This is a genomic window from Campylobacter sp. BCW_6465, from assembly GCF_001762815.1.
GTDB lineage: Bacteria > Campylobacterota > Campylobacteria > Campylobacterales > Campylobacteraceae > Campylobacter_D > Campylobacter_D jejuni.
This window is the reverse complement of record NZ_MJXN01000085.1, coordinates 57,377-115,047: the sequence shown is the minus strand read 5'-3', so window position 1 is coordinate 115,047 and position 57,671 is coordinate 57,377. Positions and strand designations below refer to the sequence as shown.

The following is a 57,671-nucleotide window of genomic DNA, read 5'->3' as shown; positions in this document are numbered from 1 at the left end:
AGTAGTTTATCTATTAGGTTGGCGGGGTAGGCCTTTAGCTTGCTTCTTAGTCAAGGCTTTGCCTTGATGCTAAAGAAGGTTTATTATGGAGAGTTTGATCCTGGCTCAGAGTGAACGCTGGCGGCGTGCCTAATACATGCAAGTCGAACGATGAAGCTTCTAGCTTGCTAGAAGTGGATTAGTGGCGCACGGGTGAGTAAGGTATAGTTAATCTGCCCTACACAAGAGGACAACAGTTGGAAACGACTGCTAATACTCTATACTCCTGCTTAACACAAGTTGAGTAGGGAAAGTTTTTCGGTGTAGGATGAGACTATATAGTATCAGCTAGTTGGTAAGGTAATGGCTTACCAAGGCTATGACGCTTAACTGGTCTGAGAGGATGATCAGTCACACTGGAACTGAGACACGGTCCAGACTCCTACGGGAGGCAGCAGTAGGGAATATTGCGCAATGGGGGAAACCCTGACGCAGCAACGCCGCGTGGAGGATGACACTTTTCGGAGCGTAAACTCCTTTTCTTAGGGAAGAATTCTGACGGTACCTAAGGAATAAGCACCGGCTAACTCCGTGCCAGCAGCCGCGGTAATACGGAGGGTGCAAGCGTTACTCGGAATCACTGGGCGTAAAGGGCGCGTAGGCGGATTATCAAGTCTCTTGTGAAATCTAATGGCTTAACCATTAAACTGCTTGGGAAACTGATAGTCTAGAGTGAGGGAGAGGCAGATGGAATTGGTGGTGTAGGGGTAAAATCCGTAGATATCACCAAGAATACCCATTGCGAAGGCGATCTGCTGGAACTCAACTGACGCTAAGGCGCGAAAGCGTGGGGAGCAAACAGGATTAGATACCCTGGTAGTCCACGCCCTAAACGATGTACACTAGTTGTTGGGGTGCTAGTCATCTCAGTAATGCAGCTAACGCATTAAGTGTACCGCCTGGGGAGTACGGTCGCAAGATTAAAACTCAAAGGAATAGACGGGGACCCGCACAAGCGGTGGAGCATGTGGTTTAATTCGAAGATACGCGAAGAACCTTACCTGGGCTTGATATCCTAAGAACCTTATAGAGATATGAGGGTGCTAGCTTGCTAGAACTTAGAGACAGGTGCTGCACGGCTGTCGTCAGCTCGTGTCGTGAGATGTTGGGTTAAGTCCCGCAACGAGCGCAACCCACGTATTTAGTTGCTAACGGTTCGGCCGAGCACTCTAAATAGACTGCCTTCGTAAGGAGGAGGAAGGTGTGGACGACGTCAAGTCATCATGGCCCTTATGCCCAGGGCGACACACGTGCTACAATGGCATATACAATGAGACGCAATACCGCGAGGTGGAGCAAATCTATAAAATATGTCCCAGTTCGGATTGTTCTCTGCAACTCGAGAGCATGAAGCCGGAATCGCTAGTAATCGTAGATCAGCCATGCTACGGTGAATACGTTCCCGGGTCTTGTACTCACCGCCCGTCACACCATGGGAGTTGATTTCACTCGAAGCCGGAATACTAAACTAGTTACCGTCCACAGTGGAATCAGCGACTGGGGTGAAGTCGTAACAAGGTAACCGTAGGAGAACCTGCGGTTGGATCACCTCCTTTCTAGAGTACAAAGTAATAAGTCTCACCACTATTACTTCAATATATAAACTCAATTGATTCTTGTTTAGATTTCAAAGATTGATGATAAAGCTAATTGTTTATGGGGAATTAGCTCAGCTGGGAGAGCGCCTGCTTTGCACGCAGGAGGTCAGCGGTTCGATCCCGCTATTCTCCACCATTTATTAAGGGCCTATAGCTCAGCTGGTTAGAGTGCACCCCTGATAAGGGTGAGGTCACAAGTTCAAGTCTTGTTAGGCCCACCATAAAAAAGATTTGAATAAAAAAGCTTTAAAATCTAAAGCAAGTATATAAAGTAGATTAAATATAAAATATAAACTCTATACTTAGATTTATTTTTATCTTTAGCTATAAAAGAATATACTTTAAATAGATATAAGTAGCATATACATTATGTATTTATATTTATAATGATTATATTAATATATATATATACTTCCTTTAGGTTTTAAACCTAAATGTTCTTTTTAATTATCATTGTTAAGAGTCACAAGCAAGTTTTAATAAAAACAATTTTACAGGACTTGTTAAAGGATAAAACCTATTTATCTTTTCTTTGGTTTAACTTATATCTTTTAATTATCTTTATTTCTATAATAAAGAGAATATTAGATTTAAGATTTGTAAATTAAAGACAAGTTTCAAACTCACAGCTTAGTTAAGACTAAATCATTTAGTTCTATATTAAGTGTTTGAATGCTTTCCGTCTTAAGATAAAGAAGTCTTATCATAAAAACTTTAACAAGGAAGTGATGCGTTTTAGAATCAATAAAAAAGGTAGAAGTTAGGTTATATCTAACTTTTATGCAAATTGTTTTTTTAGCGATTAAGAATTGAAGCTTTATCTACATTAATTTTTTAATGAATGTTTAGTTTATTTCGTTTTAAGCCTAATATCTTTTAGGTTGGCGGGGTAGGCCTTTAGCTTTGGTTCTTTAGGATGAGCTTTGCTCATCTGCTAAAAGAACATCAAAAGGTAAGCTACTAAGAGCGAATGGTGGATGCCTTGACTGGTAAAGGCGATGAAGGACGTACTAGACTGCGATAAGCTACGGGGAGCTGTCAAGAAGCTTTGATCCGTAGATTTCCGAATGGGGCAACCCAATGTATAGAGATATACATTACCTATATAGGAGCGAACGAGGGGAATTGAAACATCTTAGTACCCTCAGGAAAAGAAATCAATAGAGATTGCGTCAGTAGCGGCGAGCGAAAGCGCAAGAGGGCAAACCCAGTGCTTGCACTGGGGGTTGTAGGACTGCAATGTGCAAGAGCTGAGTTTAGCAGAACATTCTGGAAAGTATAGCCATAGAGGGTGATAGTCCCGTATGCGAAAAACAAAGCTTAGCTAGCAGTATCCTGAGTAGGGCGGGACACGAGGAATCCTGTCTGAATCTGGGTCGACCACGATCCAACCCTAAATACTAATACCAGATCGATAGTGCACAAGTACCGTGAGGGAAAGGTGAAAAGAACTGAGGTGATCAGAGTGAAATAGAACCTGAAACCATTTGCTTATAATCATTCAGAGCACTATGTAGCAATACAGTGTGATGGACTGCCTTTTGCATAATGAGCCTGCGAGTTGTGGTGTCTGGCAAGGTTAAGCAAACGCGAAGCCGTAGCGAAAGCGAGTCTGAATAGGGCGCTTAGTCAGATGCTGCAGACCCGAAACGAAGTGATCTATCCATGAGCAAGTTGAAGCTAGTGTAAGAACTAGTGGAGGACTGAACCCATAGGCGTTGAAAAGCCCCGGGATGACTTGTGGATAGGGGTGAAAGGCCAATCAAACTTCGTGATAGCTGGTTCTCTCCGAAATATATTTAGGTATAGCGTTGTGTCGTAATATAAGGGGGTAGAGCACTGAATGGGCTAGGGCATACACCAATGTACCAAACCCTATCAAACTCCGAATACCTTATATGTAATCACAGCAGTCAGGCGGCGAGTGATAAAATCCGTCGTCAAGAGGGAAACAACCCAGACTACCAGCTAAGGTCCCTAAATCTTACTTAAGTGGAAAACGATGTGAAGTTACTTAAACAACCAGGAGGTTGGCTTAGAAGCAGCCATCCTTTAAAGAAAGCGTAATAGCTCACTGGTCTAGTGATTTTGCGCGGAAAATATAACGGGGCTAAAGTAAGTACCGAAGCTGTAGACTTGCACACAACTTAGATTATTTAAGTTGAGAATATAAAAAACTAAGTTATATGTTTTAAGTTATATTTTTACTGATTTTTATAGAGTAAAGATAGAAATAAAACTTAGTAAAATCAATAAAAATATTCTTAGGCTAAAGTTAAGTAGTTTAAGTTGTGTGCAAGTGGTAGGAGAGCGTTCTATTTGCGTCGAAGGTATACCGGTAAGGAGTGCTGGAGCGAATAGAAGTGAGCATGCAGGCATGAGTAGCGATAATTAATGTGAGAATCATTAACGCCGTAAACCCAAGGTTTCCTACGCGATGCTCGTCATCGTAGGGTTAGTCGGGTCCTAAGTCGAGTCCGAAAGGGGTAGACGATGGCAAATTGGTTAATATTCCAATACCAACATTAGTGTGCGATGGAAGGACGCTTAGGGCTAAGGGGGCTAGCGGATGGAAGTGCTAGTCTAAGGTCGTAGGAGCTTATACAGGCAAATCCGTATAAGAACACTCCGAGAACTGAAAGGCTTTTTGAAATCTTCGGATGGATAGAAGAACCCCTGATGCCGTCGAGCCAAGAAAAGTTTCTAAGTTTAGCTAATGTTGCCCGTACCGTAAACCGACACAGGTGGGTGGGATGAGTATTCTAAGGCGCGTGGAAGAACTCTCTTTAAGGAACTCTGCAAAATAGCACCGTATCTTCGGTATAAGGTGTGGTTAGCTTCGTACTAGGATTTACTCCGAAAGCGAAGAAACTTACAACAAAGAGTCCCTCCCGACTGTTTACCAAAAACACAGCACTCTGCTAACTCGTAAGAGGATGTATAGGGTGTGACGCCTGCCCGGTGCTCGAAGGTTAATTGATGGGGTTAGCATTAGCGAAGCTCTTGATCGAAGCCCGAGTAAACGGCGGCCGTAACTATAACGGTCCTAAGGTAGCGAAATTCCTTGTCGGTTAAATACCGACCTGCATGAATGGCGTAACGAGATGGGAGCTGTCTCAAAGAGGGATCCAGTGAAATTGTAGTGGAGGTGAAAATTCCTCCTACCCGCGGCAAGACGGAAAGACCCCGTGGACCTTTACTACAGCTTGACACTGCTACTTGGATAAGAATGTGCAGGATAGGTGGGAGGCTTTGAGTATATGACGCCAGTTGTATATGAGCCGTTGTTGAGATACCACTCTTTCTTATTTGGGTAGCTAACCAGCTTGAGTTATCCTCAAGTGGGACAATGTCTGGTGGGTAGTTTGACTGGGGCGGTCGCCTCCCAAATAATAACGGAGGCTTACAAAGGTTGGCTCAGAACGGTTGGAAATCGTTCGTAGAGTATAAAGGTATAAGCCAGCTTAACTGCAAGACATACAAGTCAAGCAGAGACGAAAGTCGGTCTTAGTGATCCGGTGGTTCTGTGTGGAAGGGCCATCGCTCAAAGGATAAAAGGTACCCCGGGGATAACAGGCTGATCTCCCCCAAGAGCTCACATCGACGGGGAGGTTTGGCACCTCGATGTCGGCTCATCGCATCCTGGGGCTGGAGCAGGTCCCAAGGGTATGGCTGTTCGCCATTTAAAGCGGTACGCGAGCTGGGTTCAGAACGTCGTGAGACAGTTCGGTCCCTATCTGCCGTGGGCGTAAGAAGATTGAAGAGATTTGACCCTAGTACGAGAGGACCGGGTTGAACAAACCACTGGTGTAGCTGTTGTTCTGCCAAGAGCATCGCAGCGTAGCTAAGTTTGGAAAGGATAAACGCTGAAAGCATCTAAGCGTGAAGCCAACTCTAAGATGAATCTTCTCTAAGCTCTCTAGAAGACTACTAGTTTGATAGGCTGGGTGTGTAATGGATGAAAGTCCTTTAGCTGACCAGTACTAATAGAGCGTTTGGCTTATCTTTAATAAAGCATCACTTCCTTGTTAAGGTTTTTATAAAGCTTTGAATGTTTTATATGAAATATTTATATAAACATTATGTTTTTAAGCTAATAAAATCTTTCAAGTAAAGTTTATATTAGAACTTGCTCTTAACATTGTTTTTTAAGTATTCTATATAAAAACTTATCAAAGATAAAAGATAAGTAAAGAAGAAAGAAAAACAAAAGAAGAAAGAGAATAAAGAAAAAAGTAAAGAAATAAAAAGATTAAGCTTTATTTTTTAAATTCAATCTTTCAAAGAATATTTAAATAACAATGTCCGTGATTATACAGATGTGGAAACGCCTTGCTCCATCCCGAACCAAGAAGCTAAGCACATCGTGGGTGATGATACTACGCCTTACTGGCAGGGGGAAAGTAGCTCATTGCGGACTTGTTAAATGTCTTCATTACTTACTTTATATATAAATCCTATGTTTATTTTTATTGTTGTTTTAGATGACACTTAGAATAGTGTTTAAAAAAGAGTTTGTTGCTGGTTAGGGTTTTTAGAGAGAATAGGGTGTTTTTAGGGGTTTGGAAAGTTTAATATATTTGTATGGATTGTATAAATTTAGTTCTTTTAAAAAAGTTGTTTGGGTGATCGGCTACTTGGTTTATTGATAGAATTTTAAATAAAAAATAGAAATTAATATATAAATTCACGATGAAATTGTTAATTTTATTAATTATTAAGTTTAATTAACATAAACTTTATATATAAAAGTTAATATAATTTAAATAAGATAATTTATATCTTAAACTATTTATTTCATAATTATATTATCTTAAAAATTTTATTTATAAGGTGTATCTTATGAAAAAGCTTATTTCTAAGGGAAAGGTTTTAACCCTATTACTTGGGGTGGGATTTGCTTTAAATGTGAGTAGTGCAGAAAATTCAAATGTTCTTATTCAAGGAGAAGCTGCACAAGATGGCGATACTAAACCAAGAACGCTTGAGGGTTATGTGCACCAAGAAGATGCGTTTTTTAAATATCTTAAAGAACATCATCCTATGTTTAAATATGAAAAAGAAGGTCGTATAGTAGGTAGATATGCTATTAGTGATAGGGAAGAAGAATATGTAGAATTTTCTAATGGTCCTACTTTTGCACAGCAAAACAATCTAGCTCATACTTCAGTGACTTATCGTTTAGGAATGGAATCTTTTTTAGATTTTCCAAACAAATTTGTAGGTCCAAAAAAATGTGGTGAATGTCATCCTGCTCAATATAAAGCTTGGGAAAGATCACGTCATGCAAAAACCGTTCGTTTTCCTGATGAGTTTGAAGAAGTAGGAAATGATTTAAAAAAACCTATGTATAACTCACAATCTACTATTTTACCAGATGGAATTTATCCTGATGATGTCTATGCTGTAATTGGAACACCTAGAACAAAATATGGTTTTATTGATAGATGGTTGGTTCGTGGAACTTATCATGTTGAAGATGGAAATCTTAGTAATATGACAGGAAAAATAGTAGCCGGAGGTAATCAATTCTCAAGGCTTTGGAGTGAGTTTTTAACACCTGAAATGACCAAAAAAATAGCAGAATTTTCTCCAGGTTTCCCTACTACTATGGAACAATTTGGAGGTAATGGCTCTCAAGTTTGGGGAACAAATTCTTATGCAGCACAATATCGTAAAAATATGCTTTTTCAGCCTGCAAGTTCTTATTGTGAAACCTGTCATAGTTTTAAATTTGATTTTAAAAGCAAAGAAGAATTTTATAAAGCTTTAGGAAATACTCAAGAGCTTAGAAAACATACAATTTCAAAAGGTATTTCTTGTGAAGAATGTCATGGTGCAGGTGCTCATCTTTATGGTGCTAGAGGTGCAGGTATGCCATCAAACTGCGAAAGATGTCATCAAAGATTTTCTTACAATGAAGAAGATGCTAAGAAAAATCCTAGAAAACCATTTAATGCCTTCTTCAAATCTAGCTGTCCAGCTTGTGGAACTGAAGGTGCGCAAATGTATAGTTCAGCTCACTATGATAAGGGTATGAGATGTTCTACTTGCCACGATCCTCATGAGGTTACTTTCAATGATTGGAAAGATGGATATACTAAAGTAGGGCTTAAAAAAACTTGTACAGATTGTCATGACACACAAGCTAGCTTCTTTAAACAAGGAGGAATTCATTCAAAAGATAATTGTACAGCTTGTCACATGCCAAATATGATGAGTTGTGAAAACTTTGGAGCAGTTCAAAATCCCGATAAAGGTGGATTTGATAATGTTAGAGCTTCTCACATTTGGAAAATAAAAGTTGATAAAACTGCTAAAACTCTTAATCCGCCAGAAGGTAAAGAAAGATCTCCAAAAACTCCAGGATGGACCATCGCTAGAGATGATGATGGAAGATTTTTCCTTGATTTAATGTGGGCTTGTGGACGTACAAGTTTTAGTGATCCAAATTTAATGGGGCCAGGTGCAAGTGGATGTCACAGTGCGGTTCAATCAAATTTACCTAAAAAACTTCATTTTACAGATCAAGAGACTATCTACGACATTGTTGTAGGTTGGCAAAAACCTGTAAAAGATGGATATGAAAATATTCTTAAAGGCGTGAAAGAAATTGATAAAGCTATGGCTGAAAATCCTAAACTTTCTGTAGAAAAAAAATCTCGTGTTATTACTTTGGCAAATCAAGCAAGGGCTATTGCAGAAAAATTGCAAAAAGATGGTTCTTGGGGTGTGCATGGTCCTGTTTACTCCAAAAAAATAGTAGATGAGGCTTTGGTTTATATACAAGAAGCTAAAAATATTTTAAAATAAAATTTTCGCCCATTTTTTGGGCGAGTTTAAGGAGTAAATTTTGAAACAAAGTTTAATAAAATTTATATTGCTTGCTGTTTTTTGTTTTTCAACCCCTTTTTTACTTGCCGACGGAAAAATTCAAATAGGTATAGTTGAAGGTGTAACTCCTATCAGCATGAAAGATGCTGAAAAACTTTTAGGGCAAAAAAATGTATATTTTGCGGATGTTAATTCCAAGGAAGAAAGAGAAGTTGCAGGTAATATACCTAATGCTGTTTTAGTTGATGCGCAAAATTGGCAAAATTTATTACCTGATGATTTTAATGCAACTTTAATTTTTTATGGGTCGAATCGTTTTGCTTTTGATGCTTCTAATATTGCAAATTTAAGCCAAAAATTAGGCTATACCCATGTTTATGTTATGTTAGATGGTATAGAATCTTGGGTGCTTTCTGGAAGAAAAGTTCAAAAAGAACAAATAGAAAAATGGCAAAACGCTAAAAATTTAGATGATTTTAAAGATAGCATTCATTCAAGAATGTATTTTGGAGATGTTCCAAGTTGTAGGGATTGCCACGGAAAAGGCGAAGATAAAAAATCTATTCGCTACAATAATGCTGCAAATTCGGATCTTATCAATAAAAACTGTGCAAGTTGTCATAAAGATGTAGATAAAGAATTTAAACACAGCATTCATCAAAATATCAGCCAAATACAACTTGATAAAGATGGAAAAAAGAAAAAAATTCCAACTTGTACCACTTGTCACGATATCCACAACAACGATCCGTTAATGAATGCAATGACCTTAAAACAAAGAAGTGATTTTAAATGTGGCGAATGTCATCAAGATAAACAAGATCGCTATCATGATACTTTCCATGGTAAGGCTATGGTATTAAATAGTCCCGGTAGCGCTCCAAAAATCGCAGCCTGTTATGATTGTCACGGCAAACACAATATTTTAAAAGTTGAAGATTTAAACTCAACCCTATCGTCTTTAAATCGTGTTCAAACTTGTGCGCAATGTCATCCAAATTCTAATGAAAATTTTGCCAATTTTATTGCACATGCTGATCATAGTGATGGAGAAAACTATCCTTTACTTCACGGTGCTTATATCTTTATGACCGCTTTAGTAATAGGAGTTTTTGTGTTCTTTGGTTTGCATACTTTACTTTGGAGTATAAGACTGATTTTAGCAAGACTTTCACATCCTATAGAATGGAAAAAAGCAAAAGAAAATGCACACAATGACAAGGTTTTAATCAAACGTTTTTCAACCTTCCATAAAATTCAGCATTTCTTTATGGCGGCAAGTTTCTTAGGACTTGCTTTCTCAGGTTTGCCGCAAAAATTTTATACCGCTCCTTGGGCGCAAACCATGATAGATCTTATGGGTGGACCAATCGGTGCAACCATAGTGCATCATATTAGTGCTATTGTTATGTTTATAGTCTTTTTCTCTCATATTGAAGAAATCATACTTGTAAACTGGAAAAGAAGAGATTTAGTGCGTGATCCACAAACAGGAAAACTTGATAAAATGAAAATTTTAAAAGCCCTTTTTGGACCTGATTCTTTAATGCCAAATTGGCAGGACTTTAAAGATATGAAAGCACATTTTAAATGGTTTTTTGGCATGGGTGAAAGACCACAATTTGACCGCTGGACTTATTGGGAAAAATTTGATTATCTAGCAGTATTTTGGGGTATGTTTGTTATAGGACTTTCAGGATTGGTTTTATGGTTCCCTACTTTCTTTAGTACCTTTTTACCAGGTTGGATGATCAATCTTTGTTCTTTAGTGCACTCTGATGAAGCTTTACTTGCAACAGGATTTATCTTTGCAATCCACTTCTTCAATACTCATTTTAGAGCAGATCGCTTCCCTATGGATATGGTAATTTTCTCAGGAACCCAAAGTGAAGCCGAGATTAAACAAGAAAGAAATGCGTATTATCAACGCCTAAAAGAAAGCGGAAAGCTTGAAAGTTTATATGAGAAAAACTCTAAATTTAATTCTTATAAAGGCATTGCTAAATTAGCAGGTTATTTGATGCTGATTACAGGAATGATCTTTTTATTCTTGATGATTTATGCTTTTATAGTGGATTTGTTAAAATAATAATTGCCTAGATTTTCTAGGCAATTTTAAATGAAAGGATTTGATGTTAAAAAAACTGATTTTAGGATTTATAATATTATTATTTTGTGCTTGTAATGATGAAAAAATAGATGAAAATATTCTTTCCAAAGGAACAAAAACTACAGAACAATACAAACAAGATACAAACAATCTTGATCTCAACTCTTACAAAGAAATCGCAGAATTTTTTAAAGACAATCAAAATATTGTTTTTTCTGACAAACCTGTGCTAATTATTTTTAGTGCAAATAATTGTGTTTATTGCGATAAATTAAAACACGAAATTCAAAACAACAAAGAAGTTCAAAATATCTTAAAAAACACATATAATTCTTATTATATCAATACAAGTTATCATAAAATTCATAATTACGACAATAAAAAAACAAGCACAGAAGAACTTTCAAGAGAATTCAATATAGACGCTACGCCTACTTTGATATTTTTTACTCCTAAACATAAAACTTTACTGATTTATCTTGGTTTTATGAGTGCTAAACGCCTTGCTTTGACTATGGAAATTTTAAAAGATGAAAAAAATCAAAAGCTTAATGAAGATGAGCTTTTTAAAACACTTTTTCTAGCATACAAGGAGAAAAATGTTTAAGAAAATCTTTTTTTCCTTTTGGATGAGTCTTATTTTACTTTTTATCTATGCTCTTTCTTGTGCAGTAGCGACTTTTGTCGAAAATGATTTTGGCACAAATGCTGCTAAAGCCTTAGTTTATAATGCTTTATGGTTTGATATCTTACACCTTTTGCTTTTAATCAATCTTATAGGTATTATTTTTATACACAAACTTTTACAAAGAAAAAAATATGCTTCCTTGCTCTTGCATAGTGCTTTTATAGTAATTTTACTTGGCGCTGCAATCACGCGTTATTTTGGCATAGAAGGAGGTATGCACATTAGAGAAGGACAAAGTTCTGATATCATTGTGACAAGAGATGAATTTATAGCCTTAATGCTTTATAATGATGAAGGTAAGGTTGTAGAATATCAATCCTTTGGAGTAGCTTTTAATCCTTTACTCCATAATAGTTTTGAAAAAAAAGTTTCCATGCAGCAAAATAAAACTATAAATTTAAAACTACTTGATTATGAAAAAGCTCCTAATGCAATGAGCAATCCTATCATCAAAATGCAAATTTCTTTTAATAATGAAAGCAAAGAAATTTTACTCACTCCAAATTACAACAATGAAAATGTTTTACCTTTTAGACTAGGAGGTGAAATTTTTGCACTCAACTGGGGTCCTGAAGAGATCAAACTGCCTTTTTCTTTGGCTTTAAAAGATTTTATCCTAGATCGCTACGCAGGTTCTATGAGTCCTTCTTCTTATGCTTCAGATATAGAAGTGATCGATCAAGATAAAAGTTTTGAGTATAAAATTTTTATGAATAATGTTTTAGATTATGGCGGATATAGATTTTTTCAAAGTTCTTATGATCAAGACGAACAAGGCACCATACTTTCAGTCAATAAAGATCCTGGAAAAATTCCAACCTATATAGGCTATACTTTGCTGACTTTAGGTTTTTTATGGATTTTATTTGCTAAAAACTCAAGATTTCAAAAATTATCAAACTATCTTAAAAATCAAAAAAATCTTTTATTAATTCTTTTTTGTCTTTTTGCTTTTAATATAAAAAGTTTTGCCGATGAAAATACCTTAAAGCTTATACAAAATATCAAAGAAAATTCTGCAAAACATTCTATGCTTTTTGGAAGCTTACTTGTGCAAGACTTTGATGGCAGGATAAAACCTATCGATACTTTAGCGATGAATTACATCCATAAGATTACCAAAAAAAATGATTTTTTAGGTTTAAACTATAATCAAATTTTTCTTGGTATGATGATGTATCCACAACATTTTAGACAAATAAAAATGATTAGCGTAAAAACTGCAAAGCTAAAAGAAATTTTAGGCGTGGATAAAAATGAAAAATATCTTGCTTACGATGATGTTTTTGATGGAGATTTTTACAAACTTTCAAACTATATAGAAGAAGCAAATCGCAAAAAACCTGCTCTAAGAGATCAGTTTGATAAAGATATTTTAGCTCTTGATGAAAAAATCAACACTGCTTTTTATATCTATAGCGGAGAAATTTTTAGAATATTTCCTGATCCAAGCCAAAAAACCTATACTTGGTATTCTCCTGCTACACCTATGCCTTTTGATTTAAAGGATATAGAAAATATACAAAGCTTATTGGCAAAATATTTTTTTGATTTTGAACAAGCTCTTAGTACCAAAGATTTTTCTAAAGCCGATGAAAGTTTAGAAAGACTTAAAAATTTTCAAAATTTCTACGGAGCAAATCTTATCCCTACACCTACTCAAATTTCTTTAGAGCTTTTTTTAAATCATTATAATATTTTTGACAATCTCACCCCTATTTATCTTTTACTAGGTAGTATGCTTTTTATCTTATTAGTCTATGAAATTTTAAGCCTTAAAAAAGCTCCAAAAATGCTTAAAAATGCAATTTTTATTCTCATTGCTTTAAGTGTTTTAGCTCATGCTTTAGCTTTAATCTTTCGTTGGTATGTAGGAGATCACGCTCCTTGGAGTAATGCTTATGAAAGTATGGTTTATATAGCTTTTGCTTGTGCTTTTGCGGGACTTGTTTTTTATAAAAGATCTTCTTTAGCGCTTTGTACTGCAAGTATTATGGCTGGAATTTCTCTTTTTGTAGCACATCTTGGTTTTATGGATCCACAAATTACAAATCTTGTGCCCGTTTTAAAATCCTATTGGCTTAATATCCATGTTTCTATCATCACTGCAAGCTATGGATTTTTAGGACTTTGCTTTTTGCTTGGAGTATTTAGCTTGATTTTATTTATGTTAAGAAATCCAAAAAAAGCTCAAATAGATCAAAGTATTTTAAACTTACATTGTATCAACGAAATGGCGATGATAATAGGACTTGCTTTACTCACTATAGGAAATTTCTTAGGTGGAGTTTGGGCAAACGAAAGCTGGGGAAGATACTGGGGCTGGGATTCTAAAGAAACTTGGGCTTTAATTTCTATTATTGTTTATACTATGATTTTACATCTTAGATTTATCTCAAAATTTAACAATCCTTACGCCTTTGCAAGTGCGAGTGTTATAGGATTTTATTCTATTTTAATGACTTATTTTGGGGTAAATTTCTATCTTTCAGGATTGCATTCTTATGCAGCAGGAGATCCTGTGCCTGTGCCTAAATTTTTATATTTTTTCATTGCTTTTACAGTGATTTTAATTTTAGGAGCATTTTTTAAAAGAAGACTTAAAAATCCTGTATAAATTTACCCTTGAAATTTCAAGGGTAAATAAGAAGTTAGAATTCTTTTCTTGTATCCATGGAGCCTACGATTTTTCCAGTTTTTGGATCGACCATGATAGCATTTACATCACCCATATAAGGTTCTTTGGTGATTTTATAGCCCATTTTTTCAAGATTGTTTTGCACATCTTTGATGATTCCAAAAGGCTCTGTTCTGATTTCATCAGGTAGCCACTGCATGTGAAATCTTGGAGCTTCTACTGCTGTTGATATGTCCATTTTATGATCGATCACATTTGAAATCACTTGTAAAACTGTCGTGATGATCCTAGAACCACCTGGACTACCTACTACCATAAATACTTTTCCATCTTTTAGTATGATAGTTGGACTCATAGAGCTTAAAGGTCTTTTTTTAGGTTCTATAGCATTAGCTTCTCCGTCTACAAGTCCATATAAATTTGGCACGCCTGGTTTGATTTAAAAATCATCCATTTCATCATTGAGTAAAAACCCTGCCCCTTCAACCGCAGCGCCCGAACCATAACTCGCATTGATAGTATAGGTAATGCTTACAGCATTGCCTTTGCTATCTAGTACAGAATAATGAGTGGTATTATATCCTTCGTGAATTTGTCCTAAACCAGGTTTTACTTTTGAGCTTGGTAAAGCCTTATCTTTTGGAATTTTTGCATAAATTTCTTTGGCGTATTCTTTGCTTGTAAGTTTATCAAGTGGGATTTTTACAAAATCAGGATCGCCCATGTATTCTGATCTATCCGCATAAGCTTGACGTATAGCTTCAGCCATTATGTGTAAAGTTTTAGAGCTTGCAAAGCCTAAATTTTCTATATTGGCATTTTCCATGATATTTAAAATTTCGATGATGTGAGCACCCCCACTGCTAGGTGGCGACATGGAAATGATATCATAACCCCTATAAGTACCTTCTACAGGTTTTCTCCAAATAGCTTGGTATTGTGCTAGATCTTCTTTAGTGATAATGCCTTTGTTTTTAGCCATATCCGTTGCTATTAAATCAGCGATTTTTTCCTTATAAAAAGCATCAGGATCTTCTTTTGCGATAAGTTTTAAAGTTTTTGCTAGATCTTTTTGGACAAACAAATCCCCGCTTTTATAAGTGTTGCCATCTTTTTTAAGGAAATATTTGCTTGAACTAGGAAATTCTTTAAACATATCTTTAGCTTCTAGCATGGTTTATTCTTGTCTATCGTTGATGAGATAACCTTTTTCAGCTAGTTTTATAGCAGGAGCCATCAAGTCTTTTAGTTTCATAGTGCCGTAGCGATCAAGCATAGCACTCATACCTTTAACCGTTCCTGGTACTCCAGCAGCTAGATAACCTATGGTTGAAGCATCTTTTATAACCTCTCCTTTGCTATCAAGATACATATTTCTGCTTGCTTTTAAAGGTGCCATTTCTCTAAAATCAAGCGTGGTATTTTCTCCATTGGCTAGATGAATGACTGCAAAGCCACCACCACCTATGTTTCCTGCTGCAGGATGCACTACAGCCAAAGCATAACCTACAGCTACAGCTGCATCTATGGCATTTCTGCCTTTGTCAAGAACTTCTTTGCCTATTTTATTGGCTAGTTCATGACTTGATAAAACAAGTCTTGTGCCTGTTCTATCTTGTATAGGTGGATTAGCTGCACCAAAACTTAGCGTGATTGAAATCGCAAATATAGCTAAATAACGCATTTTACTCCTTTTTAATGATATATAGAATTATTGTAACAAAACTAGGGGTATTGATAAATTTAAAAAATGATATATTTTTATAAAAATATTTAAAATTTTAAAATTTTGTATCAAATATTCTCATTTTATATAATTATTTTTTTATAAAATTACAAAAAGTAACTTTTAAATTTTATACCAAACTTGAGATTTTTTTGCTAAAATATTTAAAATTTATTGAAAGTGCAATATGAAATTTGAAGCTATAAATGAAAAAGAATTTTTAAATCCCTACCACCGCAAAAAGCCTATCTTAGAAATAGAACTAAACGAATTTATCAAAACTTTAAAAGACTATAAAATAAATTTAGAAAACAATCTCAAAAACAACGAAGATTCCCTTGTGGCAAACGCTCTTAGCAAATTTTTTGAAAATTTATCTTTTCAATGCGAAGTCAAAAGCATACACAAAGGTAACAGTGGTATAGACTTAGCCTTAAAAAAAGATGGCCTTACTCAAGTCATCATCGAAGCAAAATTGCCTAATTCTAGAGAATTTTTTAGCCCAAGCAAACCTAATTGCAAGGCTTTGCATGAGTGCATTTTATACTATCTTCGCGAAAGAAAAGCGCTAAATTCATCGCTTAAGCACATCATTATCACGGATTTTTATAGCTTTTTTATCTTTAAGGCGGATTTGTTTGAAGAGCTTTTTAACAAAAACAAGTATTTTAAAGAAGCTTTTGAAAATTTTGAAAGCAAAAACTCGCTTTTTAAAGGCAATACCGATGAAATTTATAAAGAATTTGAAAAAATTTTAAATGGCTATAGCACTTTAAAAGGACTTTTTGTAGATTTAAAACCTATCTTAGAGCAAGATAAATTAAGCTTTAGTAAGCTTAAGCCTTTGTTTAAAATTTTTAGCAAGGATTGTTTGCTAGGTGAGTTTAACCCCAACGATGCAAATTCACTCAACAACGCTTTTTACAAAGAACTTTTATACATCTTAGGGCTTTATGAGAGCAAACAAAACTCAAAACTCATCATCGCAAAAAGCGAAGAAAGCAAAGAAGAACAAGGAACTTTCTACACCGCTATAAACTCCAAACTACAAGAAGAAAATTTTGAAACCATCTTAAAACTTTTAATCTTATGGCTTAATCGCATTTTGTTTTTAAAGCTTATAGAGTCAAATTTGGTGCGTTTTAATGATGATAAAAATTTGAAATTTTTAAATTTCAAAAAAATCCCTGATTTTGACAAGCTTAGTGAACTTTTCTTTGAAGTTTTAGCCAAAGAAAAAAGCACAAGAAAGAAAAGCGAATTTGCTTATCTGCCTTATTTAAATTCTTCTTTGTTTGAAAAACAAAGCATAGAAAACACACTTGAAATTTCAAGCTTAAGCAATGACTTAAAGCTTTTTTACTATAAAAACACCGTGTTAAAAGATGATAAATGCAAGGCTAAAAAAGGACAAGTGGGGCTTTTAGAATACTTGTTTGAATTTTTGGATAGCTTTGATTTTGGTAGCGATGATGAGCAAAGCGAAATTTTAAGTCAAAAAGAACTCATAAGCTCAAGCGTTTTAGGAAATGTATTTGAAAAACTCAATGGCTACAAAGAAGGGAGCTTTTACACGCCAAGCTTTATCACTTCTTATATGTGTAAAGAAAGCATCACAAAAGTTGTGCTTGATAAATTCAACGCTCAATTTGATCTTGATGCTAAAAATATAAGCGTACTAAGAAAGTCTTTAAGAAAAGAAGACAAAAAAGCACAAAAAGAGCTTTTAAATTCTATAAAAATTTGCGATCCTGCGGTGGGAAGTGGGCATTTTTTAGTTTCTGCTTTAAATATTATGCTAAGCATTTATGATGAGCTAAATCTTTTTGATGAAGAGTTTTACCTAGAAGTGCAAAACGATGAAATTCTCATCACGGGTAGAAAGGGCGAGTTTATAGAGTATAAACGCCCAAGCACGCCTAAAGATAAAGCCCATCTTATCCAGCAAGAACTTTTTCATACCAAAAAAGACATCATAGAAAACAACCTTTTTGGAGTCGATATCAACCCTAACTCATGCGAGATCACCAAACTAAGGCTTTGGATAGAGCTTTTAAAACATAGTTTTTATCAAAGCTTTGATGATGAGAATTATCACGATCTTAAAACCCTGCCAAACATCGATATAAACATAAAATGCGGAAATTCTTTGGTATCTTACTTTGAAACAGGCAAAAGCCTAAGCCACTACCCTAACATCAAAGAACGTATGGGCAAATACAAACGCATAGTAAAAGACTATAAAGAAGGCTTTTACACAGATAAAAATCTCATTGCCAAGGAAATAAAAAATCTCCAAGAAAGCTTTAAAAATTTTTGTTTGAAAGATAAATTTAACAAAGAGATCAAACAGCTCACAAATGGGGCAAACGAGTATTCTAAAAAATACGGCGATTTTTTAGCCAATGAACATCACGATGAAAAATTTAAAAGCTTTTTTTCTAAAAATATGTTTGAATTCAGTTTTGATGAAAAAGAAGCCACAAAAGAATTTGCAAATCTTAAAAAAGAATACGACAATATCTTCAACCTAGAAAGCAATCATCCTTTTGAATGGCGTTTTGAATTCCCTGAAATTTTGGACGATGAAGGAAATTTCAAAGGCTTTGATCTCATCATCGGCAATCCGCCTTATATAAGACAAGAAGAGCTTAAAGAGCTAAAACCTCATCTAGCTAAAAACTATAAAGTTTATAAAGGCACGAGTGATATTTATACTTATTTTTATGAGCTAGGATTTAATGTTTTAAAAGATAGGGGGGGGGTATTGAGCTATATCACTTCTAACAAATACACGCGTGCAGGATATGGGGAAGCTTTGCGTGAATTTTTGCTTAAAAATGTTAAGTTTTTAGAATATACTGATTTAAACGGCATAAAAGTTTTTGATAGTGCTACGGTGGATACTTCCATACTTTGTTTTGAAAAATTAAAAAGCAAAGATAATAAATTCAAATACCTTTCTTTAAACAATGAAATTTTAAAAACTTGTGTCTATAACATCGGCTTATATAAGGACTTTGCAGAATTTTCGCAAAATTCTTTAAGCAAAGAAAGCTTCACTTTTAGCGATGAGAATACTAGTGCTTTAAAGGCTAAGATAGAACGCATAGGAACTCCGCTTAAAGAATGGTATGGGCTTAATATCAACTATGGGATAAAAACAGGCTATAACGAAGCCTTTATCATCACTACTGAAAAAAGAAATGAAATTTTAGCAAATTGCAAAGATGAAGCTGAAAAAGAACGCACCGCCAAACTCATACGCAAAATGCTACGCGGACGCGATATAAAAAGATATAGCTATGAATGGGCGGGGCTTTGGGTGATAAATACTCACAATGGCTATAAAAGCAAAAATGGAGAAAAAACAGAAGCGATAAATATAGAGTATTATCCTAGTTTAAAAAAGTATTTTGATGAATTTTATCCACAATTAGAAAAAAGAGCTGATAAAGGCTTGACTCCTTATAATCTTAGAAATTGTGCTTATTTAGATGAATTTGAAAAGGAAAAGATAGTTTGGAACCCAGTAAGCGGAGAATATTTATTTTCTTATATTAAAGAACATATATTTTTTAATAATTCTTTGTTTATGATGACTTTAGATGTTTTTAGTTTGAAGTATATATTAGCTTTTATGAATTCTAATTGTTATAAATGGCTAATTACTTTAAAAACAAATTTAATACAAACAGGTTCTTATGCTTATGGAGCTAAAGATAAAATAGAAAGACTTCCTATACCAAAAATAAATTCAAAAAATGAAAAATTAGCCAATGAGCTTATAAATTTAGTCGATGAGATTTTAAAAGCCAAAGAGCAAGACAAAAACGCAAACACCCAAGAACTAGAAAACAAAATCAATTCTTTGGTTTATAAACTTTACAATCTCACTGATGATGAGATAAAAATCATAGAAAGGAAATAATGGAAGAACTAACAAAAGAACAAGCAATAGCAGACATAGCTGAAAAACTAAATATACAAAAAGATAAAATATTATATATAGAGCATTCTGATTTATTCCAAATAAATGATTGCGTTATACCTGTTATTGCTGATAATATTAAAGTTTTCCAAGAATATAATTTGTATTTTTATAGATGTACAATACCAAATTTAATTTTAGAAATTACAACAAAATCTTTAGAATTTAAAATGTGTTGTTTTGAAAGCAGTTTTATAATAAGAAATAATTTTGATGGATATATTTCAATTCAAGATAGTATTTTTGAAAAAGATTTTGGTATTTTTTGGGTAAAAAAAGAAATATATAAAATAAATGTTTGTAAAAATATTTTTAAAGATGTAAGTATTTTTGAAAATAAAATTTTAAATTTTAATTTTGAAGAAAATTCAATACAAAATATTAGTATATGCAATAATTTATTTACAAAAGAAGCTTATTTTAATGCTAATAGCTTTAATTATGAATGTATATTTTTTAAAAACTCATTTGAAAATTTATCTTTTTATGAAGCTAATTTTGAAAAATCTTTTATATTTTTTCAAAATATTATAAAAGGAAATTTAAATGCTATAAATGCAAATTTAAATTTTACTTTTGATAATTTAGAAGAAAAAATCAAACAAAAATATGAAGAGTTTAATAAAAATAAAAAAGAAGAAGATCAAAAATCCTTAGATAAATTTGCAAATGATTTTAGAGATTCTTTTAGGACTTTTAAAAGTGCTTTGATAAAAGATAACAATGCCTTAGATGCTTCAAATTTTCATAAATACGAGCTTTATTGTAAAGAAATAGAGCTAAAAAATAAAAAATATAAAACCCTTAAAGACAAGATGGACAAATGGCAACTTATCTTTTATCGTAAGCTTTGCGATCATCATACGGATATTTTACAAAGTTTAAATTCGCTTATTTTGGTGATAGGGATTTTTGTGATATCAAGCGTTGCGATGGTTGTTGGTTTTAGCTATAGTCTTGGATATAAGCCTATTTTGGAGCATTGGTATTTTTTATTGGATTTTTATAATCATCATATAAATTCTATCATACAGGATAATTATTTGTTTATGATGGCAATAAATCTTATGATACTTTTTACTTATTTGGGTTTAGTTGGATTTGCTTTATGTCTAAAATATATGAGAGAATTTTTTATAATCATATCTTATGTGATAACTCTTTTGGTTCTAGCGGTTTCACCAAAAATTCTTATCCCCGCTATGGGAATTTTTACAGATAAAAGAGCTATGTTAGATCCGCTTAGTGTGCTTGGTGGAATTTATACAATCGTTTTTGGTTTTGTTGCATTTTCTTTTATAAAGACAATTAGAAAAAATTCCATAGTGCCAAGTTAAAAAAGATAGAAAGGATTAAATGATGAAAGAAACACTTAAAAATCATGAGAGTGAAAGTGATGGCAAAGAAACTGCTGATATTGAGGAATTGTCCAAAGTTTTATCTATAGATAAACGATATATATTTATTCTAGATGCTAAGGATACAGAACAAGAAGCAATAAAAAAAATAAAAGAAAAAGAAGACTTTAGGCAAAGGGATGATTTATTTTCTAGTGATGAAAAATGGTATTTGATTTGCAATGAAGGAGACGGCAAAATAGATATATCTTTGTCATATGATAAGATAAAAAGTATTCCGTGTAATGTTATTTTTAATAATTGTAATATTGATTTATGTGCAATTAAGCTAAAAGACTTGGAAAAAGATAATATAGAGACAATTAAAAACCATCTATATTTTTACAATTGTACTTTTGAAAACTTGTTAATCAAATTAAAAAATATTATTTTTGAAAAAACATTAACTTTTAATCAGTGTGCGTTTTATAATGACTTAGACATACATCAAAACCAATTTTTAGATCATTTGGTTTTTATAAATTGCCATGATAATCAAGATAAAAAAATCACATCCTTAGATTTGCAAGAAAACAAATTTGAAGGATATCTTTTTATAAAAAACTGTGCTATAGAAAAAATAAATTTGTGGAAAAATAAATTTAAAAATAGATGTTATTTTGTAGATTCTAATTTTGGATATAAGGATAAAGATAATACAACAAAATTAAATTTTTCAAATACTCATTTTAAAGATAATGTTTATTTTAATAATTCTGAATTTTATAGTTATGCTGATTTTCACGAGTGTGAATTTGATGATATAGCTTGTTTTTATGGAGTAAAGTTTCATAAGATTCCGAATTTCAGTGCTTGTTATTTTAAAGAGCAAAAAGCTGTAAATTTAATCAATGTCGATATAGATAAGCTAGATTTTAAATCAGTGGAGAAATATATAGAAGATAATTATCAAGATGAGACGTGTGAAAATAAACAAGAAATAACAGAAGAACAGCGTAATAATAATTGTAAATTAAAATGTGCCAAACATTTAAAAGATTCTTTCAGAGTCATAAAAGATGTTTTAATCACTCAAAATAATACCTTAGAAGCTCAAGAATGGCACAAGTTAGAGCTTTATGCGAAAGAGAAAGAAAATCATATAAATTTAAGCGTCAAAGACAGAGAAAAAAATGCTGATATATTTAAGAATATATTAATATGGTTTAATTGTGTTTTGTTAAATGTGTATAGAAATACTAGCGATCATCATAATGACTTTTTAAAAATTTTAAATTTTACTGTGGGGATGATTGTTTTATATGGGGTGTTTATTTTCTTTTGTCAAGCTTGTATAGAACCTTATAGTAAATTTTTTAACGAATTGAAATCGAGCGTTATCTTTATTATCATCGGTATATTAGTTTTTCTTTGCTGCATCATGTTTTATTTTAATAGAAAAAAAAGCATTTTTGCAAAATCAATATTTTTTATTATTGCTATGGTGTTTATAGTCTTATATCTCGTAACTTATTTTTATAAAACTAATGAATATAAGACAATTTTATATTTAGTAATGTGTTATATATTAAGCATATATATATGTTATTTCTTTTTTAACATTAAAAATATTATTTTTAATATAGTATTTAAATTTATGTTATATTTAGTATTTTTATTCTTTTTGATTAATGGCTCACAACTTATAAACCCTTTTACAGGTGTATTTTCATCAGGCAAACTTTATGAAAGTCAATTTGAAAAAAGTTTAAATGATTTAAATGCCAGTGCCATTATAAATCTTGCAAAAATTTCTTTTAAAGAATTTAACCTACATCAAGAGTATAGAAACATTTCTTTTACAGAGTTAAATTCAGCTAAAGCATTGATAGTAGCAAACAAAGAAAATCTTTTAAAATTAAACGATGCGAATTTAAATATAGCCAAGGAAGTTTTAGGAGAAAAATATACAGAACTTTTAAAGACTATAAATCAAGACAAGATTACAGAAAATACCATAAAATCCACTAGTGTTTTATATAGCATTATACTTTTGCTTTGTATATTCTCACTCCAAAAAACCGCACGAAAAAATTCCATAGTGCCAAGCTAAGCCTTAAAGCTTAGCTTGAAATTTTATCATCAGTCTTTTAAGTAGTATTCTATAGTAGAAACCACTCTTATGGTTTTGATGTAAGGGGTGTTTTTATCTCTGTTGCTGATGCTAAATTGCCCTTGAGAAGCCTTTTTTATCTTGCCTAGATGGCTGTTTGAATCTTGTGCGAATTTTATCGCTGCATTTCTAGCATTGAGCGTTGCTTCTTCTATCATTTGTGGTTTTATCTCATTGAGTTTAGTATAAAGGTATTCTATGTCATAATTATCGATTTTCGTTACTATGCCAAATTTTGCAAGACTTGAAATGTTTTCTAGTATGCTTTTTCCAAGCTTTACATTTTGAGTATAGATGAGTAAATTTGCAGTGCCTATGTATCGGTATGTAGCTTGAGTGTCGTTGCTATAAGGATCGCTTAAACGATCTATGATATTTGGCGAATTGTAGCTGATCTCATCTTCTTTTACGCCTTGTTTTTCTAAAAATTTGATGATATTTTCTTTATCTTGTTCTAGTTCTTCGTATAAATTTGTAAGATTATTATTTGATCTTGTGAATTTTATAGGAAGTATCAAAGTATCCGCTTCGACTTCTTTTTGGCTTAAACCCTTTACGCTTACACTTCTTTCAAGTGTTTTAAAATCACTTAAAGCCTTGTTAAATCCAAAAGCTAAAATCAAACTTGCCAAAACTATGGCTAAAGCCATAAAGATATTATTTGTTTTCATTTTTTCTCCTAGTTAAAAAATACACTCCATTAGCAACCAACACACAAGCACACATCACAAAAGCAAGGATTATTGGTGTATTTGCATTGATAGCTCCAACCACGAAGGAGATAAAGCCTGCAAAACCAAATTGCACCGTTCCAAGCACCGCAGAAGCAGTTCCGCTATGTTCTTTAAACCTTGCCATAGCCAAAGTCGTGGTATTGGGTGCGATGAAACCAAGCATAGCGATACTTGTAAAAATACTAAGCTCAAAAAGCAGGAAATTTGGATGAAAAAAGGCATTTACAAGTAAAATCACAGTCGATATAAACATTATCATCAAAGCTTTTGCCAAAATTTTTTCGCTTTCGTATTTTAAAACCAATCTCGCATTTATATTTGCACAGATGACAAAACCTAAAGCATTTGCCCCAAAAAGCAAGGCAAATTTTTGCTCACTTAAGCCAAAAAACTGCGTAAAAACAAAGCTTGATCCTGTGATATAAGCAAACATCGCCGCCAAAGCAAAAGAAGCACATAGTATATAAACCAAAAAGCGTTTATCGCTTAAAACAAATTTGTAGCTTTTCATCGCTTCATGATGGGAAAATTTTTTGTTTTTAAGATGAGGTGCGGACTCTTTTAAGCCAAAAAGTATCATCAAAAAAAGCAAAATTCCCAAAGCAAACAAAGTCGCAAAAATACTATGCCATGAAAAATACTCTAGCAAAATTCCCCCAAAAGTTGGCGAAAGCATAGGAGCAAGAGAACTAAAAACCATCATCAAAGCAAAAATTCCTGCAGCTTCTTTGATCTCAAACAAGTCATTGACAATAGCCCTTGCGATAACCACACCTGCACATCCCCCAAGTGCTTCAAAAAATCTCAAAGCGATAAAAGCATAAATATCATCGATAATCACACAAAACAAACTCGAAATGATGAAGAAAAATATCCCCACCAAAGCTGGAATTTTACGCCCAAAAATATCACTTAAAGGCCCATATATAAGCTGTCCTAAAGCAAAAGCGATAAAAAAACTTGCGATACTAAGTTGGGTTAAAAAAGAATTAGTTTGAAAACTTTGCTCCACATGAGAAAGTGCAGGCAAATACATATCTGTAGAAAGTGGTGCTATGCTTGACATCAAAGCAAGGATAATGATAAGTTTAAATTTGGCAAAGCCGTGAATTTTGGTGTGTTTTTGCATTTGTAATCCTAATTATTCTAAAAGAATGATTTTAACAAGTCAATCTTAGAATAATCTTTGTTTTTCTATGTTAAATTTAGAGAAAAATTCTAAGGAAATTTTTTATGCAAAATTTAAACCAAAATGAACAAATCAAATGCCCAAGTTGTGGAAGTTTTATCGATATCAGTACTGCTTTATATGCTCAAATTTTAGATAAAGCTAAGCAAGAAATGCTAAAACAAAAAAAAGAATTTGATGATGAGGTAAATGCCAAAAGAGCTGAATATACCAAAGCTTTAAATGATTTAAAAACTCAAAAGATAGAACAAGAAAAACTCATAAGCGAGCAAGTAAGCCAAAAGCTTCTTTTAGAAAAGCAAAAATTTGAACAAGAACTTCTTACACAAAAGCAAAATTTCCAAAAAGAATTCAGCGAGAAATTTAACAAAGAGCATGAAAATGAAATGAAAATCATGCAAGAAGAACTCGAGAAAAAAAGCAAAGAGCTTAGCGAGTTTTTAAGCATAAAGGCTGAAAATGAAAGACTCAAAAGAGAACAAAAAGAAAATGAAGAAAGATTGAAATTTCAAGCTAAAGAAGAGGCTTTTAAAGAATTTAAAGAACAAGAAAACAAAAATTTGGAATTTGAAAGAGAAAAAATGCGTCTTGAATTTCAAAAAAGCACTCAAGAGCAAGATCTTAAATACAAAGAACTAGAAACGAATTTTAAAAGCGTAGCTCAAAAGCTAGAAGACGCACAACGCAGGATAGAACAAGGCTCACAGCAACTCCAAGGCGAAGCAGCCGAACTACTCATAGAAGAATACATACAAAGTGAGTATTTAAGTGATGAAGTAAAAGGAGTGCCAAAGGGCGTAAATGGAGCCGATTGTCTGCATATAGTAAAGGATAATTTTGGAAATATTTGCGGAAGTATTTTATATGAGAGCAAACGCACTAAAGAGTTCAACAAAGAATGGCTGGATAAGCTTAAGCTAGACAGCATAGCTGCAAAAAGTGATATAGCGGTTTTGATCACAAAAACTATGCCAAAAGATAAAGAAAAAACGCATTTTAAAGAAGGAATTTTGATCTGTACTTTTAATGAATTCAAAGGTGTTTTAGCAGTGCTTAGAGAAAGCATTATAAATTCTTATAAACTCAAAAATGCTTTACAAAACAAAGATGAAAAAAATCACATTTTATACGAATACTTAAATTCTAAGGAATTTAACACGCAAATCACTTTTATACTCAAAACTTACCAAAATATGAAAGAAGAGTTAGAAGCTGAAAAAAGGGCTTTGCAAAATATATGGAAAAAAAGAGAAAGAGCTATAGAAAATCTAAGTTTTAATTCCACTGCCATAGTGAGTTCTTTAAATGCGATATTTAGCGACTTACAAGGTGGAAATTTGATAGGCGAAGAAGGGATTAAAAGTCTTGAAAATTTAGCCAAAGATGAGGATTAATTTTGGGCTTAGCCCAAAATTAATCATTCTCCTGGGAAGTGATTTGGATTTTTCCAAGGTCCGTATTTTACTTTTATGTATTCTTTAGGGTCTAAATTTTGTTGTGGTGAGGCAAAATACTCAGGTTTTAATGATGGGGATTTGCTATAAGCTGTATCAAGTCCTGCACGATTTTCTGTAGCGGTTATAGGCATTCTTACAAAACCTGTATTGACATAAGCTGCTATATCTAGTGCATCTTCATCGCTTAATATAGGATTATCCGCACTCGCACCAAAAGGCATGGCTGATTTTAAAAATCTTGCTAAAAATGGTATCATAGCCATGTGTCCACCATCGGGATAGATAAGTAAAGATGGATATAAATGTCCGCTACCTTGTTCGTAATTATCATTTTTTACCCCAAGTCCTCTTTCGCCATGGCAAGCAACGCAATTTTCTTCAAAGAGTTTTTTTCCACGCACAGGGTCAGCTGGGCGATTTGGAAAATTCATCTTAGCAAAAAAATCTCCTTCAAGCTTTACGCCGTCTTTGATACCATAGGCTTCTTTTAGCCATTTAAAATAAGCTAAAATTGCTTTCATTTCTTTAGAATCATTAGGAAATCTATGAGAGTCAGTTCCGCCCATTCCGCGAATTCTATCTTCAACGGAGATGATTTTCATTGTTTCTATGTCAAGTCTTGGATAATTGTTTAGGACATTTAAAAATGGAATTACATATTTTTTTGTCCCTGGCAAACCATTGCCATCATTGTCCATGTGACAGGAAATACAATTTACTTCGTTGCTTGTCTTTTTTAGCTTGCTATAGGGTCCTAGAGTGCTTTCTGTCTTGCTTAAAAGCTCTATGCCATAACGGATTAAATCCCCTTGCTTGCCTTTTGGAACATCATTGATGCTTAAATTTTTATTTGGCCATTCTTGCACAGGTCTTTTGGAAAGTTCCTTAAAGTACTCTACTCCTTCCTTGTCGCTTAATTCTTCTCCTACTTTGTAATCACTCACGCTTTTAGCACTAAGACTCAAACTAAGACATAAGCCAAGCAATAAAATGTGTTTTTTCATGATTTTCCTCCTTTTTATTTGCAGTTCAAATTGATTTTAATGTATTTTTTCTTAAATATTAAGCATAATAAGAATAATTTAAATAAAATTAAATTTTAAAGTGTTACTAAAAGTAATATATTTTTAAAGTATATAATTAATATTTATTAAAATTTTATGATATTAACTTTATATTAATTATTTAAATAGTTTGTTTTTTATAGAGTTTAGATTTTCTTCTAGATTTTTGAAATTTTTTTCTAAATCTTTTTTTATATCTATAAAGAAAGGATTGCTTAAAGTAGCGATAAGATAATGATTTTCTTTAGAAAAGATATGATTTAAAGTGAAATTTTTATCTTGAAGTTTGATATAAATTTGTTCTTCATTTTCAAAGCTAGGATTTTTGTTTGCACTTAAAATTTCGAGTAAAATTCCGCAAAAAAAGCGTTTGTTTTCGTCCAAAAACTGAATATCATAAATTTTAAAATCCTTAAATTCAAAGCAGTTTTGACTTTTAAATTCTTTCAAATCCTTTGTAAGTCCTAGTTTTAAAAAGTCTTTTTGGCTTAAACTTTGCTTTTTAAATTTCGCCCTAAAACGACGCAAAAATAAATTTAAAGCGTCAATTTGTAATTCTTTTTGTGCGAGTTTTAGTTTTTTGGCTGTAAAACGAAAGAAAAAAACACCTACAAAAACAGCTAAAATTACTGCAATTAAGGCATCTCTTATAAAAACAAAGGCTAAAAAGCCTACAAGTAAGGCTTCGATAATGCTTAGGAATTTTAAGATTCCTAAGCGTTTAAGTATATAAAGTCTATTATTTTCTAAGCTTTTTAAATCCATTAAGATTTTGCTTTTTCCATTCTTTTTCTTTGAGTTGGATCAAGATAGCGTTTGCGAACACGCACATTTACAGGTGTAACTTCTACAAGTTCATCTTCTTCTATCCACTCTAAAGCTCTTTCAAGGCTTAATTTTCTAGGTGGTACAAGCTTGATTGCATCATCGCTTCCACTTGCTCTTACATTGGTAAGATTCTTTCCTTTGATAGGATTAACATCTAAATCATTTGGACGAGAGTGCTCACCTATAATCATACCGGTATAAACTTTAGTTTGAGGCTCTATGAAAAGCACTCCACGCTCTTGAAGGTTAAACAAAGAATACCCTAAAGCCACGCCATTTTCCATAGAAATTAAAGCTCCATTATTACGCTTTTCAACCGCGCCACTAAAAGGACGGAATTCTAAAAAGCTATGATTCATCACGCCTTCGCCTTTGGTATCGGTTAAAAACTGACTTCTAAAACCTATAAGTCCGCGTGCTGGAATTTCAAACTCAAGTCTTGTTTGTCCATCGCCTGTTGGCGCCATGGTTTTCATTTCAGCTTTTCTTTTGCCAAGTTTTTCTATTACTGCACCGCTAAATTCCTCAGGCACATCGATAACTAAATGTTCAAAAGGTTCTGTTTTAATCCCATCTTCAACCTTTACGATAACTTCAGGTCTTCCCATACAAAACTCAAAACCTTCACGACGCATATTTTCAGCTAAAATAGTGATTTGAAGTTCGCCCCTACCGCTTACTTTAAATTTGCCTTCGCCTGTGCTTTCGTATTTCATAGCGATATTAGTTTTCATTTCAGCTTCTAAGCGTTCAGCGATTTTATTTGAAGTTACATGTTTTCCTTCAGTTCCTGCCAATGGGCCATCATTTACAGAAAATACTATACTTAAAGTCGGCTCTTCAATGTGTAAAGGATCAAGTGGCATAGGATTGTTTGGATCTACAACGCTATCACCCACATCTAAAGCTTCAAAACCTGCTATAGCTACGATATCTCCACTTCCTGCTTCTTCAATATCCATTTTTTCTAAGCCCATAAAGCCAATGAGTTTTGAAATTCTACCATTTACTTTGGTGCCATCAGCTTTTGCAAGCATTACGCTTTGGTTTTTCTTTACAACCCCATTGAAAATTCTAGCAATGCCTATTTTACCTACGAAATTATCATACCCTAAAGTGAAAACTTGAAGTTGTAAAGGATTGTCATTTGTGCCACTTGGTGCTGGAACGCGTTCAAGTATGGTTTTAAAAAGTGGCTCCATATTATCACTTTCATCGTTTAGATCAAGCTTAGCATAACCATTTTTTGCTGCAGCATAAACTATGGCAAAGTCAAGTTGCTCATCGTTTGCATCTAGGGCTACAAAAAGATCAAAAATTTCATTGATCACTCTTTCAGGATCAGCAGCTGGTTTGTCGATTTTGTTGATTACAACTATAGGTTTAAGCCCTAAAGATAAAGCTTTTTTAACCACGAATTTAGTTTGTGGCATAACGCCTTCTTGAGCATCTACTAAAAGCAAAACTCCATCAATCATTTTTAAAACGCGTTCTACTTCTCCGCCAAAATCAGCATGCCCTGGAGTATCTATGATGTTGATTTTTGTACCTTTGTAATTGATCGCTGTGTTTTTTGAAAGTATGGTAATACCGCGTTCTTTTTCTATATCGTTGCTATCCATAACGCGTTCTGAAATTTGTTCTCTTTCGCTAAAAGTGCCTGATTGTTTTAACAATTCATCTACCATGGTGGTTTTACCATGGTCAACGTGAGCTATAACTGCTATATTTCTAATGTTTTCCAAATTTTCTTCTCCAAAGCTAAATTTTTAAAAGCTTAGATTATACAAAAATTTAACTTAAACTACAAAGTATCAAAACTTGGAACACTTCTTGCTTTAAAAACTTATGAAATTAAAATTTTAAAAAGGAAGTTAAAATGTCAAAACCATTAAATGAAGAGATTTTTGTTGAATTTAAAAGCGATCTAGCTGAAAGAAAAAATGAAGTTTTGCTTCAAGTTTTAGAACTTTTAGAAACTTTTAGATCAGATAAAAACGAAAAAATGGCAAGAATTTCAAGCGAGCTTACAGAAATTTTAGAAAATGAAGAAAATTTAGAGAAAATTTTAAATGCTAAAAATTTAGAAGAGCTTTTAAATATCTTAACTGCTTTAAATGAAGATAAGATGATTAAAGTATATGAAGATTCTTATTTGAAAGAAAAATTTCCTAATGTAATGGTAGATAAATTTTTAAAATAATTTTTTGAAGGAAAAGTGATGTCAAATTTAGCTCCGCAAAATGATGTTTTAAATCTTACGCCGAGTAAAACTTCTACTACTAGTAGTTCTTTTAGTAAAACAAGTAAAAATAAAGAACATGAAAGTAGCGATAGTAAAAATTCAACTCAAGATGATACAGAGAGTTTTTTAAATTCTTTGCTCAATTCTATCGATGAAACTAATGAATTTTTACCTGATCATATGAAGATCAGTCAAAAAGAAGTTGTTAATGAAGCGATGAACAGACTTCAAAAAGGAGCTTTTGATGAGAGTGATAAGATAAGCATTTTCGAATCTGCTTCTTTTATGCAAATTCTTTCTTTGTTGGATAAGCTAAAAACAGATACAGCAGATGTTAAACTGGCAAATCTTTCTACTCAACTTTCGAGTCTTATCAAAACAGAGGCTAATTTTAATGCTTTAAAAGGCGCATCAAATCTTAGTGAGCTTTTGGACATAGCTAAAGATCTGGGCTTAAATGTAAAAAATATTAAAGTAGATCGTCTTCTTGATCTTAAAGCAACTTTTCCAAATTTAGATAAGGCCGATTTTTTTAAAGGTGCTGTGGATAATGTTTTTAAAGAAATCATCAATAATAAAATTTCCAATATGAGTAAAAATTTAAATCACAATTTACAAAATACAACTCATACTACAAGCACTCATTCTACGCAAAAAACAAATTCTAAAGATAGCGGTTCTTTGCTTTCTCAAACTTTAAAAAATTTAGATTCCATGCTTTCATCCAAAGAAAGCAAACACGAAAAAAATGATAAAGTTAAATCAAAAATAGAAGAAGATACCACAGATGCTAAAAATACTTTAAAAAATATCAAAAATGATGAGTTTGCAAAAAATTTAACAGAAGAGTTGAATATAAAAGATAAAAAAAACCAAGATAATTTAAATAAAGATAACAATCTTAAAGATTTGATTAAAGATAGTACAAAACAAGATAAAAATTTAAACAAAGAGTTAAAAGACAATGCAAGCACTCAGGAGCTTACAAATCTTAAAGATTTAAATAAAGAAAACAAAGATTTTAATAAAGAGTTAAATAAAAATCAAGAAAAAAACAATTTAAATCAAGAGAATATACAAGATCAAAATAAAAATTTAAAGAGCAATAATCAAAATTTAAATCTTGATAAAAATTTAAATAAAGAAATTGTCAAAGATGCTCAGAATTTAGTTTCAAATTTAACACAAAAAGATTTTAGTTTAAATAAAGAGCCTAAAAACAACAACAAAGAAAATAAAGATATAAAACAGAATTTCTTTGATCAAAAATTAAATTTTGAAAATTTAAATAAAACTCAAGCAGTTCAAAATAAAGAGAATAATGCTAATTTTAACAACAATACCAATAAAGAAACTTTTACTCAAGAGCAAACAAAAACGCACAGTGAAAATGTAGATAAAAATAATTTAGATGACTTAAATTCTTTAGTCAAAGATTTAAGTAAAGTAACACAAAACAATGCTCGCAATATCACGCCTAAAGAGACTTTGCAGTATTTTTCACAAGATTTAAAAGAGGCTGTAGATCAATATAAAGCGCCTATCACTAAACTTAGTATCACTCTAAATCCTAATAATCTTGGAGAAGTGGAAGTAACTTTGATACAAAGAGGTAATAACCTTCATATCAATTTCAACTCCAATACCAATGCAATGAATTTGTTTATCCAAAATCAAGTCGAGTTTAAAAATTCTCTTGTAAATATGGGATTTACTGGACTTGAAATGAATTTTAGTGATCAAGGTAAAAGAGAGCAAAATCAAAATCAAGGAAAAAATCGTAGTGGATATGGTTTTAAAGATACTTTAGATGGAAAAAATGAAAGTGAAAAAGTCAATCTAGAGCTTGTTTTAGCGAAGTATTTCTAAGTTGGAACACTTATTGCTTTTAATTAAAAAAGACTGAATGTAAAAAAAGGATTTTATCATGGCGACAACAAATTGGAATAGCAATCTTAACTGGACAAATACTGCTAATACTAACCAAACAAGCAACAAGGATACGAAAGTGGATAATTCATCTAGTAGCAATAGCTCTGGTGTGGTTAGTAATCCAAATGCTACCTTAGATAAAGATGCGTTTTTAAAACTTCTTTTGATAGAGCTTCAACATCAAGATCCAACAGATCCTATGGATAGTGATAAAATGCTTACACAAACCTCACAGCTTAGTGCACTTGAAATGCAACAAAATACCAATACAACTATGCAAAAAATGGTTGAAACTATGGAAAAACTTTCCAATTCTTTTAGTACGAGTATGAGTACTGCAGCAGTGGGAGCTATAGGAAAAATGGCTACGGTAAATGAAAACAAAGTCAAATTAACAGGCGCAGATGAGGTTATTGCACTAAAAATGTATTTGCCTGAAGATTCGGATGATAAAGGAATCACCTTAGAGGTTTATGATAAAAATAATAAGTTGGTATTTAGTGAAAAAAGTAATGAGGGAAAAGAAGTATCAAAAGGTTTATTTACATTAGAGTGGCCTGGTAGAAATAATGATGGTGTTTATGCTGGGGATGGAGAGTATAGTGTTAAAGTGGTTTATAATAATAAAAACGGGGAAAAGATCACTGCAAATTATGGAACTTATCCTATAGAGGGTATTAAATTTGTTGATGGGGTTGCTTATGCAAAAATGGGTGGTCAATATGTAAGTTTTGATGATATTGGTGAAATTAGTGATTATAAACTTGGTTCATCTTCAACTTCCGTTGGAGATAGTTCAGGTGGAGACTCAAGTGATGGAGATTCTTCTAATTCTGGATCCACAGAAGAAGGCGACAAAGAGGAAAAGGCATAAGCCATGATGAATTCATTTTATAATGGAATTTCTGGAGTTAAAACAAATAGTTTTGGTATTGATATTTATGCAAATAATATAGCTAATGTTAATACTACAGGTTTTAAGTATTCTGATACTCAATTTAAAGATATTTTTTATAGCACCATAACTACTCAATCAACTAATCCTGCTCAAGGTGGATATGGCTCAGGATCAGCTTCTTCTAATGTGGTTTTTGAACAAGGTTCTCTTGTGGCAAGCGATAGCGAATTTGATGTGGCTTTACAAGGAAAAGGATTTTTTGGGGTTTTGGGGGCGGATGGTAATGCTTACTATACTAGAAATGGATCGTTTAAAAGAGATGCAAATGGATATTTGGTAGATTCTTATGGAAATTTTGTTTTAGGAACAATGAACCCTGCTTTTACCGGTATCAACTATAGCGATAGGGTTGCAGGGCTTATGGGGGATTATCTTAACACAGGAACTCCGGTAAATAATGGTTTTACCGTAAATTCAAATAATTCTTTCAGTATAGGCACAACTGCTTCTCAAGGGGCTATTAAAGTACCTGTGAATATGTATTTACCTCCTCAAGTAACTCAAAATGTAAAATGGAGTGGAAGTTTAAATGCTAACACAACAACAGAAGTGGTCAAAGTGGATCTTGATCCTGGTAAATTTAACATTACAAAAACTGAAGATGGAAAATATTTAGTTAGCGGTAGTGTTAGCAAAGAAGATGTGTTTAGTGCTAAAGCGGGCGATAGGATCATTTTAAATTTCACTGATGATAATGGCGTAAAAACAAGCTTTGAAGCAACTTTAGATGAAAATCTTAATTTTAAAAGCAATGAGCTTGATTTAAAAGGATTGGATGAAAATAGTATTAAGCTTGATACAGCTCAAATTTCAACAGAACAACAAAAAGCCAATAAAGATATTTTAGAATCCCCTATTTATAATGCAGATGGGAGTAAAAGTACTTTAAGGGTTACGCTTGAAAGGGTTTTGCCGCAAGAAGGCGATAATATACAATATAAAGCCATTGCCCAAATTTATGATTCTAATGGCAATGCCGTAGGCAATCCAACTGAAGGAAATATGGTTTTTGATAAAAATGGTGCTTTGCTTCAAAACAATATTACAAGCATTGCAAACCCAAATGGCGGAACAATTAATATTGATTTAGGCTCTCCTTATGATGCTAACAAGCCTGGTTCGGGTTATAGTGGGATTTATATTAAAGAAGGCGTTGAAAAAAATGTAGTTACACAGCAAGATGGTGTAGCCGAAGGATTTTTTAAACAATATGATATATCTGATGATGGAAGTATTGTAGCGCAATTTAGCAATGGTAAAAATGCTATAGTTGGAAAGCTTGCTTTATATAATTTTATCAATGAGCAAGGATTGGCTGCTATGGGCGATAATATCTTTGCTGCAACAGCTAATAGTGGTGAAGCAAGTTTTATTATGAAAAATGGACAGATTGTTAATACAGCCAAATTTAAAGGCGGATTCTTAGAACAATCTAATGTTGATTTAAGCGTAGAGCTTTCAAATCTTATAGTAACTCAAAAAGCCTTTGATGCAAGCTCAAAAAGCATTACCACAAGCGATCAAATGATACAAAAGGCTATTAATATGAAAAGATAATTTTTAGGAATTATCTTTTTCTAGTTTTTCAAAAATAATTTTAATTTCTTCTATGTCGCTTTCGCTATAATCATGACTTGATTTAATATAGCTTGCTTGTTGCCCTTTTTCAAGGTATAAAACTTTTTCATAATCTTTTAAATTTATTTGATGCTTTAGTTCAAGCTCGGTGTTTGTTTTAGGATAAAATTTTAAAAAATTATCCTCTCCAATATTTTCGGCTTTTATGTATATTTTTACATTATAAACCATTTCATCTAAAAAATTTAGCTTTGCGTCAATATGATATTTTAATTTTATAAGTTTTTTATACAAGACACTAAGATGATTATATTTTTTTATGATATCACGATAAAGATTTGAAAATTTCATATCTATAGCATTAAGTTTTTCAGTTTTTTGAAGTTTGATAATCTTGATTTGATTTTTGATTAGATAATCATAGTAATTTTGCATTTGACTTATGATATTATCAAGTTTACTCTTTGTTTTAAGGCTTAAATTTGTAAGATTTTCAGTTTCTGAGTTTGATTTATTGTTAATAAAATCTAGTGGAGAAATTACAATATTATTTTTAAATTTTATATTATTTGTTATGATTAGATTTTTTTTGGGATATAAGATATTATCTGCTAATAAATTGCAAATATAAATATTTTCTGCTTCTATTTTTCCACCCATGCAGTTTTCAACAAATACATTTTTGGCTATAACTATCCCGTTTTCTAAATTTTTTATATACACAGTATCAGCTTGCAAAGTTCCTTTGTGTGTTATAATAAAAATATCTTGTGCAAAAATTTCGCTTTTTGCATGAGTTAGGCCTTTGATGCTGATATTTCTTCCATAAAGTTTTGTCGCTCCAATGCTTCCATTTACTTTTATGTCTGAAGCTTGAACATTTACAATGCCTGATTTAACAGCATCATCATTTATATCAAAATTAGTGATTTCTAAGTTTATATTTTCATCAGTATTTGTTTTGATTGAACCGGTTGTTTTAAGTCCTACTTGTGATAATTTTAAATTATTTGTAACGCTATATCCTGATCGGTCTTTATTTAAAAATCCATAATTTGCACTAAAATATTTAATTCTATCTTCTAGTTCTTCTGTATAAATGCTTTCATCTTTTATGATAAAAGGATTATCAAAAAAAGCTATTGGATTTAAATGAAGGATTTCTCCTCTTAAATTTCTACCTTCTTTTCCAAGAATTCTATAAATGTATTCAAAAAGTAGCTCATTTTTTTCAATAGGTTTACAGTAGCTTCCTTCATCATAGCTAATATTTTCGTCAAAACATTCTTCGTTAACATCTCTATGATAAATAATTTCATCGCTTTTATGTTCAATCTTATCTACACCTTTGGCAATTTCAAGCTCTATTTCTTTAATAGATGGATTTTTTTGTATTGATAAGATAAAATCATCAATCTTGTCAAATAAATTTTTATCAAGTCTTAAGATTAAAAATTTTTGCTTGATCATTACTTTATAAATATTTTGCAAAATGTCAAATTTTAAATTTGGATAGTATTTAAAATTATCCAAAAAATTAATATTGACCTTAAGATAAGTTAAACTAGGATTAGATTTAAGCTTAACCACGAAACAATTTTTTTGTGTTTTTGGATAAATTTCTATAAGAAATTTTTGCACCATGGTATTGTAATTTTTTACAAAAAAATCATCCGCATAAAATAAGTCAAAATCCTTTCTTTCATAAGTTTTTGTTTTTGCTGGTTTTATATTAGAACACAGAAGTTTAAAATCTATAATTCTAAAATCAAGAATTTGATCTGTGCTGGCTTGTTCATATTTTAAACTTTCAAAAGGATTGAAAGTTTCTAAAGTTTTTATTTCATAGCTCATCATTACACTCCTATGTTTTCGAGGATATGATTTAACATTTCATAATTTTGATTTAAATCAATATGATCTAAATGCACTAAAATTTGTCCACATTTTTCACATTTTAAAGTATTTTCTTTGCTAACAAGTTCTTCGTGTATGGTTTGTGGAACTGCATGAGTACGCAAATAACAGTTGCAAATATAATCATAGGTTTTTTCAGTCTTTAAATCTTGCCTAATTGATTTTAATTTTATGTATTGCTCTAGATTATAATGAATCTCTTGAAGATGTAGAGCTTTTTTTGTGAAGTTAGCTATCCATAAATCTTCAATAGCAAAATGATCTAAAATCCAATCTTTGGTCAATGTTGAAAGTTCAAATGACATTTTAACAATATCATTTGAGTGTTCTAAAAGTTCTTTAGTCTTTTTTAATAATATTTGATGAGATTTTCTATGTTCTTCAATTAAAGGAAAATCAATGCTTTCCATAAATTTTTCTTCATCTTTGAAATGAATTTTTACATATTGGAATAACTTTGTAAGAATTTGTTTTAAATCATTTTTGTGTTGCACATCATTATCTTGAATTTTTAAAGCTAAATCGTTTGCAATTTCAGCAATTTCAAAAATTAGTTCGTGTTGTTTATCTAATTGTATGTTTTTAATGCTAAAATCTTTACTCCATTTGATTTCCATGATTTTTCCTTAAAAATTTTATATAATATATCTATATAATCGTATTTCCTTGAAAAAAACAATAATTTTGCAAATTAAATTTAAAAATTTATATAAAATATAACCAATTTGTTACATATTTATACATTTTTATATTTAGTTTTTATAGCTCAACACTTTTTAAGTATATTATGATATAATTTCTTTGCCTTTTCTTAGACCTGTGCAATGCTATTTTTAAGCACCGCTTCAGGGTGGGAACACAGCAGAGCACTTGATTTTAGTGTGTGCCGCAGTTATCTGGGGAAGGGTTTTCTTCATTTAAAATTCCCTATTTATTTTTCAATTAGACTAGCTTCTTTATAAAGTAAAAATTATGTATATTTGTAACAATAAATTAAAAATTTATTTAAAAATTATAATTTTAAGATTTATTAAAATATTAGTTAACTAGAATTTAAGCATTGCAAATTACATTACCAATATCAAAGGATAAACAATGGATAGAAAGAAAATTCCCTTGTTGGTGCTGTGTATTTTAATTGCAGCTGTGTTTTGGCTTATACCTACTCCTGTAGGTTTGGAAGATAATTCTTGGCATTTTCTTGGGCTTTTTATTGCTGTGATTATGGCTGTGATTATGGCAGTGATTTTACAAGTAATGCCTTTGGGGGCTGTTTGTATGGTAGCTATTGCCATAGTAGCTCTTAGCGGCATTACCACTACCCAAAGTTCTGTGCGTGCTACACATATAAAAACTCTTGAGGGAATTGTTTTAAGAGATAATTCTAATATCTATAAAACAACTATGGATGAGGCAGTTGAAGCCACTATTTTGCAGGCTTTAATCAATGCTAATATAAGTAGAAATTTAAAAGCAAAAGTTAATGAAATTTTAAAATCAAGCACAGATATAAATTACCAGATTGAAAATCTAAGTAAAATTTACACCAAGGCTACTTCAAAAACTTCTACGCAACAACTTATTGATGAGACTAAAATTTCAGCTTTAAATACTTTAGCACTTGATTTTTTATCTCAAAAGAGTATAGATGAAAAGGTAAATACTGCTATATCAAATTTAAAATCTAAAACAGGTATAAAAGATGCTTTAAGTGGTTTTTCAAATTCTCTTATTTGGCTTATAGTGATTTCTATTATTGTGGCTCGTGGAGTTATTAAAACAGGACTTGGAGAGCGTTTGGCTTATCATTTTATCAGTATTTTTGGTAAAAAAACCTTAGGTATTGCTTATTCTATAGCTTTTTGTGAAACCATTTTAGCTCCAGTTACTCCTTCAAATACTGCAAGAGCAGGGGCTATCATAAATCCTATAGTTCAAGCTATTGCAAGAAGTTTTAAATCCACTCCTGAAGATGGAACGCAAAATAAAATAGGCACTTATCTTTCTTTGGTAAATTATCAAGCTAATCCTATTTCATCAGCTATGTTTATTACAGCTACAGCTCCAAATCCTTTGGTGGTTGATCTTATAGCACAAGCTACAAATTTAGAAGTGCATTTAACTTGGGGGCAATGGGCTTTAGGAATGTTTTTACCTGGTATAGCTGCTATGCTTTTGATGCCTTTGGTGCTTTATTTTCTCTCTCCACCAGAAATTAAATCCACGCCTAATGCTTCCACTTTTGCTAAAGATAAATTGAAAGAACTTGGAAAAATGAAAAATAGTGAAAAAATAATGCTCAGTGTTTTTGTCTCGCTTTTACTTTTATGGGCTGGAACTTTGGGCTTGTTTTTTGGAATTTCTCTTGATGCGACTAGCGTGGCTTTGCTTGGGTTGTCTTTGGTGTTAATTAGTGGAGTTTTAACTTTTGGGGAAGTTTTGGCTGAAAAAGCTGCTTGGAATACTTTAGTATGGTTTTCAGCTCTTGTAATGATGGCAACTTTGCTTGGCAAACTTGGTGTTACTCAGTTTTTAGCTGAAGTTTTAGGTGAATTTGCTTCTGCTATGGGACTTGGGGAAATTTCTATTATGATATTTTTAAGCCTTGCTTTTTTATATACGCACTATTTCTTTGCTTCTACTACAGCTCATATATCAGCAATGTTTTTTGTTTTTTATAGTGCAGGGCTTGCTTTAGGAGCACCACCACTTCTTTATGCTTTTATTATGATAGCTTCAGGTAATGTTATGATGGCATTAACTCACTATGCAACAGGAACAGCTCCTGTTATTTTTGGAACAGGCTATGTAACTCTTAAAAAATGGTGGAGTATAGGTTTTGTGATTTCCATAGTTGATATAGTAGTGATGATAGCTGTTGGACTTATTTGGTGGAAAATTTTAGGATTTTATTAATAATTTCTAGGAATTAATTCCTAGAAATTATTCTATAAAACCGCTTGCTATGACTTTATCATGATCATAAAAGACTGCCATTTGTCCGCTAGCAAGTCCATAAACAGGATCTTTTAGAGTGATTTTTGCACTTTTATCTTTATAAATTTCTACCTTACAAGGTGTAGATTTTGAACGATAGCGGATTTTTACTTCGCAATCAAGCTCTTTAGCATCTATAAAAAGATTGATATTTTTTAGCTTAAATTCACTGATTTTAAGTTCTTCTTTGGTTCCTACGATGATTTGATTTTGCTTGGGATTGATTTTTAAAACAAAATGTGGTTCATGTGCCCCACGCACTTCAAAGCCTCTTCTTTTGCCTATAGTATAGTGCATATAGCCCTCATGTTTGCCTACTACTTTTCCGCTGCTATCTAATACTTCTCCAGGAATTTTTGTATCCATAAATTGATCTAAAACTTGCACATAAGTATCTTCAACAAAGCAAATTTCAGAACTTTCCTTTTGAGTGGCAAAAGATTTTAAAACCTCTATAGTGGAAGCAAATTTTTTCACATCTTCTTTTTTCATTTCGCCTAGCGGAAAAATAAGATATTTTAAAGCTTCTTTATCTGCACTGGCTAAAAAATAGCTTTGATCCTTGCTTTCATCTACTGCGGTTTTTATTAAGTTGTTTTCAAGTCTTGCATAATGTCCTGTGGCAAGTTTTTCACAACCTAAACTTTTAGCAAATTCTAAAAGTTTTCCAAGTTTGATAAAACGGTTACATAAAGCGCAAGGATTTGGTGTTTTACCCTCTTTATAAGTATCTACAAAAGGCATATAAACTTTGTTTTTAAAATCTTCTTGTAAATCTAAAATATGATAAGGAATTTGTAAAAAATTTGCAACTTTTTCTACTTTTTTGATATTTTCTTCGTGGTAATTTGGTTTGCCATGAAGCTTCATATAACAACCTATAACTTCATGACCTAAATTTTTAAGTTTATAAGCAGTGACTGTACTATCAACTCCACCGCTCATAGCGACTAGAATTTTCATTAAATTTCCTTTAAAGTATTAATTATAAAATCCAAGTCGTCAGTGATTTTATACTTTAACTCATCTCCTTTAGAAATCACTTCAAGTTTGAGCAAAGAATTTCTGACGAACTCATCAAAACCTCGCCAAAATTCACTCCCAAACAAAACAATAGGAACATCTTTTTTAAATTCTAATTGTTTTAATGTAAGAATTTCACACAATTCATCAAGTGTTCCAAAGCCGCCCGGGAAGATCACAAAAGCTAGACTCTTTTCAATAAGAGCCATTTTGCGTATGGCTAAGCTCTCAAAAGTAATATTATATTCTACAAAATCATTAAGTTTTTGCTCGTGAGGTAAAAATATATTAAACCCTACAGAACTCATTGAATTTGTATTATTTTTTTGTGAAAAAGCACCTTCGTTGGCTGCACGCATAATACCTCCTCCTCCACCGCTTATCACACAAAAACCATTTTGAACACATTTTTGTGCCAAAATTTTAGCCTGCTGATAATAAAAATTATCTTCTTTAAGTCTTGCTGAACCAAAAAAAGTAACAGCCTTTTCTAGTTCGGGTATATTTTCAAATTTTTCAACATCTTTTATGATTTTTGTATCCATCAAATACCTTTTTTAGCAAAACTATAAAAAATGATTATAGCTAATTTTTTTAAATTTATAGAGTAATTTTATCTTAATTGCTCTAATCTTTCTTTTTTAGATCCGATTTCTGTGATTTGAACACCAAAGTTACCATCGACAATTACTACTTCACCATAAGCAATTCTTTTATCTCCGATTAAAATTTCAAGCGGATCATTTGCAAGTTGATTAAGCTCTACAACTGAACCTATATCCATAGTTAAAACATCTTTTAAAAGCATTTTTTTATTGCCTATACGCACACGAACAGGTAAGCGTACATCCATGATAAGATTGATATTTTTAAGTTCTTCGCTAAGCATGATTGTTTTTTCTTCAGTATTGTGATTAGAATCAGTGCTTACATTTCCTGTTTCAGCAGGTTTCCCGCTTAGGATGTTATGGAGTGTTTGATCCATGGCTAAAGAAACTTGTTCTTCTAAATCGCCTATTTTTACATCATATAAAAATAATTTTTTAAAATCTTTAAAATCTACGCTTTCAGGCACAAATTCACAAGATTCTATACTAAAATCCATTTTTGGAATGTCTTTTTGGGCTCCTAAGGTTGTAGAAAATGCTGAAACGATGTTTTGGATAGCTTCTTTAGCTGCATCCATTTCATCAGGACCTAGTTTATCGTTTTTGGTGATCTCTTCTTCACCCATCATCCATTCACCAATAGCACTCATTAAAACAGCACCAGCTAAAATTCCTATTTTTCCACCATTTGCTATATCAAATATAGCATACACTAAAGGTGCTTTTAAAGTATCACTTGCATTGACATCAAATTCTTTATATTCGCTAAATTCAGCACTTTTTCCTGTTAAACCTTCAATGGTGCTGATGCATTCATTTGTAAACATTTTTAAAAAATCATTGATCATATTTCTTCATCCTCCTCTTCAGGCTCATCATAAACACTAGCTTTAGCTTTACGTTCTTCTTCGTATTTTTCCAAAATTTCTTTGATTTCATCTTTATCTGTGCGTATGAGTTCTAAAATTTTAATAGATTTTCTAAAACGATGCAATCCAATTTGTGCTAAGAAAACATCTTTTTTATCGATGCTTACTATAGCTTTATCATCTGCTTCTCTATCAAGCCTTAAAATATCGCCTTGTTTAAGTTCTAAAAATTCATGAACATTAATTAAGGTTTTTCCTAAAATTGCCTCATATACCACTTCAGCACGACCGATTAAAGTTTTAAGTTCTTTGTTACGTGATTTTTTGGCTGAGGTTTCACCCATCATAATATCGCGGTTTGCCAAACGGCTTAATATACTTTCTAAATGCACTACAGGATAGCAGATATTTACCATTCCGCTTGAATTTCCTATGATGATTTCCATTACCACCATGATAACAATCTCATTTTGAGATACGATTTGTACAACATTTGGACTTGATTCTTTAGCTTCAATACTAGGATAAATTTCAGTTACAGTAGCCCAGCTTTCTTTAAGTCTTTGCATAATGATACGCAAAATAGAATCAAGCAAATTAAGCTCAATATCCGTAAGCTCACGCGAAGCTTCATAGCTATCACCTTGACCACCTAAAAGCCTGTCTATCATAGGAAAAGCTATGCTTGGATTGATTTCTAAAACACAGTTTCCATCTAAGGGTTTGATAGAAAAAACGTTAAAGCTTGTTGGACTTGGTAAAGACATTAAAAATTCTCCATAAGTCATTTGATCGACTGAATGAAGTTTAGTTTCAACAATACTTCTCATCATCGATGAAATTTGAGAGGCTAAATTTCTTGCTAATTTATCATGTATGCCTTTGATTGTCCTAAGTTGTTCTTTTGAAACTCTGTTGGGACGCTTAAAATCATATACAACGATATTTCTTTCATCTTTTTCATCTTTTGAATTTGAGGCTATGGGTGTGTCGGTGTTATCATCGACAACTTCAAGCAGGGCATCAATTTCTTCTTGGGAAAGTATCTCAGCCATTACACTAGCCTTTCTCTAAGTTTTTTAAGGAGTTTTTTGTGAATTTGTGAAATTCTGCTTTCACTGATTTGTAAAATTTCACTGATTTCTTTTAGGCTTAATTCTTCATAATAATAAAGCTGAATAATTAACTGATCGCGCTCTTTAAGATCATCTAGCACTTTGTGAATTTTTTCTAAAAGTTCTTCTTTTTCAATTTTTTCTAAAGTATTGTCTTCGTTATAAAGTTCGATTTGCTCATCGATGGGCAGGGTATAGCTAATAGCATGAGCTGTTCTTACCTCTTTGATTTTTTCTACATCTAAATCAAGTTTTTTGGCTAGATACTCATCATCAGGTTCGCATTCATTCTCAAGGAAATATTCATCCATGATTGCATCAATATCTTTAATAATTTTGCGATTATTGCGACTCATTACATCAAGACTTCTAAGATAATCAAGCATAGAGCCATTAACTCTTTTTCTTGCAAAACCCCAGAAGTTATCATTTTGTTCTTTATCGTAACGGCGTGAAAGCTTTATCATTTCTTCAACGCCTATGCTAATAAGATCATTAACATCTATGCTTGAAGGCAAGCGTTCTTTTAGTCTAAAAGCCATAGCACGTAGGGCTGGCATGTAAGAAAGCACAAGCTCATCTTGCTCTTTCTTTAGCATTTGTGCATAAGCTTTAGGCGGCTCTTTTAGCATTTCTTCGTCTTTCTTTGGATTCATTTTTCTTTAGCTCTTCTCTTTCTTCATTGAGCTTTTCTAAAATTATATCCATTTTCTTTTCACGAATAACTAAATCGTTGATAATATTATTGCTAGTTTTTTCATAATCGTGTTTATTAAAGATTCTGCCACTAATTTTCTTTACATCTATAAAATTCATAATAGCAATATGAACAAAAACATAAAACATAAAAGTAATAAAACAAGTAAAAATCAGTATATCAAAGGCTTCATCTATACTAATAATGCTAAATGCAAGTCCTATAAAAAATCCACAAACAGTGAAAAATGCTACGTAATTTTCTGGCCTCATAATCTCTTCTCTTTATTGCTAAAATCTTTCAATAATTTTTCTAAAAAAACTTGAAAAACTACGATTTGAAACATTATCAAGCACTTTCCGTTCCAATCTATATAAAAGCTTGGAAGCTAGGGCTTTAAGCTCATCACTTGAGGCTGTGTTTTCATCGCTAAATAAAGTTCTTTTTTTAATACTACCACTTACATCTTTAGAAGCGCTTAAATGACCTAAGAATTCTAAATTTAAAGGATTTTTAATGTTTGCATCTGCAACTTTTTTAATATTTTCAAAAACTTTTAAAGCTTCATTTTCATTTTTTACAACATTAAAGAGCATTAGTAAATTTTCTTTTGTCTTAGAAGTTGTTTTTATGGTTGCATACGCATCAGTGATTGCTGCAGGATCAGGAACAGTTACTACTATAACTTCATCAGCCATTTCTAAAAAATTTAAAATATTTCCACCAATACCCGCGCCTGTGTCGATAATAAGAAAATCAAGCTCATCTAAAATACTTGCTTGATTTAAAAATCTCTCGTAAATATTTTTATCATTATATTTTAAAATCTCATCTCCACTTTCGCCTGGGATGAGCCATAAATTTGGCTTAACTTCTATTAAAATATCTTCCAAGGAGCATTCTCCACGTAAAACATGCAAGAGATTTTTTTGTATGCGTACATTTAAAATGACATCCAAATTTGCCAAGCCAATATCAGCATCAAAAAGCCCAACTTTATAGCCATTATTTGCTAAAACATTGGCTAGATTTGCGCTAATCGTACTTTTTCCAACGCCACCTTTTCCACTTGTAATAGCTATAAAATGAGTGTTTTGGGATTTTTTGGTTCCATTTTGACTCATGAGATTGCGAAGTTTATTTGCTTGGTTATTCATTATTTTTTCCTTTATTAAACCCTTCTAAAATACAATGAACTAGAAAATCACTATTGGCTACTTCTAAATCATCTGGCACTTCTTGTCCTGTAGAGAAAAAGCTTAGAGGAATATTCGTTTCATAAATAAGAGAGAAGATATTTCCAAAAACCTTTGTTTCATCAAATTTAGTAATAATCAAAGTATCAATATTTAAGAATGAAAAATTTTTATAAATTTCCATTAAATCTTCATGTTTGGTGTTTGCAGAAACCACTAAATTTACATCAATTTCTGCATTTGAGTGCATTAAAAATTCTTTAGTTTTAGAAAGTTTACTTTGATCGTATTGTGAATTTCCTATAGTATCAACCAAAATTACTTCGCAATTATTTAAGCTTTTTATCGCTTCATCTAAATCCTTTGGTTCTATGCTATCAATAATAGGAAGTTTCATCATTTTTGCATACTGAAAAAGTTGCTCAACCGCACCGATTCTATAAGTATCAAGCGTAATAATACCTGTTTTATAACGCTTATCTCCATAAGCATAGCGAAAAGCTAACTTAGCTAAGGTTGTTGTTTTTCCGACTCCTGTTGGGCCTACTAGCATCATGATTTTTTGTTTTTTTATATCGCTTTCAACACGACAAGGCAAGATATTTCTTAAAAGTGAGTGAAAATATCTTTGAACCGCATCTTTGTTGGTTTTCATAGCAGCTGGCATATTTTCTATAGTTGCCTTCATAATCGCTTCTAGATGATTTTCAAGCATTCCACTTTCTTTGGCTTGTTTATAAATACTTGCAAATTCAGGAGGTATCATAAGATTTTTTCTAGCTTCGGCTTTATCGTCCCACATCATATCTGCAAGAAGATCTATTTTATCGTTAAGCTTGTTGATTTGTTTTTCAAATTGCTTTTCAAAATTTTCTATTTTTTTATTATAATTTAGATTAGGGGTGTAATTTTCTAAAGGTGTGTTTGTGACTTTAGAAATTTCATTACTAACTTCACTTAGCTTTTCTTTAAAATCATCAAAGTCTAGAGTCTTATTTTGATGAGGGTTGATTTTGTTTTGTGGAAAATCTTGATAGGTTTTTTTAGTTAAGTCATTGTTTTTTACAGTGTTTAAATTTCTATTTAAGCGAGTATTTGAGAAATCCAAGACTACATCTTCATCTTCTTGAGGGATTTGAGATCTAATTTTTTCTTCTGCAAGAGAGGTAGAAGATGGTTTTGGCGAGCTTTTTTTTGCAGGTAAAGATTTCCCTTGTTTTTTTAAGTGTTCTTCATAGTCGCTTTCTTCTATGGCTACCATAACCTCATAAAGTGCATTGCGATTTAAGGTTTTAGGACGAATTTGTTTATTTGTTATAATTAAAGCTTTATCTCCGTAATCTTCTTTTACTTTGGGTATAATTTGTTCTGTATCTTCAACAGTAAAAGTATGTATAAGTTGTCCCATATTATATTCCTTATATCATGCCTAAAGGCAAAATTACACTCACTCTTTCTTTAGCCCCTTTATGAGGCACCTCACACCACTTATCACGCTTGACTTTTTGTGAAAAGTATAAAAGATCTAAATCAAGCGTTCTAGGAGCGTTTTTGAAAGTTCTCTTGCGTTTAAATTTTACTTCATAATAAAGTAAAACTTTCAAAAGTGCTCGTGCATGCAAATTAGTTTGTATCAACATAACAGCATTGGTAAAATCTTTTTGCTCTTTAAAACCAAAGGCTTCATTTATCAACATAGGAGATGTGGATAAAATTTTAAATCTTTTATCATCCATCATTACTCGAAAAAGCATATCAAATCTTTTTTTTTCAGGTTCTATATTGCTTCCTAAGCCTATAAGGGCTAAATATTTAAAAGATCGTATATTTTGACTAAAAAAAGGAAAAAAACGACTTTTTTCAAAGTGTTTTACTCCTTGAATTTTTAGCATTATTATTTATTCGTTTGTTGTGCTTGTTGCATCGCGCGCAAATTTTTTATTTGTTCGCAAATTTGAATTACGCCCATTAAAGCCAAGTGATAGCCAAAAGGACCAAAACCAACAATAGTTCCAGAACATACAGGTGCTATAAGACTTTTTTGACGAAATTCTTCTCTACGATAAACATTGCTAATATGCACTTCAATTGTAGGCAAAGCTACTGCTGCAATAGCATCGCGAATAGCTACTGAAGTATGAGTATAACCTGCTGCATTGATAATAATTCCATCAACTGTTCCAAGGCATTCTTGAATTTTATCTACGATTTCACCTTCAAAATTACTTTGGAAAAAGTCAAGTTCTACATTGTTTTGCGATGCTGCAAGTTTCATTTGCTCATGAATTTCTTCCATTTTCATAGCACCATAAATTCCCACTTCTCTTACGCCAAGCATATTAACATTTGGGCCTTGGATAATCATTATTTTCATGGATTTAACCTTAAAAATTTATTTTTAACCTTTTATTATAACATTTTAAAAATAAATTTTTGCTACAATGTAATTTTTGAAAGGAAAATCGTGTTTATAGCTGCTGCAAGATATCTTTTTTTATGCGATGAAGATTTTACAATACTAGAAAATCAAGCCTTTGTTTTTGAAGATAAAATTTTAGAATTGGGTGAATTGGATAATTTAAGAAAAAAATATCCCAAGGCTAAAATCATCAAAACACCTAAAAATTCGGTTATTTTACCTGCTTTTATAAATCCTCACACACACTTAGAATTTAGTGCAAATTCAACAACTTTACATTTTGGAGAATTTTTAATTTGGCTTAAAAGTGTTATAAATTCTCGTTCTATGTTAAATGCACAGGCCAAAGAAGAATTAATACTTCAAAGCATTAAAAAAATGCAAAAAAGCGGTATAGGCACTATAGGTGAAATTTCAAGTTTTGGGAGTGATTTAGATCCTTGTTTAAAGGCTAGTCAAAAGGGTATGCGTATAGTATTTTTTAATGAAATTTTGGGTACAAATGAAAATCAAGTTGAAGATAAAAAACAAGAATTTTTAAAAAGATTTGAAAATTCTTTGAAATTTAAAAATGATTTTTTTATTCCAGCAATTTCGATTCATTCTCCTTATTCAACTCATCCTAGTTTGGCTTATTTTGCTCTTGATTTAGCTAAAAAGCAAAATTTACTAGTTAGTACGCATTTTTTAGAAAGTAAGACTGAAAATATCTGGCTTAGAGAGTCTAAAGGGGGTTTTAAAAAATGGCTTGAAAATTTTACACTTCACCCTAAGCCTCTTTATACAGCAAAGGATTTTGCTAAACTCTTTAAAGGAGTAAGGACTCTTTTTACACATTGTGTTTATCTAAAAGAATATGAATGGTTAGATAAGAATTTACATTCTATTACACATTGCGCATTTTCAAATCGCCTTTTAAGTCAAAAAAGCTTAGATTTAAAAACAGCTTTAAAAAGTGGATTGAATATCCATTTAGGAACCGATGGACTTAGCTCAAATATTTCATTGTCCTTACTTGATGAAATGCGCGCGAATTTGCTTATACATAAGAATTTTGATTTATTGGAGTTAGCTTCTAAGCTTTTGCAAATGGTAACACTTTATCCTGCAAGGGCTTTAAATTTAAATTTAGGAGAGCTTAAAAAAGGTAAAATTGCTGATTTTAGCGTATTTGAGCTAGGAGAATGTGATAAAAAGCAAGCTCCTTTGCAGTTTATTTTAAATGCTAAGGAAGTGGATAAATTATTTATAAAAGGAAAAGAATGCAAATTTTAAAATCATTTTTTAAGGCTTTAGGGTGTGGAATAAAATTTATCAATACTTATTTTAAAACCTTTGTTTTATTGTTGATTGTTATATGGATTTTAATGTCTAGTGCAAATTCAAGCTCCAATCTTGCAAATTTAGAACGCATTGATTTAAAGGGTGAAATTTTTGATAGCTCTGCGGTTTTAGAAAAAATTATCAATGCTAAAAATGATAGCAATATCAAAGGAGTGCTTTTTGTTGTAGACTCTCCTGGTGGAGCTTTTGCTCCTAGTATGGAACTAGCTCTAGCTATAAAGGATTTAAAAATTAAAAAGCCTGTGCTTGTCTATGCAAGCGGAACTATGGCAAGTGGAAGTTATTTAGCAGGAGTTGGAGCAAATAAAATTTTAGCCAATCCGGCAAGTTTTATAGGCTCTATCGGTGTGATTATGCAAGGAGCTGATTTAAGTGGATTGGCTAATAAACTCGGTATTAAAGAACAAACTATTCAAGCAGGTGAATTTAAAAGTGCTGGAACTTTTGCAAGAGCTTGGAATGAGAATGAAAGAAATTTTTTACAGGGTTTAATTGATCAAAGTTATGATCTTTTTACAGGTTTTGTTGCTAAGGAAAGAGCATTAGATCTTAACAAAAAAGATCAATGGGCAAATGCAAGAGTGTTTTTAGCTGCCAAGGCTAAGGAGCTTGGTCTTATAGATGAGCTTAGTAATTATGAAAATGCTAAAAAGGAGCTTGAAAAACTTGCTAATGTTTCAAATCCCGTTTGGAAAGAAGAAAATAAGATTGATAAATTTCTTAACCGCCTAGAAGGACAAGCATCAAACTTGATAAGTAAAAGCTTAATCGAAATCGCTTATAAGACTAATAGCAGTTTTATAAACGCTAGATAAAATATATAAATATTTTTATTTAATTTTTGTAATATTTTTATGCAATAATTATTTATATTTTAGATAAGGAGTAAAATAATGAAAAAAAATATTGTTTTTTTTGAAGTTAAAGGTGGGAGTGATAAAGGTGAAGATGGTTATAGAAAAGATACTATACCTATGGTAAATGCCTTAAAAGCTAAGGGTTGGAATGCTGAGGTGATTTTTTTTGAAGTGAGTAAAAAAGATGAAATTTACAAATATGTGAAAGAAAATTTTGATGGTTATGTTTCTCGCATCAATCCTGGCAATCTTAAAGAAGAAAATGAGTATTTTGATATGTTAAGAAAACTTTGTGCTGATAAGCTTGTAGGTATGCCTCATCCTGATGCTATGATAGGTTATGGTGCTAAAGATGCACTTACAAAATTAGCAGATACTGATCTTGTTCCAAGCGATACTTATGCTTACTATGATATTAAGACTTTTAAAGAAAATTTTCCAAAAAGTTTGGCTAAAGGTGAAAGGGTTTTAAAGCAAAATCGTGGCTCTACAGGAGAGGGAATTTGGCGTGTGAGTGTAGAGGGTAGCGTTAGTGGAGATAGTTTGCCTTTAAACACAAAAATCAAGTGTACGGAAGCTAAGGATAATCATGTAGAACATAGAGAGCTTGGGGAATTTATGGATTTTTGTGAGCAATATATCATAGGTGATAATGGTATGCTTGTGGATATGACTTTTTTACCGCGCATTAAAGAAGGTGAAATCAGACTTTTAATGCTTTATAACACTCCTGTAAATGTAGTACATAAAAAACCAGCCGAAGATGCCGATGCTTTTTCTGCTACGCTTTTTAGTGGGGCAAAATATCGTTATGATAAGCCAGAAGATTGGAAAACTTTGGTGGATATGTTTTTAGGCGAGCTTCCTAAGGTAAGGGAAAGATTAGGCAATTACGACTTACCATTGATTTGGACGGCTGATTTTATTTTAGATACTGATGAAAAGGGCAATGATAAATATGTTTTAGGCGAGATTAATTGTTCTTGTGTAGGCTTTACTTCTCATTTAGAGCTTGCTGATGAAGTGGCTTCAAATATTATTAATATTGTAAGTAAAACTAAGGCTTAGTTTTTAAGTTTAATGTCCATTTTATTATTGAAAAATGGACATTCTTTTTCTATTGTTTTTAAGTTTGAGCTATATTCTATTGGGAAAAAATTTTCACAAAATGAGCATTTTGTATCTTTGGTTAGTATAGGATAGGAATAGTCAAATTTATCCAAAATAAAATATTTTATTTTTTATCCATTAAATTTCCTTCTTTGACTAACTTATACTTTATTTATTGTTTTAACGCATAAATAGTTAATTAGAAATTTTCTGAATATTTTTTATAAAACTGTATGGCTTCTTTACATTTTTTACATTTAAATTTTACACCCTTAAGTTGAATTTTTGATGAATTCCAAAAGGTACATCATGCATTTGTCCTACGCATTCACATGTATAAAGATAAACTACATTTTCATCATCTTTTTCTTCTTTGACTTCTTCAAAGCTTACTTCCCCATCATCTTCAGAAGCTAAAGAAGATCTTCTGTATTGTTCAACTTTCATATCTTCATAGAGTATATGTTCTAAAAGCAATTTTTTAGAAACTGTGTAAAGCTTCTCTTTTAAATCATTAGTGGTTTTTATGTTTTGTATAAGATAAGACATATCATGAACGATATTTTATACATGATTTTGTGTTCATTTAAACAAGGATAATGAATTTATTGCATATAATCTTCTTCGTTGCTAAAATGTTCTTTTATTATAGTTAAAAAGTTCTATTAAAATTTCTTTTAACTCATCTCTTTGAACAAATTTATAAACCATATTTTCTATTTTTGCTGCAAGTTCAAAAAGTTTTTGGTGTTGAATGTCAATCATTGTGTCATGAATACTGTATTTTTCATTCCAAGTTGGAATTAGTTTATCCAAAAGCACCTTCTTTAATTTTTGTATTTAAAATTAATTTCATATATTTGAGTGAAATATTATATTTTATTAAAATATTATTAATTGAAAATTATTTATTTTATTTATATTTGTATAATATAAAAAATATATATAATTAATATTAAAAATTAAGACTTACTGATTCTAGTATAGAATCAGTAAATAATAATATGTGCAATTTGTGGCCCATGAACACCAAAAATAGTGATAAGTTCTATATCTGCTGTTCTTGAAGGCCCTGCTATAAATAAGATATTAGTAGGTAAGATTTCATTTTCTTTTTTTACCAAATTTAAAGCCTCGCTAAGACTTTTAACAACATTTTCTTTTTTAAGTAGCACTATACAAAGTTTAGGTGCAAGGCTTAGCATTCTAGGTTGAGTTTTGCTTGAAGGTACAAGTGCAACTCCGTGAGAGCTTACCCCTGCTCTTGCATGAATGATGGAAAAATCACTATGAAAAACCTCAGATCTTAAATTTTCGATTTCTTTATCAAAGCAAATCTTTTTTTCTGCTTTGATTTGTTCTAAATTTAAATTTAAATCTAGCCCATAAATCATACTTTTAAAGTCATATTTTGCGATAATTTCATTGATTTTTTCTTCTAAGGTATCTTTTGTAGCATTTTCAACGATGTATTTGTTATCATTCATTTTTTGTTTCATTTCTGCAAGCATATCTTGGGTGGTTTGGATATGTTCTACAGGATCTATACTTTCAATGCGTGTGAACGTTGTTTCTTTGTAAGCTTTTTTAAGATGTTCTAAAATACTTGCTTTACTTTTGCTTGAAATTTCATCGATTTTACTCATAGCTTACTCCTTCTAGTTTTTGCACTTCTTTATAAAGATCCATTTTAATTTGAGGTAATTCTTTAAAAGCGTGCCATTTTTTAATCACAGGTAAAACGCTTGCGAAATTTTGTACCGTCCAGTTGAAATAATGTGCTTTTGAAAGTGAAAAACGCCATTTATTGCCATTGGTTGCGATATTTTTAAATTGTTTAAAAGCAAAGGCTTCTAAGGCATTGCGATGAACATTATTTGCTCCTAAAGGTGGATTTTTACCTTGTCCTATTTTATCACATCTTAATTTGCGAATAAGATCAGCCAAAGGAATTTGCACTGGACAAACTTCAGAACAACGCCCACAAAGTGAACAGAAATTTAAAATATCTCCTGTATGATCTATACCAAAAATATTAGGACTGATTACTTCTCCTATAGGTCCTGGATAAGTGGTTTGATAGGCATGTCCGCCGATTTGATCATAAACAGGGCAAAAATTCATACAAGCCCCACATCGAATACAACGCAAAGCCTCATAATAATCCTCATGAGCTAACATTTTAGAGCGATTGTGATCAAATAAAATCACATGCACTTCTTTAGGACCATCTAAATCCCCATTTTTTCTAGGGCCTGTAATGATATTATTATAAGTTGGTATAAATTGTCCTGTGGCTGAAGGAGTGAGTAAAGAAACCATAGTAGCCGCATCTTCAAAGCTTTCCATGACTTTTTCTATGCCGCAAAGTGCGATATGAATATCAGGTGCTGTAGTGCACATTCTACCGTTTCCTTCATTTTCTATAAGCCAAAAAGCTCCTTCTCTTGACATGGCAAAATTGACCCCACTAAGTCCAAGTTTTAAGCCTTCAAAATCTTTTCTTAAATGCTCTCTAGCTACCGCATTTAAACTTTCAGGTTCATTGTTTTCTAAATTCGCTCCTAATTTTTCTTTGAAAATTTCTCCGATTTCATGGCGGTTTCTATGTATAGCAGGTACAACTATATGTAAAGGAGGCTCTTCATTAAGCTGTAAAATAAGCTCTCCAAGATCGGTTTCTATAGCTTTTAAACCTTTTTTTTCTAGGTAGTGATTTAGGCCTATTTCTTCGCTTGCCATAGATTTACCTTTTAAAAGCTTGGTAATATTTTTTTCTTTCATGATTTCATAGACGATTTCACAGGCATCTTCATCACTACTTGCCCAATGCACTTTAATGCCATTTTTTGTAGCATTTTTTTCGAATTCTAAAAGCCTTTCTTCTAAACTCATTAAGGCATTGTTTTTAGCTTGTTTAGCTTTAGCTCTTAAACCCTGCCAGTCTTTAAATCTAGCATCAATAACATTGAGTCTATTTTTTTGTAAAGTATGCATGGCAGTCATTAAATTTTCTTGCATTTGCTTGTCATTGAGTTTAATTTGAACGATTTGTTCGTGAGGAATTTTTTGACTCATAGTCTTTCTCCTTCCAAGCGTTTAAGTAAAAAGTCATATAAATGTATGCCTTTTATATCTAAACCCATTCTTTTCATTGTGCCATCTATGTTTAAAAGACAACCTCCATCGCCACTGATGAGATATTTTGCACCGCTATTTTGTATATCTTTAATTTTACTTCTTACCATAGCATTTGAAATTTCAGGCTCTTTTACTGAAAAAGTTCCGCCAAAACCACAACATTCTTCCTCGTATTGAAGTTCTACTAATTCTACATTTTTTAGTTTTTTGATAAGATTTTTACTCGCTTGTATGCTTTTTTGCACTCTTAAAGCATGGCAATTAGAATGCCAAGTTACTTTTATAGGTGCACCTTTATCTTCATAATCTACTTTTAAAACTTCATCAAGGTATTGTGAAAGTTCTATGACTCTAGAGCTAAAATCTTTGACTTTAGAAAATTCAGGTTTATTTTTAAAAAGTTCTTTATAGTCATGACTCATCATACCCGCACAAGATCCGCTTGGCACAACGATGGGGTAATCTTTATCAAATAAATCCACATTATATAAAGCAATCTTACGACTTTCATCGAAATAACCTGAGTTAAAAGAAGGTTGAGCGCAACAGGTTTGATTTTTTTTAAAAATCACTTCAATACCTTCACGCCTTAAAAGTTTTATTGCATTTAAAACGCTTTGTTGCATAGCAGCACTTCCTAAGCATGTGGCGTAAAAATACACCTTTTTCATGATCTCTCCTTTTGGGATAATTTAGGATAAATATTCTAATCCTATAAAAATAAAAGCAAAGTAAATTTTCCAACAAATATTCTAAAAAAGAATATTTGTTGAAGCAAAACTTAAATTTTTTAATTATTTCACTATAACTTCAGGGATGATTTCTTGTAAGAAAAAAGCTATAATGCAAGTCCAAATTCCTATTAAAATAATAAAAGCTACAGAATATTTTAATGTGAATTTGAAAAGATCAGATTCTTTTCCTACAAGCCCAACTGCTGCGCAAGCTATAGCAATGCTTTGTGGACTGATCATCTTTCCAACGACCCCACCTACTGAATTAGCTGCTAAAAATAAAGCTTCACTAACACCTAGTTTTTGAGCACTTACTTGTTGCAAGGTTCCAAAAAGTAAATTAGCACTTGTATCAGAGCCTGTTAAAAATACCCCTATCCAACCAATGATTGGTGAAAAGAAAGAAAAAGCATTACCTGTGTGTGCAAAAGCAAGCCCTAAGGTAGTGCTCATACCGCTATTTTTAGAAATAAAAGCAAAAGCCACAACCAAACCTATGGTAATACAAGGTATAGCCATTTCTTTTAAAGTAGCCCAAAAGCATTCTGCTGCATCTTCAGCTTTGATTTTTAAAATAGCTATACTTAAAAAAGCTGCAAGCAAAATCGCTGTTCCTGCTTGAGCTACGGTTTTTCCATTGATTAAATCTATGCCTAAAGCCAAAGATAAAGGCTTAGCTTCTCCTATGCCTGTGATAGAAGGGCTTAAAATTCCAGTTGTGATATTGCTAAATTGTAAAGTAATGCTTGTATAGCTTAAAATTCCATCCTTATCAAAGAGAGCTTTAAACCAAGGTTGTGTCCAAATGATAATACAAACAATGAGTAAAATAAAAGGCGACCAAGCTTTTAAAATTTGATTAAAGCTTAGAGTGTTATCTTGAGTGAAATTGCTTTCATTATCAAATCTAAAAATATTTTTTGGTTTCCAAAATTTTAAAAATACAGTTGTAACCGCTAAAGAAACTACAGCTGAGATAATATCAGGTAATTCTGCTCCTAAGTGATTTGAGCTTAAAAATTGAGTAGTTGTAAAACTTAGTGCCGCAACTAAAATAGCTGGAAAAGTTTCTTTAACGCCTTTAAATCCATCCATTAAAAAAACTATGAAAAAAGGTATAGTAAGACTTAAAGGAACTAGCATTCTACCTACCATGGCAGAAACTGAATGCTGTTCTATGCCGACAAGATTTGCCATAGCAATAATAGGAATTCCCACCGCACCAAAAGCAACAGGAGCGGTATTTGCGATAAGACAAAGTCCTGCAGCTTGCAAAGGACGCAAACCAAGTCCTACTAAAAGTGCAGCAGTTATAGCCACAGGGCCACCAAAACCTATAGCACCCTCTAAAAATGAACCAAAACAAAAACCTATTAAAATCACTTGAATTCTATGATCTGGAGTAATGCTCATCACGCTTTTTTTAATGATTTCAAAAGAACCCGACTTGATAGAAAGTTTGTAAAGAAAGATTGCCGCAATGATAATCCAAGCTATAGGCCACATACCATTTGTAAAGCCTTGAATAAAACTTGCGCCCACTAAATTCCAAGGCATTTTATAGGCAAATAAAGCTACCAAAGTAGCAAGTATAACAGTTAAAAAACCTGCTTGATAACCTTTAAGTTTTAAAACAACCAAACAAACTAAAAAACATAGTATAGGTAAAAATGCCACTAAAGCACTTAGCCAAATGTTTGAAAAAGGGTCGTAAACTTGTTGCCATGTTAAAATTTGCTCCAATTTTTCCTCCTTGATAATTATTTATGTATAAATTTATTGTAACAAAAAATTAAATTAAAATAAAAAAATTATAGAGTAAAGTAAATTATATTGTGTTGTTATTGATTATTTTGTGTATTTTTGTAATATCATAAATATTAAATAAATATAAAAATAGAACAAGAAAAAATCTTATTCTAAAGGGGTAGAAGCTGTTAAAGGTGGAGTTATAATCATTAGTTCGTTTACTTCATAAAAAATTAGGATCTAAGGTGCAAGGGGCTATTCTAAAGCGTTTTTGTGTAGGAATATTTGGATTAAAAAGTTACCATACATTCATCAGATTCCAAAACTAAAGAACAAATTTGCACAGCTGAAGTTGTTGTTGGCATTATAGAAAATACAGTTTCTAATTTACCATCTTTTAGATTATCTTGACAAGATTTTGCTCCAAAGGTTCCATCTTCTAGAATGGCCAAACAAAGATCGCTTTCCTGTGGATTTGTAAATTGCACATAACCAAAAGGAAGTTCATTAGCTAATTTATCTTTTTGTTTTAACTCATTGCTTAAAACAATTTCTTTAATATTCCAATTTTGATCAATAGGATCTTGAGATATCTCTAAAGGCACTTAAAAAAATTCCCGTTTCCAAGCTTCTTATAGAAACCATTTCGGTAAAATCTTTCAAATCTCCAGTAGGAGTTGCAAAGGCTAAAGTTATAAACATAAAAAATAAAGCAACAATTTTTTTCATATTAAATGTCCTAAAATTTTCTAAAATTAACTGGAAAATGATCTTAA

General features: G+C 32.0%; 37 protein-coding genes, 2 tRNA genes, 3 rRNA genes, 1 other RNA gene and 4 pseudogenes (1 of these 47 cut by a window edge). 22 read left to right on the top strand and 25 right to left on the bottom strand.

Features of this window, described 5'->3' with window-relative positions; translation table 11 throughout:
* Positions 1-82 precede the first annotated feature (82 nt).
* The 9 genes from AJ886_RS05525 to ccsA all read left to right on the top strand — a co-directional run bounded on the left by AJ886_RS05525 (position 83) and on the right by ccsA (position 13,886).
* Positions 83-1,595, top strand: a 16S ribosomal RNA gene (locus AJ886_RS05525).
* Positions 1,596-1,697: 102 nt separating this feature from the next.
* Positions 1,698-1,773 (top strand) — tRNA-Ala (locus tag AJ886_RS05520).
* Between the two features lie 8 nt (positions 1,774-1,781).
* A tRNA-Ile gene (locus AJ886_RS05515) sits at positions 1,782-1,858 on the top strand.
* A gap of 729 nt (positions 1,859-2,587) precedes the next feature.
* Positions 2,588-5,645: ribosomal RNA gene (locus AJ886_RS05510) — 23S ribosomal RNA — on the top strand.
* Positions 5,646-5,940: 295 nt separating this feature from the next.
* Positions 5,941-6,057, top strand: a 5S ribosomal RNA gene (gene rrf, locus AJ886_RS05505).
* Together the 16S, 23S and 5S rRNA genes with 2 tRNA genes alongside form the textbook arrangement of a ribosomal RNA operon.
* A 422-nt stretch (positions 6,058-6,479) precedes the next feature.
* Positions 6,480-8,450, top strand: coding sequence for a cytochrome c3 family protein (locus AJ886_RS05500; RefSeq protein WP_070287346.1), 1,971 nt, complete (start codon positions 6,480-6,482; stop codon positions 8,448-8,450).
* A gap of 40 nt (positions 8,451-8,490) precedes the next feature.
* A complete protein-coding gene (locus AJ886_RS05495; protein ID WP_083267245.1) occupies positions 8,491-10,560 on the top strand; it encodes a rhodanese-like domain-containing protein in 2,070 nt (689 codons plus the stop codon).
* 43 nt (positions 10,561-10,603) lie between these two features.
* Positions 10,604-11,188, top strand: coding sequence for a SoxW family protein (locus AJ886_RS05490; RefSeq protein WP_070287344.1), 585 nt, complete (start codon positions 10,604-10,606; stop codon positions 11,186-11,188).
* Entirely contained in the window at positions 11,181-13,886 is a 2,706-nt protein-coding gene (gene ccsA / locus AJ886_RS05485) for a cytochrome c biogenesis protein CcsA (RefSeq protein ID WP_070277774.1), read from the top strand. Before AJ886_RS05490 ends, ccsA begins: the two co-directional genes overlap by 8 nt.
* A gap of 34 nt (positions 13,887-13,920) precedes the next feature.
* Here ccsA and ggt read toward each other — a convergent pair.
* Positions 13,921-15,591 (bottom strand): annotated as a pseudogene (ggt, locus tag AJ886_RS05480) (gamma-glutamyltransferase).
* Positions 15,592-15,820: 229 nt separating this feature from the next.
* On the opposite strand from ggt, the gene AJ886_RS05475 reads away from it, so the two are divergent.
* Genes AJ886_RS05475 through AJ886_RS05465 form a run of 3 tightly spaced genes read left to right on the top strand, consistent with a single transcriptional unit; the run spans position 15,821 to position 23,074 of the window.
* Entirely contained in the window at positions 15,821-19,564 is a 3,744-nt protein-coding gene (locus AJ886_RS05475) for a class I SAM-dependent DNA methyltransferase (protein WP_070287341.1), read from the top strand.
* Entirely contained in the window at positions 19,564-20,961 is a 1,398-nt protein-coding gene (locus AJ886_RS05470) for a hypothetical protein (RefSeq protein ID WP_070287339.1), read from the top strand. The genes AJ886_RS05475 and AJ886_RS05470 overlap by 1 nt, the downstream gene beginning before the upstream one ends.
* A gap of 22 nt (positions 20,962-20,983) precedes the next feature.
* A complete protein-coding gene (locus AJ886_RS05465; protein WP_261662648.1) occupies positions 20,984-23,074 on the top strand; it encodes a pentapeptide repeat-containing protein in 2,091 nt (696 codons plus the stop codon).
* Between the two features lie 29 nt (positions 23,075-23,103).
* Here the strand turns inward: AJ886_RS05465 and AJ886_RS05460 are convergent, their stop codons facing one another.
* Positions 23,104-23,805, bottom strand: coding sequence for an SIMPL domain-containing protein (locus AJ886_RS05460; protein ID WP_002876425.1), 702 nt, complete (start codon positions 23,803-23,805; stop codon positions 23,104-23,106).
* On the bottom strand, positions 23,792-24,997 hold the full coding sequence (locus tag AJ886_RS05455) for a multidrug effflux MFS transporter (RefSeq protein WP_070286479.1): 1,206 nt from the start codon (positions 24,995-24,997) through the stop codon (positions 23,792-23,794). The genes AJ886_RS05460 and AJ886_RS05455 overlap by 14 nt, the downstream gene beginning before the upstream one ends.
* A gap of 104 nt (positions 24,998-25,101) precedes the next feature.
* Here AJ886_RS05455 and AJ886_RS05450 point away from each other — a divergent pair, with 104 nt between their 5' ends.
* Positions 25,102-26,451 carry a DUF2130 domain-containing protein gene (locus AJ886_RS05450; RefSeq protein ID WP_070287335.1) on the top strand — a complete coding sequence of 450 codons (1,350 nt, stop codon included), beginning with the start codon at positions 25,102-25,104 and terminating at the stop codon, positions 26,449-26,451.
* Positions 26,452-26,474: 23 nt separating this feature from the next.
* Here AJ886_RS05450 and AJ886_RS05445 read toward each other — a convergent pair whose 3' ends face one another.
* From AJ886_RS05445 to typA, 3 genes are all read right to left on the bottom strand, one after another.
* Positions 26,475-27,518 (bottom strand): c-type cytochrome, encoded by a 1,044-nt coding sequence (locus AJ886_RS05445; protein ID WP_070287333.1) that lies wholly within the window; start codon positions 27,516-27,518, stop codon positions 26,475-26,477.
* 177 nt (positions 27,519-27,695) lie between these two features.
* Entirely contained in the window at positions 27,696-28,343 is a 648-nt protein-coding gene (locus tag AJ886_RS05440) for a poly(A) polymerase (protein ID WP_070287331.1), read from the bottom strand.
* Positions 28,343-30,151 (bottom strand): translational GTPase TypA, encoded by a 1,809-nt coding sequence (gene typA / locus AJ886_RS05435; RefSeq protein ID WP_070276100.1) that lies wholly within the window; start codon positions 30,149-30,151, stop codon positions 28,343-28,345. Before typA ends, AJ886_RS05440 begins: the two co-directional genes overlap by 1 nt.
* A gap of 134 nt (positions 30,152-30,285) precedes the next feature.
* On the opposite strand from typA, the gene AJ886_RS05430 reads away from it, so the two are divergent.
* The 4 genes from AJ886_RS05430 to AJ886_RS05415 are packed head-to-tail and all read left to right on the top strand — an operon-like array spanning position 30,286 to position 35,098.
* The gene (locus AJ886_RS05430) at positions 30,286-30,609 is read left to right on the top strand and encodes a hypothetical protein (protein WP_002868349.1); all 324 of its coding nucleotides are present in this window, start codon (positions 30,286-30,288) and stop codon (positions 30,607-30,609) included.
* 15 nt (positions 30,610-30,624) lie between these two features.
* A complete protein-coding gene (locus tag AJ886_RS05425; RefSeq protein ID WP_079860502.1) occupies positions 30,625-32,520 on the top strand; it encodes a flagellar hook-length control protein FliK in 1,896 nt (631 codons plus the stop codon).
* A gap of 58 nt (positions 32,521-32,578) precedes the next feature.
* Entirely contained in the window at positions 32,579-33,457 is an 879-nt protein-coding gene (locus AJ886_RS05420; protein ID WP_096738025.1) for a flagellar basal body rod modification protein, read from the top strand.
* A 3-nt stretch (positions 33,458-33,460) separates the two neighbouring features.
* Positions 33,461-35,098 (top strand): flagellar hook-basal body complex protein, encoded by a 1,638-nt coding sequence (locus AJ886_RS05415; RefSeq protein WP_070276102.1) that lies wholly within the window; start codon positions 33,461-33,463, stop codon positions 35,096-35,098.
* 3 nt (positions 35,099-35,101) lie between these two features.
* Here the strand turns inward: AJ886_RS05415 and AJ886_RS05410 are convergent, their stop codons facing one another.
* Both AJ886_RS05410 and AJ886_RS05405 read right to left on the bottom strand, forming a co-directional pair.
* Complete coding sequence (locus AJ886_RS05410) at positions 35,102-36,973, bottom strand: flagellar assembly protein A (protein WP_070276149.1); 1,872 nt, start codon at positions 36,971-36,973, stop codon at positions 35,102-35,104.
* A 2-nt stretch (positions 36,974-36,975) separates the two neighbouring features.
* Positions 36,976-37,653, bottom strand: a complete 678-nt coding sequence (locus tag AJ886_RS05405) for a hemerythrin family protein (protein WP_002860894.1) — start codon at positions 37,651-37,653, stop codon at positions 36,976-36,978.
* Between the two features lie 191 nt (positions 37,654-37,844).
* Here AJ886_RS05405 and ffs point away from each other — a divergent pair.
* Positions 37,845-37,942, top strand: an RNA gene (gene ffs / locus AJ886_RS05400) — signal recognition particle sRNA small type.
* A gap of 189 nt (positions 37,943-38,131) precedes the next feature.
* A complete protein-coding gene (locus AJ886_RS05395; RefSeq protein WP_070287329.1) occupies positions 38,132-39,952 on the top strand; it encodes a DASS family sodium-coupled anion symporter in 1,821 nt (606 codons plus the stop codon).
* A gap of 27 nt (positions 39,953-39,979) precedes the next feature.
* Here AJ886_RS05395 and mnmA read toward each other — a convergent pair whose 3' ends face one another.
* The 10 genes from mnmA to aroQ form a co-directional block, all read right to left on the bottom strand.
* Positions 39,980-40,996 (bottom strand): tRNA 2-thiouridine(34) synthase MnmA, encoded by a 1,017-nt coding sequence (mnmA, locus tag AJ886_RS05390; protein ID WP_070276104.1) that lies wholly within the window; start codon positions 40,994-40,996, stop codon positions 39,980-39,982.
* The gene (locus AJ886_RS05385) at positions 40,996-41,601 is read right to left on the bottom strand and encodes a TIGR00730 family Rossman fold protein (RefSeq protein ID WP_070276105.1); all 606 of its coding nucleotides are present in this window, start codon (positions 41,599-41,601) and stop codon (positions 40,996-40,998) included. The genes mnmA and AJ886_RS05385 overlap by 1 nt, the downstream gene beginning before the upstream one ends.
* A gap of 68 nt (positions 41,602-41,669) precedes the next feature.
* Entirely contained in the window at positions 41,670-42,512 is an 843-nt protein-coding gene (gene fliY / locus AJ886_RS05380; RefSeq protein ID WP_070210676.1) for a flagellar motor switch protein FliY, read from the bottom strand.
* Entirely contained in the window at positions 42,509-43,588 is a 1,080-nt protein-coding gene (fliM, locus tag AJ886_RS05375) for a flagellar motor switch protein FliM (protein WP_002851710.1), read from the bottom strand. Before fliM ends, fliY begins: the two co-directional genes overlap by 4 nt.
* Positions 43,588-44,280, bottom strand: coding sequence for an RNA polymerase sigma factor FliA (locus tag AJ886_RS05370; protein ID WP_032603269.1), 693 nt, complete (start codon positions 44,278-44,280; stop codon positions 43,588-43,590). The genes fliM and AJ886_RS05370 overlap by 1 nt, the downstream gene beginning before the upstream one ends.
* Entirely contained in the window at positions 44,261-44,617 is a 357-nt protein-coding gene (locus AJ886_RS05365; RefSeq protein ID WP_002854547.1) for a hypothetical protein, read from the bottom strand. The genes AJ886_RS05370 and AJ886_RS05365 overlap by 20 nt, the downstream gene beginning before the upstream one ends.
* A gap of 18 nt (positions 44,618-44,635) precedes the next feature.
* Complete coding sequence (flhG, locus tag AJ886_RS05360) at positions 44,636-45,502, bottom strand: flagella biosynthesis ATPase FlhG (protein ID WP_002854691.1); 867 nt, start codon at positions 45,500-45,502, stop codon at positions 44,636-44,638.
* Positions 45,495-46,949: a flagellar biosynthesis protein FlhF gene (flhF, locus tag AJ886_RS05355; RefSeq protein WP_044779360.1), complete on the bottom strand. Its 1,455-nt coding sequence runs from the start codon at positions 46,947-46,949 to the stop codon at positions 45,495-45,497. The genes flhG and flhF overlap by 8 nt, the downstream gene beginning before the upstream one ends.
* 10 nt (positions 46,950-46,959) lie before the next feature.
* Positions 46,960-47,433 carry a 2-amino-4-hydroxy-6-hydroxymethyldihydropteridine diphosphokinase gene (folK, locus tag AJ886_RS05350; protein ID WP_002851803.1) on the bottom strand — a complete coding sequence of 158 codons (474 nt, stop codon included), beginning with the start codon at positions 47,431-47,433 and terminating at the stop codon, positions 46,960-46,962.
* 2 nt (positions 47,434-47,435) lie between these two features.
* Entirely contained in the window at positions 47,436-47,915 is a 480-nt protein-coding gene (gene aroQ, locus AJ886_RS05345; RefSeq protein ID WP_044779361.1) for a type II 3-dehydroquinate dehydratase, read from the bottom strand.
* Between the two features lie 90 nt (positions 47,916-48,005).
* Between aroQ and AJ886_RS05340 the strand changes: the two genes are divergently transcribed.
* From AJ886_RS05340 to AJ886_RS05330, 3 genes are all read left to right on the top strand, one after another.
* Positions 48,006-49,235, top strand: coding sequence for a metal-dependent hydrolase (locus tag AJ886_RS05340; RefSeq protein ID WP_070276106.1), 1,230 nt, complete (start codon positions 48,006-48,008; stop codon positions 49,233-49,235).
* A complete protein-coding gene (sppA, locus tag AJ886_RS05335) occupies positions 49,223-50,119 on the top strand; it encodes a signal peptide peptidase SppA (RefSeq protein WP_044779363.1) in 897 nt (298 codons plus the stop codon). Before AJ886_RS05340 ends, sppA begins: the two co-directional genes overlap by 13 nt.
* Before the next feature lie 78 nt (positions 50,120-50,197).
* Positions 50,198-51,229, top strand: a complete 1,032-nt coding sequence (locus AJ886_RS05330; RefSeq protein WP_002933934.1) for a Cj0069 family protein — start codon at positions 50,198-50,200, stop codon at positions 51,227-51,229.
* A 241-nt stretch (positions 51,230-51,470) separates the two neighbouring features.
* Here the strand turns inward: AJ886_RS05330 and AJ886_RS10770 are convergent.
* The 7 genes and pseudogenes from AJ886_RS10770 to AJ886_RS10690 all read right to left on the bottom strand — a co-directional run.
* Positions 51,471-52,087: pseudogene (locus tag AJ886_RS10770) on the bottom strand (bacteriohemerythrin).
* Positions 52,088-52,260: 173 nt separating this feature from the next.
* On the bottom strand, positions 52,261-52,917 hold the full coding sequence (locus tag AJ886_RS05310; protein WP_002932947.1) for a lactate utilization protein C: 657 nt from the start codon (positions 52,915-52,917) through the stop codon (positions 52,261-52,263).
* A complete protein-coding gene (locus AJ886_RS05305) occupies positions 52,910-54,349 on the bottom strand; it encodes a LutB/LldF family L-lactate oxidation iron-sulfur protein (RefSeq protein WP_002860914.1) in 1,440 nt (479 codons plus the stop codon). Before AJ886_RS05305 ends, AJ886_RS05310 begins: the two co-directional genes overlap by 8 nt.
* The gene (locus AJ886_RS05300; RefSeq protein WP_083265159.1) at positions 54,346-55,086 is read right to left on the bottom strand and encodes a (Fe-S)-binding protein; all 741 of its coding nucleotides are present in this window, start codon (positions 55,084-55,086) and stop codon (positions 54,346-54,348) included. Before AJ886_RS05300 ends, AJ886_RS05305 begins: the two co-directional genes overlap by 4 nt.
* A gap of 120 nt (positions 55,087-55,206) precedes the next feature.
* A complete protein-coding gene (locus tag AJ886_RS05295; RefSeq protein WP_044779852.1) occupies positions 55,207-56,889 on the bottom strand; it encodes an L-lactate permease in 1,683 nt (560 codons plus the stop codon).
* A gap of 171 nt (positions 56,890-57,060) precedes the next feature.
* A pseudogene (locus AJ886_RS05290) lies at positions 57,061-57,624 on the bottom strand (cytolethal distending toxin subunit A/C).
* 10 nt (positions 57,625-57,634) lie between these two features.
* Positions 57,635-57,671, bottom strand: a pseudogene (locus AJ886_RS10690) (cytolethal distending toxin subunit B family protein) (its annotated part continues 571 nt past the right edge of the window); the annotation flags it as partial.

Excerpts from the sequence above, each read along its gene's own strand:
- AJ886_RS05500 (WP_070287346.1), top strand. The coding sequence starts at position 6,480 with ATGAAAAAGCTTATTTCTAAGGGAAAGGTTTTAACCCTATTACTTGGG.
- AJ886_RS05490 (WP_070287344.1), top strand. The coding sequence starts at position 10,604 with ATGTTAAAAAAACTGATTTTAGGATTTATAATATTATTATTTTGTGCT.
- ccsA (WP_070277774.1), top strand. The coding sequence starts at position 11,181 with ATGTTTAAGAAAATCTTTTTTTCCTTTTGGATGAGTCTTATTTTACTT.
- AJ886_RS05475 (WP_070287341.1), top strand. The coding sequence starts at position 15,821 with ATGAAATTTGAAGCTATAAATGAAAAAGAATTTTTAAATCCCTACCAC.
- AJ886_RS05470 (WP_070287339.1), top strand. The coding sequence starts at position 19,564 with ATGGAAGAACTAACAAAAGAACAAGCAATAGCAGACATAGCTGAAAAA.
- AJ886_RS05465 (WP_261662648.1), top strand. The coding sequence starts at position 20,984 with ATGAAAGAAACACTTAAAAATCATGAGAGTGAAAGTGATGGCAAAGAA.
- AJ886_RS05460 (WP_002876425.1), bottom strand. The coding sequence starts at position 23,805 with ATGAAAACAAATAATATCTTTATGGCTTTAGCCATAGTTTTGGCAAGT.
- AJ886_RS05455 (WP_070286479.1), bottom strand. The coding sequence starts at position 24,997 with ATGCAAAAACACACCAAAATTCACGGCTTTGCCAAATTTAAACTTATC.
- AJ886_RS05450 (WP_070287335.1), top strand. The coding sequence starts at position 25,102 with ATGCAAAATTTAAACCAAAATGAACAAATCAAATGCCCAAGTTGTGGA.
- AJ886_RS05445 (WP_070287333.1), bottom strand. The coding sequence starts at position 27,518 with ATGAAAAAACACATTTTATTGCTTGGCTTATGTCTTAGTTTGAGTCTT.
- AJ886_RS05440 (WP_070287331.1), bottom strand. The coding sequence starts at position 28,343 with ATGGATTTAAAAAGCTTAGAAAATAATAGACTTTATATACTTAAACGC.
- AJ886_RS05430 (WP_002868349.1), top strand. The coding sequence starts at position 30,286 with ATGTCAAAACCATTAAATGAAGAGATTTTTGTTGAATTTAAAAGCGAT.
- AJ886_RS05420 (WP_096738025.1), top strand. The coding sequence starts at position 32,579 with ATGGCGACAACAAATTGGAATAGCAATCTTAACTGGACAAATACTGCT.
- AJ886_RS05415 (WP_070276102.1), top strand. The coding sequence starts at position 33,461 with ATGATGAATTCATTTTATAATGGAATTTCTGGAGTTAAAACAAATAGT.
- AJ886_RS05410 (WP_070276149.1), bottom strand. The coding sequence starts at position 36,973 with ATGAGCTATGAAATAAAAACTTTAGAAACTTTCAATCCTTTTGAAAGT.
- AJ886_RS05405 (WP_002860894.1), bottom strand. The coding sequence starts at position 37,653 with ATGGAAATCAAATGGAGTAAAGATTTTAGCATTAAAAACATACAATTA.
- AJ886_RS05395 (WP_070287329.1), top strand. The coding sequence starts at position 38,132 with ATGGATAGAAAGAAAATTCCCTTGTTGGTGCTGTGTATTTTAATTGCA.
- mnmA (WP_070276104.1), bottom strand. The coding sequence starts at position 40,996 with ATGAAAATTCTAGTCGCTATGAGCGGTGGAGTTGATAGTACAGTCACT.
- AJ886_RS05385 (WP_070276105.1), bottom strand. The coding sequence starts at position 41,601 with ATGGATACAAAAATCATAAAAGATGTTGAAAAATTTGAAAATATACCC.
- fliY (WP_070210676.1), bottom strand. The coding sequence starts at position 42,512 with ATGATCAATGATTTTTTAAAAATGTTTACAAATGAATGCATCAGCACC.
- fliM (WP_002851710.1), bottom strand. The coding sequence starts at position 43,588 with ATGGCTGAGATACTTTCCCAAGAAGAAATTGATGCCCTGCTTGAAGTT.
- AJ886_RS05370 (WP_032603269.1), bottom strand. The coding sequence starts at position 44,280 with ATGCTAAAAGAGCCGCCTAAAGCTTATGCACAAATGCTAAAGAAAGAG.
- AJ886_RS05365 (WP_002854547.1), bottom strand. The coding sequence starts at position 44,617 with ATGAGGCCAGAAAATTACGTAGCATTTTTCACTGTTTGTGGATTTTTT.
- flhG (WP_002854691.1), bottom strand. The coding sequence starts at position 45,502 with ATGAATAACCAAGCAAATAAACTTCGCAATCTCATGAGTCAAAATGGA.
- flhF (WP_044779360.1), bottom strand. The coding sequence starts at position 46,949 with ATGGGACAACTTATACATACTTTTACTGTTGAAGATACAGAACAAATT.
- folK (WP_002851803.1), bottom strand. The coding sequence starts at position 47,433 with ATGCTAAAAATTCAAGGAGTAAAACACTTTGAAAAAAGTCGTTTTTTT.
- aroQ (WP_044779361.1), bottom strand. The coding sequence starts at position 47,915 with ATGAAAATAATGATTATCCAAGGCCCAAATGTTAATATGCTTGGCGTA.
- sppA (WP_044779363.1), top strand. The coding sequence starts at position 49,223 with ATGCAAATTTTAAAATCATTTTTTAAGGCTTTAGGGTGTGGAATAAAA.
- AJ886_RS05330 (WP_002933934.1), top strand. The coding sequence starts at position 50,198 with ATGAAAAAAAATATTGTTTTTTTTGAAGTTAAAGGTGGGAGTGATAAA.
- AJ886_RS05310 (WP_002932947.1), bottom strand. The coding sequence starts at position 52,917 with ATGAGTAAAATCGATGAAATTTCAAGCAAAAGTAAAGCAAGTATTTTA.
- AJ886_RS05305 (WP_002860914.1), bottom strand. The coding sequence starts at position 54,349 with ATGAGTCAAAAAATTCCTCACGAACAAATCGTTCAAATTAAACTCAAT.